This window comes from Pseudoalteromonas phenolica (assembly GCF_005886345.1).
In the GTDB taxonomy this organism is placed as follows: Bacteria; Pseudomonadota; Gammaproteobacteria; order Enterobacterales; family Alteromonadaceae; genus Pseudoalteromonas; species Pseudoalteromonas phenolica_A.
The window spans coordinates 115,344-173,014 of sequence record NZ_PNEC01000004.1 but is presented as its reverse complement, the minus strand read 5'-3'; the positions used below and the strand labels follow the sequence as shown (position 1 = coordinate 173,014).

At 41.0% G+C, this 57,671-nt stretch carries 42 protein-coding genes, 7 tRNA genes and 1 pseudogene (2 of these 50 cut by a window edge); 19 read left to right on the top strand and 31 right to left on the bottom strand.

Going from position 1 to position 57,671, the window contains the following annotated elements:
* The 3 genes in view from CWB72_RS02890 to CWB72_RS02880 are tightly spaced (at most 10 nt apart) and all read right to left on the bottom strand, a layout consistent with a single transcriptional unit that may run on beyond the window.
* A protein-coding gene (locus CWB72_RS02890) for a YdbL family protein (protein ID WP_130257289.1) crosses the window boundary here: on the bottom strand, window positions 1-97 show its start. The gene continues 224 nt to the left of window position 1, outside the view; the window shows 97 of its 321 coding nt (coding positions 1-97); its start codon is at window positions 95-97; its stop codon lies beyond the left edge, outside the window.
* Between the two features lie 10 nt (window positions 98-107).
* Window positions 108-287 carry a YnbE family lipoprotein gene (locus tag CWB72_RS02885; RefSeq protein ID WP_130257290.1) on the bottom strand — a complete coding sequence of 60 codons (180 nt, stop codon included), beginning with the start codon at window positions 285-287 and terminating at the stop codon, window positions 108-110.
* A gap of 9 nt (window positions 288-296) precedes the next feature.
* Window positions 297-2,858, bottom strand: a complete 2,562-nt coding sequence (locus CWB72_RS02880) for an intermembrane phospholipid transport protein YdbH family protein (protein WP_138629114.1) — start codon at window positions 2,856-2,858, stop codon at window positions 297-299.
* 497 nt (window positions 2,859-3,355) lie between these two features.
* Between CWB72_RS02880 and CWB72_RS02875 the strand changes: the two genes are divergently transcribed.
* The 5 genes from CWB72_RS02875 (at window position 3,356) to CWB72_RS02855 (ending at window position 10,617) form a co-directional block, all read left to right on the top strand.
* A complete protein-coding gene (locus CWB72_RS02875) occupies window positions 3,356-4,714 on the top strand; it encodes a sigma-54-dependent transcriptional regulator (protein ID WP_138567138.1) in 1,359 nt (452 codons plus the stop codon).
* The gene (locus CWB72_RS02870; protein ID WP_138629112.1) at window positions 4,695-5,981 is read left to right on the top strand and encodes a sensor histidine kinase; all 1,287 of its coding nucleotides are present in this window, start codon (window positions 4,695-4,697) and stop codon (window positions 5,979-5,981) included. Before CWB72_RS02875 ends, CWB72_RS02870 begins: the two co-directional genes overlap by 20 nt.
* Window positions 5,982-6,129: 148 nt before the next feature.
* Window positions 6,130-7,395 carry an efflux RND transporter periplasmic adaptor subunit gene (locus CWB72_RS02865; RefSeq protein WP_252371478.1) on the top strand — a complete coding sequence of 422 codons (1,266 nt, stop codon included), beginning with the start codon at window positions 6,130-6,132 and terminating at the stop codon, window positions 7,393-7,395.
* 91 nt (window positions 7,396-7,486) lie between these two features.
* A complete protein-coding gene (locus tag CWB72_RS02860; protein WP_138629110.1) occupies window positions 7,487-8,191 on the top strand; it encodes an ABC transporter ATP-binding protein in 705 nt (234 codons plus the stop codon).
* Window positions 8,188-10,617, top strand: a complete 2,430-nt coding sequence (locus tag CWB72_RS02855; RefSeq protein ID WP_138629108.1) for an ABC transporter permease — start codon at window positions 8,188-8,190, stop codon at window positions 10,615-10,617. Before CWB72_RS02860 ends, CWB72_RS02855 begins: the two co-directional genes overlap by 4 nt.
* Before the next feature lie 221 nt (window positions 10,618-10,838).
* On the opposite strand, the gene purL is transcribed toward CWB72_RS02855, so the two are convergent.
* Window positions 10,839-14,723 carry a phosphoribosylformylglycinamidine synthase gene (purL, locus tag CWB72_RS02850; protein WP_138629106.1) on the bottom strand — a complete coding sequence of 1,295 codons (3,885 nt, stop codon included), beginning with the start codon at window positions 14,721-14,723 and terminating at the stop codon, window positions 10,839-10,841.
* A 225-nt stretch (window positions 14,724-14,948) separates the two neighbouring features.
* Between purL and mltF the strand changes: the two genes are divergently transcribed.
* The gene (gene mltF, locus CWB72_RS02845; RefSeq protein ID WP_138629104.1) at window positions 14,949-16,319 is read left to right on the top strand and encodes a membrane-bound lytic murein transglycosylase MltF; all 1,371 of its coding nucleotides are present in this window, start codon (window positions 14,949-14,951) and stop codon (window positions 16,317-16,319) included.
* A gap of 115 nt (window positions 16,320-16,434) precedes the next feature.
* Window positions 16,435-16,614, top strand: a complete 180-nt coding sequence (locus CWB72_RS02840) for a hypothetical protein (RefSeq protein ID WP_138629102.1) — start codon at window positions 16,435-16,437, stop codon at window positions 16,612-16,614.
* Here the strand turns inward: CWB72_RS02840 and tadA are convergent.
* Window positions 16,602-17,111 carry a tRNA adenosine(34) deaminase TadA gene (tadA, locus tag CWB72_RS02835; protein ID WP_130255233.1) on the bottom strand — a complete coding sequence of 170 codons (510 nt, stop codon included), beginning with the start codon at window positions 17,109-17,111 and terminating at the stop codon, window positions 16,602-16,604. The two genes, CWB72_RS02840 and tadA, sit on opposite strands and share 13 nt — an antisense overlap.
* 419 nt (window positions 17,112-17,530) lie before the next feature.
* On the opposite strand from tadA, the gene CWB72_RS02830 reads away from it, so the two are divergent.
* On the top strand, window positions 17,531-18,835 hold the full coding sequence (locus CWB72_RS02830; RefSeq protein WP_130255232.1) for an inosine/guanosine kinase: 1,305 nt from the start codon (window positions 17,531-17,533) through the stop codon (window positions 18,833-18,835).
* Between the two features lie 93 nt (window positions 18,836-18,928).
* Here the strand turns inward: CWB72_RS02830 and glsB are convergent, their stop codons facing one another.
* The 10 genes from glsB to CWB72_RS02780 form a co-directional block, all read right to left on the bottom strand.
* Window positions 18,929-19,837, bottom strand: a complete 909-nt coding sequence (gene glsB / locus CWB72_RS02825; protein WP_138629100.1) for a glutaminase B — start codon at window positions 19,835-19,837, stop codon at window positions 18,929-18,931.
* Between the two features lie 212 nt (window positions 19,838-20,049).
* Complete coding sequence (gene hpf / locus CWB72_RS02820) at window positions 20,050-20,409, bottom strand: ribosome hibernation-promoting factor, HPF/YfiA family (RefSeq protein WP_130255230.1); 360 nt, start codon at window positions 20,407-20,409, stop codon at window positions 20,050-20,052.
* Window positions 20,410-21,125: 716 nt separating this feature from the next.
* On the bottom strand, window positions 21,126-23,081 hold the full coding sequence (locus tag CWB72_RS20715; RefSeq protein ID WP_138629098.1) for a discoidin domain-containing protein: 1,956 nt from the start codon (window positions 23,079-23,081) through the stop codon (window positions 21,126-21,128).
* Window positions 23,082-23,656: 575 nt separating this feature from the next.
* A tRNA-Phe gene (locus CWB72_RS02810) sits at window positions 23,657-23,732 on the bottom strand.
* Between the two features lie 46 nt (window positions 23,733-23,778).
* Window positions 23,779-23,854: transfer RNA gene (locus CWB72_RS02805), tRNA-Thr, on the bottom strand.
* A gap of 15 nt (window positions 23,855-23,869) precedes the next feature.
* Window positions 23,870-23,945, bottom strand: a tRNA-Phe gene (locus tag CWB72_RS02800).
* A gap of 33 nt (window positions 23,946-23,978) precedes the next feature.
* Window positions 23,979-24,054, bottom strand: a tRNA-Thr gene (locus CWB72_RS02795).
* 14 nt (window positions 24,055-24,068) lie between these two features.
* Window positions 24,069-24,144 (bottom strand) — tRNA-Phe (locus CWB72_RS02790).
* A 124-nt stretch (window positions 24,145-24,268) separates the two neighbouring features.
* Window positions 24,269-24,344: transfer RNA gene (locus tag CWB72_RS02785), tRNA-Thr, on the bottom strand.
* A gap of 15 nt (window positions 24,345-24,359) precedes the next feature.
* Window positions 24,360-24,435: transfer RNA gene (locus tag CWB72_RS02780), tRNA-Phe, on the bottom strand.
* Between the two features lie 315 nt (window positions 24,436-24,750).
* On the opposite strand from CWB72_RS02780, the pseudogene CWB72_RS20830 reads away from it, so the two are divergent.
* Both CWB72_RS20830 and CWB72_RS21195 read left to right on the top strand, forming a co-directional pair.
* Window positions 24,751-27,252 (top strand): annotated as a pseudogene (locus CWB72_RS20830) (ATP-binding protein); the annotation flags it as partial.
* Between the two features lie 930 nt (window positions 27,253-28,182).
* Window positions 28,183-28,515, top strand: a complete 333-nt coding sequence (locus CWB72_RS21195; RefSeq protein WP_436409841.1) for an Hpt domain-containing protein — start codon at window positions 28,183-28,185, stop codon at window positions 28,513-28,515.
* 92 nt (window positions 28,516-28,607) lie between these two features.
* On the opposite strand, the gene CWB72_RS02770 is transcribed toward CWB72_RS21195, so the two are convergent.
* From CWB72_RS02770 to proB, 7 genes are all read right to left on the bottom strand, one after another.
* Window positions 28,608-28,790, bottom strand: a complete 183-nt coding sequence (locus tag CWB72_RS02770) for a hypothetical protein (RefSeq protein ID WP_138629094.1) — start codon at window positions 28,788-28,790, stop codon at window positions 28,608-28,610.
* 26 nt (window positions 28,791-28,816) lie between these two features.
* Complete coding sequence (locus tag CWB72_RS02765; protein ID WP_138629092.1) at window positions 28,817-30,046, bottom strand: DEAD/DEAH box helicase; 1,230 nt, start codon at window positions 30,044-30,046, stop codon at window positions 28,817-28,819.
* A gap of 92 nt (window positions 30,047-30,138) precedes the next feature.
* Window positions 30,139-30,831: a DUF3581 family protein gene (locus CWB72_RS02760; protein WP_130256999.1), complete on the bottom strand. Its 693-nt coding sequence runs from the start codon at window positions 30,829-30,831 to the stop codon at window positions 30,139-30,141.
* A gap of 152 nt (window positions 30,832-30,983) precedes the next feature.
* A complete protein-coding gene (gltX, locus tag CWB72_RS02755; protein WP_138629090.1) occupies window positions 30,984-32,468 on the bottom strand; it encodes a glutamate--tRNA ligase in 1,485 nt (494 codons plus the stop codon).
* Window positions 32,469-32,564: 96 nt separating this feature from the next.
* Complete coding sequence (locus tag CWB72_RS02750; protein WP_138629088.1) at window positions 32,565-32,930, bottom strand: glutaredoxin family protein; 366 nt, start codon at window positions 32,928-32,930, stop codon at window positions 32,565-32,567.
* Window positions 32,931-32,972: 42 nt separating this feature from the next.
* Window positions 32,973-33,977 carry a GGDEF domain-containing protein gene (locus CWB72_RS02745; RefSeq protein WP_138629086.1) on the bottom strand — a complete coding sequence of 335 codons (1,005 nt, stop codon included), beginning with the start codon at window positions 33,975-33,977 and terminating at the stop codon, window positions 32,973-32,975.
* Between the two features lie 61 nt (window positions 33,978-34,038).
* Window positions 34,039-35,139, bottom strand: a complete 1,101-nt coding sequence (gene proB / locus CWB72_RS02740) for a glutamate 5-kinase (RefSeq protein WP_138629084.1) — start codon at window positions 35,137-35,139, stop codon at window positions 34,039-34,041.
* Window positions 35,140-35,610: 471 nt separating this feature from the next.
* On the opposite strand from proB, the gene CWB72_RS02735 reads away from it, so the two are divergent.
* Entirely contained in the window at window positions 35,611-35,829 is a 219-nt protein-coding gene (locus CWB72_RS02735) for a hypothetical protein (protein WP_130255866.1), read from the top strand.
* Between the two features lie 29 nt (window positions 35,830-35,858).
* On the opposite strand, the gene CWB72_RS02730 is transcribed toward CWB72_RS02735, so the two are convergent.
* Window positions 35,859-36,359 carry a DUF1543 domain-containing protein gene (locus CWB72_RS02730; protein ID WP_138629082.1) on the bottom strand — a complete coding sequence of 167 codons (501 nt, stop codon included), beginning with the start codon at window positions 36,357-36,359 and terminating at the stop codon, window positions 35,859-35,861.
* Between the two features lie 175 nt (window positions 36,360-36,534).
* Between CWB72_RS02730 and CWB72_RS02725 the strand changes: the two genes are divergently transcribed.
* On the top strand, window positions 36,535-38,178 hold the full coding sequence (locus tag CWB72_RS02725; protein ID WP_138629080.1) for an amidohydrolase: 1,644 nt from the start codon (window positions 36,535-36,537) through the stop codon (window positions 38,176-38,178).
* 81 nt (window positions 38,179-38,259) lie between these two features.
* On the opposite strand, the gene CWB72_RS02720 is transcribed toward CWB72_RS02725, so the two are convergent.
* A complete protein-coding gene (locus CWB72_RS02720; protein WP_130255869.1) occupies window positions 38,260-38,481 on the bottom strand; it encodes a YgjV family protein in 222 nt (73 codons plus the stop codon).
* 174 nt (window positions 38,482-38,655) lie between these two features.
* On the opposite strand from CWB72_RS02720, the gene CWB72_RS02715 reads away from it, so the two are divergent.
* Window positions 38,656-39,309, top strand: coding sequence for a Crp/Fnr family transcriptional regulator (locus tag CWB72_RS02715; protein WP_130255870.1), 654 nt, complete (start codon window positions 38,656-38,658; stop codon window positions 39,307-39,309).
* A 270-nt stretch (window positions 39,310-39,579) separates the two neighbouring features.
* The gene (locus CWB72_RS02710; RefSeq protein ID WP_138629078.1) at window positions 39,580-41,652 is read left to right on the top strand and encodes a hypothetical protein; all 2,073 of its coding nucleotides are present in this window, start codon (window positions 39,580-39,582) and stop codon (window positions 41,650-41,652) included.
* A 137-nt stretch (window positions 41,653-41,789) separates the two neighbouring features.
* Here the strand turns inward: CWB72_RS02710 and CWB72_RS02705 are convergent, their stop codons facing one another.
* The gene (locus CWB72_RS02705; protein ID WP_138629076.1) at window positions 41,790-42,269 is read right to left on the bottom strand and encodes a winged helix-turn-helix transcriptional regulator; all 480 of its coding nucleotides are present in this window, start codon (window positions 42,267-42,269) and stop codon (window positions 41,790-41,792) included.
* Window positions 42,270-42,409: 140 nt separating this feature from the next.
* Here CWB72_RS02705 and putA point away from each other — a divergent pair, with 140 nt between their 5' ends.
* Entirely contained in the window at window positions 42,410-46,213 is a 3,804-nt protein-coding gene (putA, locus tag CWB72_RS02700) for a bifunctional proline dehydrogenase/L-glutamate gamma-semialdehyde dehydrogenase PutA (protein WP_138629074.1), read from the top strand.
* Between the two features lie 313 nt (window positions 46,214-46,526).
* Entirely contained in the window at window positions 46,527-47,735 is a 1,209-nt protein-coding gene (locus CWB72_RS02695) for an HD-GYP domain-containing protein (protein ID WP_138629072.1), read from the top strand.
* Between the two features lie 60 nt (window positions 47,736-47,795).
* On the opposite strand, the gene CWB72_RS02690 is transcribed toward CWB72_RS02695, so the two are convergent.
* On the bottom strand, window positions 47,796-48,869 hold the full coding sequence (locus CWB72_RS02690; RefSeq protein ID WP_171037207.1) for a general secretion pathway protein GspB: 1,074 nt from the start codon (window positions 48,867-48,869) through the stop codon (window positions 47,796-47,798).
* An 11-nt stretch (window positions 48,870-48,880) separates the two neighbouring features.
* The gene (locus CWB72_RS02685; protein WP_138629068.1) at window positions 48,881-49,801 is read right to left on the bottom strand and encodes an ExeA family protein; all 921 of its coding nucleotides are present in this window, start codon (window positions 49,799-49,801) and stop codon (window positions 48,881-48,883) included.
* Between the two features lie 98 nt (window positions 49,802-49,899).
* Between CWB72_RS02685 and CWB72_RS02680 the strand changes: the two genes are divergently transcribed.
* Window positions 49,900-51,015 carry a tRNA nucleotidyltransferase gene (locus tag CWB72_RS02680; protein ID WP_138629067.1) on the top strand — a complete coding sequence of 372 codons (1,116 nt, stop codon included), beginning with the start codon at window positions 49,900-49,902 and terminating at the stop codon, window positions 51,013-51,015.
* Window positions 51,016-51,462: 447 nt separating this feature from the next.
* Window positions 51,463-54,375, top strand: coding sequence for a TonB-dependent receptor domain-containing protein (locus tag CWB72_RS02675; protein ID WP_138629146.1), 2,913 nt, complete (start codon window positions 51,463-51,465; stop codon window positions 54,373-54,375).
* 235 nt (window positions 54,376-54,610) lie between these two features.
* Here CWB72_RS02675 and CWB72_RS02670 read toward each other — a convergent pair whose 3' ends face one another.
* From CWB72_RS02670 to folB, 3 genes are read right to left on the bottom strand one after another with little or no spacing between them, the layout of a single operon-like run.
* Entirely contained in the window at window positions 54,611-55,417 is an 807-nt protein-coding gene (locus tag CWB72_RS02670) for an undecaprenyl-diphosphate phosphatase (RefSeq protein ID WP_138629065.1), read from the bottom strand.
* A gap of 3 nt (window positions 55,418-55,420) precedes the next feature.
* Complete coding sequence (folK, locus tag CWB72_RS02665) at window positions 55,421-55,900, bottom strand: 2-amino-4-hydroxy-6-hydroxymethyldihydropteridine diphosphokinase (protein ID WP_138629063.1); 480 nt, start codon at window positions 55,898-55,900, stop codon at window positions 55,421-55,423.
* Window position 55,901: 1 nt separating this feature from the next.
* On the bottom strand, window positions 55,902-56,258 hold the full coding sequence (folB, locus tag CWB72_RS02660; protein ID WP_138629061.1) for a dihydroneopterin aldolase: 357 nt from the start codon (window positions 56,256-56,258) through the stop codon (window positions 55,902-55,904).
* Window positions 56,259-56,370: 112 nt separating this feature from the next.
* Here folB and plsY point away from each other — a divergent pair, with 112 nt between their 5' ends.
* Window positions 56,371-56,958, top strand: a complete 588-nt coding sequence (gene plsY, locus CWB72_RS02655) for a glycerol-3-phosphate 1-O-acyltransferase PlsY (RefSeq protein WP_138629059.1) — start codon at window positions 56,371-56,373, stop codon at window positions 56,956-56,958.
* A 10-nt stretch (window positions 56,959-56,968) separates the two neighbouring features.
* Here plsY and tsaD read toward each other — a convergent pair whose 3' ends face one another.
* On the bottom strand, window positions 56,969-57,671 hold the 3' portion of the coding sequence (gene tsaD / locus CWB72_RS02650; protein ID WP_138629144.1) for a tRNA (adenosine(37)-N6)-threonylcarbamoyltransferase complex transferase subunit TsaD. Its footprint extends 311 nt past the window's final position; the window shows 703 of its 1,014 coding nt (coding positions 312-1,014); its start codon lies beyond the right edge, outside the window; the stop codon is at window positions 56,969-56,971.

Genomic DNA, 57,671 nt, shown 5'->3' with positions numbered 1-57,671 from the left:
CAATGCCTTGTGATTTAGCTGTACCAAGATCTAAAGCGAATGCTGAAAAGGCAAAACTCAATGCCATAACTGGTAATAAAAATACGCTCTTTTTCATAATTATCTCCTTAGAATAACTCGCTATCGTCGCTAAATAGGTCATCTAGCTCTTTATCTACTTTCACACGGATCTCATGATCCACTTTTACATTTAAATTAATGGTGATTGGCTCTTTCGTTTCTACCTGTACTTTGTGCGTACATCCCATTAGCACTAATGCACTGAATAATGCAGCGATCAACTTCATGGTCTTCCCCTATTGAGTTAAAGCTTTTTCAACTTGTTGACTGATTTCATCATTCAATCTTAACGCTTTAAAAAGCGTATATATATTCTCATGATGCGTGTAATTAAAATTAACCGGTTGGGCTTGGCTTTTATTTTCGCCTTTAATATTTACACCTAACGTGAGCCAACCATCTTCTGTTAAAGATACCTCGCTATTAAGCGTATCTATATCTAGATTATCTAATAAGCCAATGACGGTTTTTAATTGTGGCTGTTGCGCTTTGAGTGCATTCACCGAAGCATTTTCTGACACACTTAACATACCGCTGCCTAAATTATATAACCGACCCTCACTGATACTGACTTTTCCATCGCGAACATCGATAGGTAACTCACCAGATACCCGCCCTGTCAGTTCTACTCCGGCTTCACGCCCCGCTTTTGCTAGAATGGCCAAATCTAAATTTTCGGCCTTTGCTTCAATGCGTTGTGGCGCTTGTGTGAGTTGGACCTTATCCGCTGTAAGTAAACCATCAAACGCTTCCGCCGTAATAGCACTCAACCACGCCTGATTATCTTGAGCCTGAAGATCTGCGGTAATGTTGGTTAGCACAGCACCTGAACGAAACTCGTCAATTGTCACTGTAGTTTTTGGAATATTAATCACACCTGAACTAAGTTGCCCTGTGATTTTACCTGATGCATTACTCATATAATGCGTATCAAACAAGGCGGATGCGCCAAATTGCAGGTCAAAATCAATATGCTGAGACACTAAATCACCGTTAGCCACAACACTGGTGCTACCCGTTTCAATTTTTAACTTTGGCGCCATTTGCTCCAAAACTGGTTGTAAACCTGTAAGGTCTTGCTCAATTATGACAAGCTCAAAAGGCTGCGCTTTATCTGTTAATTCATGGCGTAACGATAAATTCATGTCGAGCACATCAATATCATGCCCAAAGCGAATACCTTCACTAAAGTTAACTTGAGAGGTGATACTCATATCTTCTACAAGCAGTTTAGGTGTGGCAATGGCATTAAGGTATGTTGTCACTGCAACCACACTGGTATTCATAAAATCTTGCATATTGCCTTTTAAGTTTACGCTTTGTTGTATCCCTTGAATTTGATTGTCTGCTTGTTTAATACCTTTTAACTGCCAATCAGCATCAAGGTGAATGGCATCATTGATTAGTTTTGACTGCCAATTCACTTTAAGATCTCGCCCCTGCACCAAAGGGTGATTAAACGATAACAGAGATAACTCCCCATCCACTATCGCATTTATATGTTCTGACAGATCACCCTCTACATCAAGGTTAAGTGTTAACTTGGGAAGTTTAAGTGCTTGACCTTGGCCGTCGCTAAATTCTGCTTTTTGAAGCTCAAGCTGGTTGCTTGCTTTAAATGACATGTCGCTGCCAAGCCTGCCTTTAACATCAAGCTTTGAGTCAAACTTTATATTCGCTTGATTTATTGGAGAGTTATCTATTAAAAATGCAGGCACATTAGGTTGAGTTAAATTAATGGAAATTTGACTATCTAATTGTCCACCACTCACCTCAATTGGGCCATCTAGTTGAAGAGCGCCAATCAACGCACTCTGGTGCTTTAAACTAAATTGAGACTTAAAATCCTGGGTAAGCAATTCAGCCGCTACATTATCTAATTGAATCTGGGTTAACTCGCCGTTTGAGAGAGTGACGCGGTCGGTCAAAAAGACATTATCACGTACTGACAACACGCTAGGTAATTGTAAAGTAACCTGCTCGGCTATTAATTCAGCAGCTAGAACCCCCTGTGGTAAATGTGCTTGAAGTGATTCAATACATGCCAAAGCCTTTAGTGTATTAGTAAGTCGACTCAAATCAGCAACCGCCGCTTGATCCAATAAATCTATTTCACCGGAAACACCTCCAAGTATATCTGCTGACACCGAACACTCTGGTAAATGGTGCTCAGCTTGCACTTCAATCTCACCATTAAATTTTAACTGTTGGCCGTCAAATTCAACGTTCATCGAGCCTTCTAGTAACTTTACTTGCTTAGGCTTAAAAGATTGTACCCCGTTACTCGCTAGTGAAATTTGATTTAGCCTTAACTTATTTTTAAATATGCGCACTTGCCCGATTAAATCGCCATTGATCTCAAACTGATTGAGGTTTGACTCACTAATGCTCATTGATAGTGGCTTTATTAATGGAGAGCCTGACAGACTAATTCTTTTTACATTTAGCAGTGGACGCTCGTCAGGTAATACAAGATTAAGCGGTTTAAGCTGTGGCGGTTCAGCATTTGTCTTTTTTGTTGGCTTCAGCGCAATATTCAACTCTGATAAAACGATATTTGAAAGGTTAATGTCAGCATCTACTAATTCAATTGAAGCTGCTGAATGTTCAATACATGCCTTATTAACACGAATAGAACCAAGGCCGGTAAGCGACCAATCTATACAACTCAGTTCAATATTGACATCCGCTAGATAGGGTACAGCCACTTTATAAATAATTGTATTTCTAAATCCATAAAGGCAAATTAAGGTAGCAATTAAAAATATACTGACCCGAAGCAATCCCTTTTTAAACATAGCACTCTGACTGATAATAATTAAACTTCGTTATTTTACCTATTTTTATGATGTTTGTATCAACGAAAATGTAATCAGATGTAGGCGTTACACAGCACTAAATAGACCGTTAACATCACAAGGCAAATTAAGGACACATTTAAATGTGCCAAATTAAAACTTATGTAAAAACCAATAGAGTATGTAACTTTTCTTGTTTGGCATGCTTAACTATGCATTTGATGTAGAATTTCGCCTTTACTCAAAACTGTCTATCACATTTTTAATGTATCTCACAGAGATGATTTTTTGAACGCATTGATACCTTCACTTACGCTGATGTCAGTATACGATTTATCATTATCTCATCAGATCGTTAAGCAACATAACCGACAATCAATCACTAGCCTTGTATTAGTAACTACTCAATAAACGATATGTTGGTAAAGTAAACTGTATACCTTCGTAGATTTCTCAGGGTATGATAAAAATGCCAAATATAAACAACGAATAAAAATATGTCACCGCCAACCATACTTGTCATTGATGATCGTTCTGAAATCATTACCAGCCTTCAGTTTTTACTCGAAGATAATGGGTATCAGATGCTATTTGCTAAAAACCCCTTTGATGCCAAAGAGCAACTATCTGAGCACTATATAGATCTAGTATTACTCGACATGAACTTTTCACTAGATACAACTTCAGGAGAAGAAGGCTTAGCATTCTTAGCTTGGTTGAAAAAACAAGAAATTGATACACGAGTGGTTGCTATGACAGCTTGGTCAAACGTTGAGTTGGCGGTCAAAGCCATGCAATTGGGGGCCGGGGATTTCATTGAAAAACCTTGGAAAAACCAGCGTTTATTAAGTGTTATAAGTCAACAGCTTGAGCTCAAAGGGCTAAAAGCCATCAATAAAAAGCTGTCACAAAGACTAGAGCCTGCTAACGATACACCGAAATTTCAATGGCAATCTGCTTGTATGACTGAGCTGATGGAGCAAATTGAGAATGTGGCGCTTGCAGATGTCTCTATCTTACTGAGCGGTGAAAATGGTACTGGTAAAAGTCAGTTAGCAGAATATATTCATCAACGATCAGCTCGTAATGACCACCCACTTATCAGCGTTAACATGGGTGCAATTTCAGAGTCTTTATTTGAAAGTGAAATGTTTGGCCATAAAAAAGGGGCTTTTACAGATGCTAAATCTGATCGCATTGGTCGCTTTGAGCTGGCGCAGTCAGGCACATTATTTTTAGATGAAATAGCCAATATCAGCTTGGCACATCAAGCCAAATTACTGCGAGTACTAGAGTCAGGTCAATTTGAAGCCGTTGGTGATAGCAAAACACAATTTGCGAATGTTAGGATCATTAGTGCCACCAATGCCGACTGCAAGAAATTGATCCATTCAGAAAAGTTTCGCGAGGATTTATTTTATCGCCTCAATACCATTGAGTTTTCGCTGCCACCATTAAGGGCACGTTTTGATGATATTGTGCCATTAGCTGAATACTTACTTGCGCGTTTTAATAAAAAATATGGCAAAACCGTTGAGGGGTTCGATAAATCAGCACAGCAGCTGCTTAAAACATATCACTGGCCGGGTAACATAAGAGAAATGAGTCATGTTATCGAGCGCGCAACGCTGCTGACACAAACAACCCAAATCAGCGCTTCAGGTTTGCACATTGGTAATACTGGCAGCGAACCTTCACTACAAACTATGATGACATTAGAACAAGCTGAAAGAATGCTGATCAAAAAAGCCCTCCATGCGACTGCTCATAATATTACGCAAGCAGCTAATTTATTGGGGATCACCAAATCTTCTTTATATCGTCGCTTGGAAAAATATGATGATATTGAAAAGTAAGACCATAGAAAATTATATATATATAACCACACTTGGAGCTGGCATTCTGATCAGTCTACTGATGGCCATCATCATGTATTTAGCGGGTATGCCTTTACTCAACTTGATACTTGTTGAGTTGTTTTTAGTTCTAGTACTGTGTTGGTTTATTTCACATTTTGAGCAAAAAGTGGTGGTAGCTTTTGATCGTGCATTACTTCACATAGAAGCAGTAAAAATGGAGGATTACAATCAGTTTGCCCGTTCAGATTTTAAGGAAGGCAGTTCACAACGTCTGCACTTAGCCCTTAAAGATCTGAGTCATCATTTACAAAAAAATAAGTCTCGCTACGATCAGCATGCCTTTTTGCTGTATCAATTGATTGACCAACTCGATACCCCCATTATGGTGTTTAACAGCAAGCATCAGCTAAGTTATGCCAACCCTGCTTTTATGAACATCTACGATGAACCTTGGCAAATGTACCGCCATGCTTCTCCAAAAATCTTAGGCCTTGAACAAACAAGCACTGGCTGGCGATTAAATAGAACTTTGCAGCAGTGGCAAATCAGCGAAAGCGCCTTCATTGATAATGGAGAAGCGCATTATTTATTTGTACTCACAAACATAGACAGTGCCATACGTGCTAGTCAGCTCAATGCATGGCAGCAAATGATCCGTGTTATGGGTCATGAAATAAGGAACTCTCTAACCCCTGTTTCTTCCTTAGCAGAAAGCCTTTCAAGCAAAATGCAAGGCGCGCGCGAGCAACAAGCATTACAGCTTATTTCTGATCATTGCCACCAGCTACAAGACTTTATTAGCCGCTATGCTTCGCTATCTCATAACCTCAACTTGCAATTGACCCAAGTTGATATGCACAGTATGTGGCAAAAACTATCAGCGCTGACCCCTGATTTAGCACTTAACACCCAAATAGGTATCGAGCATATTCATGCAGATCAGACCTTTATTGAACAAGTGTTTATTAACTTACTGAAAAATGCCCATGAGGCAAACGCAAAACAAGTACGTATCCGTATCAGAGAAAAGCTTGGTAAAGTCTTGATTACCCTCGCCGATGACGGCCACGGTATTTTAAATACTGATAATTTATTTGTGCCTTTGTTTACCACAAAGCCAAATGGTCAGGGCATTGGGCTCACTTTCTGCCGCAATATAATAGAACACCATAAAGGCACGATTCATATCGAAAATAACCCACAGCAAGGCGTGACCGTAAGTATTTTTTTACCCCACAAACCGTTATCAAACCCCGCAGAGTAACACCGGTCGGAATCGAAATTGAGCCGTCCGATTCCGGACGGTTTTTAATATCCTATATTTGAATATAAAAATAAACAATTGATTTAAAACAAGTTTACTACTTGGCATATTCTTTGTCTTATCTAGTTTAACAAGCTAGAGGGATTCAATGATGGATGTAGCAAAAACAAACAAAAAAACCAACACTCTACGACGGACAATAGCAAAGCATAAATGGTTGTCTATTTTCACAATCATTGTCTTATGTGCCAGTGCCATTGCAATCAAACAAGCTGGTAGCAGCATTGCTGTTGAACGTAGCCAACTTATTATGGCAAGCGTTCAGCAGGGTGATTTAGACGTGGTGATCGACGGTTATGGTGTCCTAACTTCTAACAAGCAACAATTAATCACGACTTTTTCGGCTGCGACTGTAAAAGAAATTGTGTTAAAACCCGGTGCACCTGTCACAGCCAATAGCGTCATTGTTAAGCTCGAAAACCCTGAGCTTGAACAACAAGTTCAAGATGCAGAGCAAGAGCTAACACAATTACAGGCCAACCTTCGCCAATTAAAACTCAATAATCAAAGAGAGAAACTCAATGAGGCCGCGGCACTGGCCGAAATCAAAGCACAATTTGAAACAGCATCACTGCGCAGAGCCGCCGAAGAACAATTGGCTGAGAAAGGCATTGTTTCTGATCTTGATTTTCAACAAACCATATTAAATGAAAAGCAACTCAAAGAACGGATGAGAATTTTATCCGAGCGTAATGCGCAGCTCAGCTTAGTGCATGAGGAAGCCGTGAATATTCAACAAGAGCGTATCAAGCAACAACAAGGTCGCTTAAATATTGCAAAATCTAGACTTGAGAAACTGACCGTACGCGCTGGCTTCGATGGGGTATTACAGCGCTTGTCGGTTGAATTAGGGCAAAGCCTCTCTGCTGGTAGCGAAGTCGCACTGATTGGTAGCATTACTGATTTAATTGCGCTGATCCGTGTGCCTCAGAGTCAAATTCAACAAGTGGCTATTGGCCAAGCAGCCACTATCGACACACGTCGAGATAAGATCACAGGCGTAGTTAAACGCATCGATCCAATTGTCTCAGATAACACGGTTGAGGTAGAGATAACATTGCCTAGCAACTTGCCATCAAGTGCCCGTCCTCAAGCGTCTATCGATGGTAAAATCATAGCTGATTCTCTAAAAAATGTTTTATATATCAGACGCCCTGCGGGTACTCAAAGCAACGATACTATGCCTTTATATCGCGTCCTTAGCGGCACTCAAAGTGCTGAGTTAACGCCGGTACAATTTGGCGTACAAGCAGGACAATTTATGCAATTGCGATCCGGCGCTGACGTCGGCGCACAATTTATCATTTCAGATTTAAGTAATTTACATACTCACAAAAAGATATCGATTCAATAACCGCGAATTTAGCCAAGTGGTCAAAAGAGCTTTGACCACCTGATTTACATGAATAACTCGGCACTGCCATCAAAAAAATAAAGGACATCACATGAGCGACATAACAATAAAAATGACTGGGATCTCTAAAGTATTTGAAACTGAAGACATAGAAACCCATGCATTAAAAAGTATAGATCTAGAGATCAAAGCCGGTGAATATGTATCTATCTCAGGGCCTTCTGGGTGTGGTAAATCAACGCTTTTAGCCCTACTGGGCTTATTAGATATGCCCTCTGGCGGTGAGTATTACATTGAAGGGATGAACGTCACGGATCTGAGTCTAGATCAGGCTGCTGAGATCAGAAATACAAAAATAGGCTTTATATTTCAGTCTTTTAACTTAATTGATGAGTTAAGTGTATTTGATAATGTTGCTCTACCACTGCGTTACCAAGATAAGCCCCCCAGCGATAGTGAATTAAAACAACGCGTCCAAGAGTGCCTGGCACTGGTTGATATGACTCACAGAATGGCGCACAAACCCAATCAACTTTCAGGTGGTCAACAACAACGTGTTGCTATTGCCCGCGCTTTAGTTGCCAACCCTGCAATTTTATTAGTCGATGAACCCACAGGTAACTTAGATTCTAAAAGTGGCGATCAAGTAATGCATGTACTTGAAAAACTAAACGAACAAGGCACCACCATTTGCATGGTAACACACGACCCACGCTATGCTGACATGGCCAAAAAACAACTTAAATTATTAGATGGAGCGATTTTAACCACTCCTAAAATTAAGGCTGTATTATGAAGCAGATAATTTACCAAAGCAAACAAGCTTGGGCATCGCTGAGTAAAAAGCCTGGCTTTATCGCAACTGTGATCACCACTATGGGGGTTACTTTAGGTGCCCTATTGTGTGTTTTAACCTTAGGTTATTTGCTACTTGTAAAACCTTTGCCCTACCCTGAGCATGAAAAGTTATATAAGGTTGAGCATATTTTTCACGATAGCAAAGATAAAATACAAGGCACTGCTTTTACTTACCCTGGTTTAATTCACCTATATAAAAACCAAGACGTCTTCTCGAAAAGCGCATTAATTTATTACGGCCAAGACGTACTAACAAATTTACCAAGCTCACCCCGTCTAGAGACTGGCTATGTTACTCCTGAGTGGTTTGAACTACTTGATGCCAATATGGTCCTTGGCCGTCAATTTGAGCAATCTGAAACCCTAAACACCAACAATCCGGTCGCTATAATCAGTCATCAGCTATGGCAACAAACTTTTGATGGCGATCCTAATATCTTAGATAAAAAAGTCGACTTTAGAGGCGTGAGCTTTAATATCGTTGGTGTCTTAGATAAGTCATTTATTGAACCTCAAATTGCAAATGTTGGACAAAACACGTCTGTATGGTTTCCCTTTGACTACAACCAAGGGAAGCGATTTGAAGATGCGTGGGGTAATATTTTAGGCGCCCTTACATTTGTTGGTAAAAAGAATACCGAATTCACCGACTCTCAAGCTGCTCAAACACTCACTGCTTTAGTCAATGACAAATGGCAACAAGAAGTAGCCGGTAGCGCATTTTTTGCTGGCTGGCGAGTGAATATGGTACTAACCAGTTTCCACGATGAAATTTTAGGGGACAGTGGCAATACCGTTTATTTACTGTTAGCAGGTGTACTGGGGTTAGTGCTTATTGCCACTGCAAATATCGCTAACTTACTTATGTCTCGCACTGCCGAACAGCAACGTCAGTTAGCTATTTTTGCAGCGCTTGGGGCAAAACAATCGCAACTTTTTAAAACGCTACTTGCCGAAACGGGTGTATTAATGGGGTTGTCGGTACTCTTTGCACTTATTATTGCCATGTCTGGCTTTTATATTATGCAAACCTATTTGGCTAGTGTGTTACCTAGGGTCGATGAGCTTGCAATCAATGTGGTCACCTTGACTGCTGCGGTATTATTCGCCTTGTTGTTCGCCTTGCTGTTTGCAGGATTGAGTCGACGCATAATCAACTATAAAGCGCTTAACTCTATGCTACAGTCAAGCGGTAAAGGCACTAGCATTCAAGTTTCTAAAAAAACCAGACAACTTTTAATTGTCAGCCAAGTCGCCATCGCCACTGTGCTGGTATTTGCCAATATCAGTTTGTTTAAAGAAGCCTATAACACCATCACTGAAACCAAAAGCTATAAAGTAGAAGACAAACTTGAGCTGTCTGTATCTCTTTCAGCCGCAACACGCCCTCCACGAGAAGAGATTATATCGTTTAACAATGAGCTTAAAGAAAAGTTGGCTCAGTTGCCTCAAGTGGAGTCTGTCTCTTTATCTAGCTCTGTATTACGAGACTATAGTTTGTGGGCACTCACATCCACCACAGATGACAGCCGACATGTTATATATAACAAAGATATAGATGATATCTATTTTGATATGCTAGGCATGGAACTGATTGAAGGTGATAACTTTAGCCAAGCAGATATTCAAGATCGCCCCAGAAAACTCATCGTTAATGATGTGTTTGCAAAACAACTTAATCCATCAGGTAGTGCCGTTGGCATGGAGCTGTCTAATAACCCTGAACAGCCAAGCTTTACAATTGTTGGCGTAGTGAAAGGTATAAAACTACCCGGCCAAACGGACATCCCAGCAAGAGTTTATGGCCCAACATCGCGTGATGATAATGACTTTACACTTAACTTGTTACCGGGGCAGCGTTTATCACGAGATCAAGCTGCCAGCATCATTAAAGAAGTAAGCAACTTATATACGCTGTTCAGATTAGAATACTTTGAAGAAATAGAGCAAGAGCAACTGTTCACTCAATATGCAATAGCTGTCACAACTGCAGCGCTCGCTGTATTAACCTTCTTTTTAGCAGGCGTCGGCCTCTATGGTATTTTGAGTTACGGCACCCACATGCGCCGCTTTGAACTTGGTACTCGAATGGCCATTGGTGCTAAGCGCAAACACTTAGTTGGGCTTATCATTAAAGACAATGTCTCTGTGGTTATTATGGGGGTCGCAGCCAGTATTGTTATTTTAACTGCGATTTATTTGGCTTACGATGAACTGTTCATGACCTACTTGGCATCTAATATTGTCACTATGTTTATGGTCACCGTTGTTGCCATTACTGGGCTGTCACTGTTCGCTTGTTATTGGCCACTGCGCCAGTTTATAAACCAACCCGCAATTCATTCATTACGTAATAGCGATTAATCGGTGTAAAGATTTTAATCACTATTAAAAACGAAAAAGGTCACCGAGGTGACCTTTTTCATCAAACTAAACAATTAGCCTATGTTCTTTCTGGCATTACGGAACATACGCATCCACGGGCTGTCATCGATCCACTCTTCTTTTGGGTATCGCTGCCAATAGTTAGCTTGCTCAACTAACAAAAAAGGCCACTTTCGCGACCTTTTCTTTTTAGCTAAGTATTAGCCGATGTTCTTTCTAGCATTACGGAACATACGCATCCATGGGCTATCTTCTTTCCACTCATCAGGGTGCCAAGAGTTAGCTACTGCACGGAATACACGCTCTGGGTGTGGCATCATTACTGTTGCACGACCATCCGTTGATGTAATACCTGTAATACCTTCTGGTGAACCATTCGGGTTGTTCGGGTATTGCGTAGTAGGCTTACCAAAGTTATCAACATATTGAACTGCAACTGTGCCAGACTCTAGTGCTGCTTTCACTGCTGCATCGTTTGCAAATTCTGCATGGCCTTCACCGTGAGATACCGCGATTGGCATACGAGAGCCAGCCATACCTTGGAAGAATACTGACGGGCTTTCTTGTACTTCAACAAGGCTGAAACGTGCTTCAAAACGCTCTGACTTGTTAGTTACAAAACGTGGCCAGTGTTCAGTACCTGGGATAAGCTCTTTCAATGTTGATAACATCTGACAACCGTTACACACACCTAAGCTGAACGTGTCTTGACGCTCAAAGAAGGTTTGGAACTGATCGCGTGCCATGTCATTGAATAGGATTGACTTAGCCCAACCTTCACCTGCACCTAGTACGTCACCGTAAGAGAAACCACCACATGCTACAAGGCCTTTAAACTCTTCTAGCGTTAGGCGACCTTCAAGGATGTCACTCATGTGTACGTCTACTGCTGCAAAGCCTGCACGGTTAAATGCTGCTGCCATTTCAACGTGTGAGTTAACACCTTGCTCACGTAGGATAGCCATCTTAGGCTTAGCACCTGTTGCAATGTAAGGTGCCGCTACGTCTTCGTTTAGGTCGAAGCTTAGTTTTACGTTAAGACCTGGATCTTTTTCGTCAAATTTCGCATCAAACTCTTGCTTAGCACACTCAGGGTTATCACGAAGTGCTTGCATCTTATAAGTCGTTTCAGCCCAAATAGTACGTAATTCAGTACGAGTATTGGCAAGCACTGCTTCACCACCACGGTTGAAGATAACTTTGTCTTCAGTGTTTAATGCACCGATAGTGTGGCTGATTGCTGTAAGACCGTTATCAGCTAACACAGCTTCAACAGCTGCAAGGTCGTCGTTGCGAACCTGAATTACTGCACCTAGCTCTTCGTTATAAAGCGCTTCGATGTCTGAACCTGTTAGGCTATCAAGGTTTACAGTCACACCTGTGCGACCAGCAAATGCCATTTCAGCGACAGTTGTGAATAAACCACCGTCTGAACGGTCATGGTAAGCAAGTAGCTTCTCGTCAGCTACAAGCGCTTGCATTGCGTTGTAGAAACCTTTTAATAGCTCTGGGCTATCAACGTCAGGCGTCTTGTCACCAAGCTGCTTGTAAACCTGTGCAAGGCTTGATGCACCCATGCGGTTTTGACCTGCACCTAAATCAACTAAGATAAGGCTTGAGTCACCTTTATCAGTGCGAAGCTGAGGTGTAACTGTTTTGCGAATGTCTTCTACACGGCCAAATGCAGTGATAACTAGAGAAAGTGGTGCTGTAACCGCTTTGTCTTCACCGTCGTCTTGCCATGTTGTCTTCATTGACATTGAGTCTTTACCAACTGGGATAGTCAGACCAAGTGCAGGACATAACTCTTCACCTACTGCTTTAACTGCTTCGTAAAGACCTGCGTCTTCACCTGGGTGACCCGCTGCAGCCATCCAGTTTGCAGATAGCTTGATGTTCTCAAGACCACCAATGTTTGCGCCAGCAATGTTAGTTAACGCTTCTGCTACTGCTAAACGTGCTGATGCACCGTAGTTTAGAAGTGCCGCAGGTGTACGTTCACCCATTGACATAGCTTCACCGTGGTAAGTGTCAAACGCAGCTGCTGTTACAGCACAGTTTGCTACTGGTACTTGCCAAGGGCCAACCATTTGGTCACGTGCCACTAGGCCTGTTACCGTACGGTCACCAATGGTGATAAGGAATGTTTTTTCAGCAATAGTTGGTAGACGAAGTAAACGCTTAGCAGCATCGAGTACGTCAATGCTATCTGTTTTAAGTGCTTCACCTTCAACTTGCTTTGACTCAACATCACGATGCATCTTAGGTGCTTTACCAAGTAGTACTTCAAGTGGAAGATCAACTGGGTTGTTATCAAAGTGGCTATCGGCAACGGTTAGGTGACGCTCTTCTGTTGCTTCACCGATTACAGCGTATTGTGCGCGCTCACGCTTACAGATTTCTTCAAAACGTGCGAAGTCTTCTGCCGCTACTGCAAGTACGTAACGCTCTTGTGATTCATTACACCAAATTTCGTGTGGTGCCATGCCCGGCTCATCGTTCGGGATGTTACGTAGTTGGAATTTACCACCACGGCCACCGTCGTCTACTAGCTCAGGGAATGCGTTTGAAAGACCACCCGCGCCCACATCGTGGATAAACGCGATTGGGTTTTCATCGCCTAGCTGCCAACATTTGTCGATAACTTCCTGACAACGACGTTCCATCTCTGGGTTTTCACGCTGTACAGAAGCAAAGTCTAAGTCTTCGTTTGACTGACCAGAAGCCATTGATGATGCAGCACCACCACCCAGACCAATGTTCATCGCGGGGCCACCTAGTGCGATTAGCTTAGCGCCTACTGGGATTTCACCCTTTTGCACGTGCTCAGTACGGATGTTACCAAGACCACCTGCAAGCATAATTGGCTTGTGGTAACCACGTACTTCTTCGCCATTATGGCTGTTAACTTTTTCTTCGTAAGTACGGAAGTAACCAAGTAGGTTAGGACGACCAAATTCGTTGTTGAACGCCGCGCCACCTAGTGGGCCATCGATCATGATGTCTAGCGCATCAACGATACGACCAGGCTTGCCGAAGTTTGTTTCCCATGGCTGTTCAAAGCCAGGAATGCGAAGGTTAGATACAGTGAAGCCAACTAGACCTGCTTTTGGCTTAGAACCACGACCGGTTGCGCCTTCGTCACGAATTTCACCACCAGAACCAGTCGATGCACCAGAGAATGGAGCAATCGCCGTTGGGTGGTTGTGGGTTTCAACCTTCATCAAGATTTCAATGTTTTCTTGATTGTAGCTGTACTCGCCTTCTTTATTTGGGAAGAAACGACCCGCTTTAGAACCCTTCATTACCGCTGCGTTATCTTTATAAGCAGACAGTACGTTTTCTGGGTGCGTTTCGTAAGTATTCTTAATCATTTTAAACAGCGATTTAGGCTGCGCTTCACCGTCGATTGTCCAATCAGCGTTGAAAATTTTGTGACGACAGTGCTCTGAGTTCGCCTGTGCGAACATAAATAGCTCGATGTCGTTCGGGTTACGACCTAGTTTAGTGAAGTTCTCAACTAAGTAGTCAATTTCGTCATCCGCGAGTGCAAAACCTTGCTCTACGTTTGCAGTAGCAAGTGCTTCGCGGCCACCGTCAAGAATGTCTACAGATGACATTGGACGCGGCTCATCAACGCGGAATAACTGACCTGCATCTTCAAGACTGTTGTGCACAGACTCTGTCATACGGTCGTGTACTAGCTTAGCAACGTCATTTAGTTGCTCAGCGCTTAGCTCACCCTCAACATAGTAAGCAATACCACGCTCAACACGGTGAACCTTGTCTAGGCCACAGTTGTTAGCGATGTCTGTTGCTTTTGATGCCCACGGAGAAATGGTACCAATACGCGGTGTCACTAGAATAAGTGCACCTTGAGGCTCGTGTTCGGCAATAGTTGGGCCGTACTTAAGCAATTTATTTAGCTTGTCTAATTCAGAGTCACTTAGCTCTGCAGTTAAGTCTGCAAAATGCATAAACTCAGCGTAAATACCTGTTACTGGTAAGTTCGAATCAGCGCAAGTTTTAAGGATTTTTTGTACTTTGAAATCAGAAAGTGCTGGCGCACCACGTAAAATCAACATAGGTAATTTCATCCGGGGGTTAAGGATTGAACGATATTTAGGGCCGCTATTATAGTCGAATTCATGGCTAGTTTTAACTGTAAAATTATAAAACTGCCAAAAATCGTGTTAGGTTCTTTAATAGAGCTAAAAAACACTTTTACTTCATAGTGTTAGATTTCTCATTTTGCATCTACTCAGAACTTTGATAGTTTAGTTTTATTAATAATCTCACGCTTGGTCTTCATGCAGTTAAAACCATTGCTTACACTCATCATTTTTATGTGGGTTTTAGTCGGATGTGATAAACCGCCTATGACACAGCTTGAGCGCGTGCAACAAAAGCGTGAATTAAAAGTAGGTACTCTGGCAGGACCTGCTAATTTTTATCAGGCACAGCAAGGCGAGCAAGGGTTTGAATATGAGTTAACGCAAGCGTTTGCAGACTCTCTTAGCGTCAAACTCAATATCGTGCCGTTTTACAGCCTACCTGAACTTTTTCAACGCTTAGACAATGGTGATTTAGATTTTATTGCCGCCGGACTCAGTTACCACCCACAACGTGGCGAGCATTATCGCTTTGGCCCAAGCTACCGGGCTATCAGTCAAAAGCTAGTTTATAAACAGGGTCCAAGGCGACCTAGAAGCTTTGCTGAGCTTGAAGGCCCTATCACAGTTTTAGCAGGGTCTAATCACTTAATTAGCTTACATGAAGCGAAAAAAATATATCCTAATATAGAAATACACGTTGTTGATGATGTGGATGAAGAAGAGTTACTACAAAACATCATTGACGAAAAAATCAGCTACACGATTGCTGACTCGCACTCTCTTGCCCTTTTTCGCCGCTACCACCCAGAAGTTAGTATTGCTTTTTCGGTCACAAAACAAGACTCAATCAGTTGGATAATGCGCAAAGACTCCGATGACTCACTTTACGCACTACTGATGCCTTTCTTTGACAAAGTAAATCAGAATGGAAAATTAGCAGAGCTTGAAGAAAAGTACTTTGGTCATGTGGAAACATTTAACTATGTAAACACCCTCGCCTTTGTCGAAGCGACCAAAAAGGTACTGCCCAAATACAAAGCATGGTTTGAAAAGTACTCTGAAAAAAACAAACTAGATTGGCGATTACTTGCAGCTTTAAGCTATCAGGAGTCAATGTGGAAGCCGCGTGCGAAATCACCAACTGGGGTACGTGGTATCATGATGCTTACGCAACCAACGGCGAAACAAGTGGGTGTAAAAAACCGCCTTAAACCTGAGCAAAATATTAAAGGGGGTGCTATTTATCTTCGCAAACTGATCAAACGTGTCCCCAAGTCCGTAAAGTACCCTGACAATGTTTGGTTCGCGATGGCGTCATATAATGTGGGTTGGGGGCATGTGAATGACGCGCGGAAAATTACAGAGCAACAAGGTGGCGATCCCAGCCGCTGGGCCGATGTAAAAAAACGACTACCACTGTTGATTAAAAAGCGCTACTATCGGAAAACACGATATGGATATGCACGCGGGGATGTAGCTGTTCAATACGTTGATAACATCCGCCGATATTATGATGCGCTGGTTTGGTTAGACGAAAATGGCGCGCTCGCTTCCGAAAGTAAATAAAATGACCCAATCGGTCTATTTGTCACATATTTGCAATCATTCCCTGTAATTCTTCCAGTCGTAAATACCAAATTTTTACTGGTATAGTTTAATCTCTCACAATTAGGAGGTGCCGATGCTTAAAAGACGTCGTACTCACCAATTTAAGCGTAACACAGCGCAAACTTCTCCAAATCGCAGACGTGTTATGACAAAAAACTCGCACAAAAAAGTGCTTAGTCGAAGAAAAGCATTCGCCATTATGCAAATGGATGAAATAGCTAACAAAGAAGAAACTGCAGCTCAGTCATCTTGAGCTGCTTGTTTTGCTAACCTTTTCGCTTCTTTAATCTCTTTTCTACGGCGACGAAAAAACGCCGACAACTTCTCGGCACACTGCTCGGCCATTACGCCTGAAGTCACTTCTAACTGATGATTTAATTTAGGCTCTCTGACGATATTCATTATAGACCCTGCAGAACCTGTTTTTGCATCAGCTGCGCCATACACTAAGCGTTTAATTCGACTATGAACGAGTAAACCTGCGCACATAGGACAAGGCTCTAGGGTGACATATAAAGTGCAATCTATAAGACGATAATTCTCGATTTTCTTACCAGCTTCTCGAACGGCCATCATCTCGGCATGAGCTGATGGGTCATGGTTACAAATTGATTGATTCCAACCCGCACTTACTAGCTCTCCGTTCTTAACCAACACAGCCCCAACTGGAATCTCATTCTGCTGCTCAGCTTTGTCAGCATATTCTAGCGCCTTTTGCATCCAGTATTGATCTTGCTCGATTTCTGTCATTAGTGTCTGTTACTGCTACTATTTAGGAAGTTTAAGCGCAAATATACCACATTTAATTGCGATATTTGTCGATTTGGCATGGCTCAAGCTCCCGCATTTAGGCTATAATTCGCCGCTTTTTTTATTTCTTGAGCTATTATACCCGAACAATCTCAAGATAAATGACTCAGAGCGTGGCGTTCTGTTTCAGTTCGAGGAAAAGGACGCAGCGTAATGACTGGTCCTTTCCAAGTTCTTTGACGAAGAAATGGGACTGAAGACGCGCTCCGAAGGCGAGCTTGATTGGCTTTCCTACTGCGTTGTCGATTTTCGGTTTAGTCCACTAGATCTTCAAATCGATGCCTTGCCTGAAAGCCAATCAATTCTCGCTGAGCCACGTATCTTGAGTTAGTTTGGGTATACACACACACGGGTAACACATGAAATTTCCGGGACGCCGCAGGCATAAACATTATTTTCCTGTGGAAGATAAAGACCCACTACTAGATCAAATCAGTAGTGAAGATAGGTTAAAACGCAGTTACATTTGCGGCATAGACCAAATAGTTGTCGATATCGAAGCCAAAGTTGATCAAGCATTTCTTGATGAATTTGGCCTGCAACGAGGTATGTCACAAGTCATCGAAAGTGAGGTGACGAACGCGTTATATGACCGTCTTAAACGCGAAAATATGATCGATTATGAATTTGCAGGTGGTACCATAGGTAATACCATGCACAATTACTCGGTGTTAGCCGACGATCGCTCAGTATTGCTTGGTGTAATGAGTGAAAACATAAAAATTGGTAGCTACGCATACAAGTTTTTATGCAATACCTCTAGCCGAGTCGATCTGGATTATTTGCAACCAGTTGACGGCCCTATTGGTCGCTGCTTCACATTAATTGACGATACAGGTGAACGTACTTTTGCGATCAGCCCTGGCTTAATGAATCACTTAAAGCCTGAGTCAATTCCAGAGCAGCTTATTGCAAATGCTTCAGCACTGGTGATTAGTGCCTACCTAATGCGTACATCTGGTGATGAAACGATGACGGAGGCAACAATTCAAGCGGTTAAGTACGCCAATGAAGCCAACGTTCCGGTTGTTTTATCACTTGGTACCAAGTTTTTAATTGAACAAGATCCTAAATGGTGGGCTGAGTTTGTTGAAAAACATGTCGATATCTTAGCGATGAACGAAGAAGAAGGTGAAGCAATCACAGGCTTCAGCGATCCGCTATTGGCAGCAGACAAAGCGCTTGATTGGGTTGATCTTGTTATCTGTACCGCAGGCCCTAAAGGCCTAGTAATGGCAGGTTACGTTGATGATGAATTCAAACGTGAAACAGAATACCCGCTGCTACCTGGTGCAATCGCTGAATTTAACCAGTATGAATTTTCGCGATCGATGCGCAAAGATGCATGTGTTAACCCGATTAAAGTTTATGCACATACAGCACCTTATATGGGTGGCCCTGATTCAATTAAAAATACCAACGGTGCGGGTGACTGCGCATTAGCTGCGGTATTACACGATTTATCAGCCAACGAATACCATAAAATGAATGTGCCAAATTCAGCCAAGCACGAGCACACCGCGATTACTTACTCATCACTAGCTCAGATCAGTAAGTATGCAAACCGTGCAAGTTATGAAGTTTTAGTACAGCACTCTCCTCGTTTATCGAGAGGATTACCAGAACGCGAAGATTCATTAGAACAGGCGTACTGGGAACAATAATCTAATTAGCACTAAAACAAGTAAAATTTATGAAGCCGACTAATCAGTCGGCTTCATTGTATTTATGATTGCATACTAATTATTTAGTAAATTTTAATGGTTAATATGCTCAGCAAGGTATTCTAATGCGGCAATTCCAGCAACCGAGTTACCATAACTGTCTAAACCTGGAGACCAGACCGCTGCAGTAAATTGCCCCGGCAATACAGCAATAATAGTACCCGAGACACCTGATTTTCCAGGCATGCCAACGCGATAAGCAAAGTCGCCGGCTGCGTCATAAAGGCCACTGGTAAATAATAACGAATTGAGTTGTTTCGTTTGTTTTGCCGATAACACTTGCTCACCACTTTGCAAGCAAAACCCCTTATTACTTAAATAAGAAAACGTCTTAGCAAGCTCAATTACATTCACCTCTATGGCGCAGTAATTAAAGTAACTCCAAAGCACTTTTTCGACGTCATTATCAAAGTTACCAAAGGACTTCATTAAATAAGCCATAGCAGCATTGCGATACCTATGCTGATATTCAGAGTTAGCCACAGTACGATTGATCACAACATTACTGTTACCTGACTGAGCTCGAAACTTCTCTAGTACAGCATGAATAGGGGCGCTCAAACGAGAGAAAAGTGCATCGGCTGTAACGATAGCACCAGCATTAATAAAGGGGTTTCTTGGTTTACCTTGCTCGAACTCAAGCTGAGTCAATGAATTAAAAGCGGTTCCAGATGGCTCTTTACCAACACGTTGCCACAAATCATCACCATAACGTTGCAATGCCATAGTTAACGTGAGTGCCTTTGACACCGATTGCACTGTAAATTTATTGCTGACATCTCCAGCCGAAAATACTTTGCCATCAGTGGTTTGTAGCGCAATAGCAAATTGACCTTTTTCTTGCTCGGCCAGCGCAGGAATATAGGTCGCAACTTCACCTTGATGAGAGAAAGGCTCAACATGCTGGCATGTTTTTTCTAATAAGATTTGATAATCAAGCACTAAATAAAGACCATAATTTTTTTCACAATATATCCGAAGTTAAAGCGCCAAAACACCAGTCGATATTCGTAACTAACAATATTATTTCAATACAAAAATCTAAACTCTAAACCAGCTCTTTCGATTAAATCGTTCAATTTTAAGAAAAGACATTAGGCATAAACGAAACAAGCCCGATAAATCGGGCTTGTTTCGTTATATTTACAATAAACTTATTGGCTTAAGTTCATCTCTTGAATAATTTCGTGGGCGATAGGTGGAGTGGTACTCACTGGTTTTTCATGCCTATCTGCTTTTAATTGGCCTTTTCTATGTTTTAAGGATGCATCTAGTTTTTTCGCGGCGTTTGCAATTGCCGGATACATAACTTCACCTTCTCCTTTTACCGCTACGCGTGCACCTTCATAGTTAGTACTAATTTCAGTATAAAACTGGTTGTGCTCTTTGCTAATGATGATGTCTAAGGCTATCAATGAAGGAAAATGCGTTGCGATTTTGGCAAACTTTTCTTGGACATGCTGTTTTACTGCGTCGGTTACATCTACGTGATGACCAGAAAGATTTATTTTCATAGGGTATCCTTTTTTTGTTTACCTCAACTACAGTATTGAGGGCAAAATTGGATTTCACAAGCAAAAAAATAGAAATTTTATTTTAATGAGAATGTCACTTGATTCAGATCAGCGCCACGTTATAAGTGCCCAAAAAGCATACTTTCATCTATGATTTTGAGTTGACTGAGGTTTATTTGCTAGAAATGAAAAAGCCTCGCTATTGCGAGGCTTTTCAATGATGGTGCCCAGAGGCGGAATCGAACCACCGACACGAGGATTTTCAATCCACAGCCTACAGAATCTTAAACTACTGATTTTCCTAACAAAACCAATCCGAATTTTCCTATTATTTTCGTCTGGGTTAAATCAGTTAGTAAATAAAACCTAGAAACTCTATGATTTTTAATAAGTTAGAATATTCTAGATAATCGAAAAGTCTTCACTGAAAGATAATGCCTTTTTTGACACTACTTTTCAATGCTTTGTTTTTTAGTGCTTGGTTCACTTGGCGATAAAGGGTCAACAATTGAGTATCCTCTTCTGTACACTCTTTTCGTTGTTGAAGTATTCATGTGGCCCAATAACTCACTAGCCTGTGAGGTATTAATACAGTCAGATGCAACCTTAGCTCTCAAATCGGGTGACCAAATTCCATTTCTGGTTATATAATGAAATAGTAGGCTTACTTCTCCAAAAATTAGGCCACATGTAGCGCGGCCTAATTATCACCCAACTTATTTTACAAAGTAAAATAAGGTGTTTTGTTCTGCGCCACTATAAACCCCATTATTATATGGCCATTGATCGAATTTTACATTATGTTGATATAAAGATGCGCCAATCGTCAAATAACCGTCTCCTCGACTTGAAGATTTTGTACTTATGCTGATGAAGGAATAATCCAAACCGGAGAGGCTGCATCCAGTTCCTTCATTTTGCCATAGTACACCAATGTCGTAAGGTACAACTGGTTGGCTCAGGTCTTCAGAATTATTTAAAGAAACACAGTTACCATTAATAAGCTTAGCTTTGCTAATTTGTGATATGTTTGAGTATTCATCCATAAACATCATACCGACAGTCATACTTTTACGAACTGCACCCCACTCTTCAATAGGTAATACACCAGTTTGATTTAGTGTAACTGGAGTAGTAATTTTAATGTCTTCTAGTGCATCTTCGTGATGTGCAACCAGAGTCCAACCACCGCCATTTAAAGTCATCTCACAATATGCTTCAAACTCTGGATTACCACCATCACCGTCTGGATCAATCAAATAAAACCCTGAAACTGCAGCCGAATTATTTAATCTTATAGACTCGCAAGTTTTAACATTTATTGGGGCTGGTTCTATTGGTAAGTCTGGATCTGTATTTCCTTCTGTTACAAAACCACCAAAGTATTCTAGCTCACCTATTACACGGTAACTATGCCCTTGAGTTGTCTCAATTTTTAGTCTTATATATTTACCAATAGCTGGCTCAGTTAAGTAAATAGTCTGATCAAGACTCTTATCAAGAGTGAATGACTCATGATCAATGAATAAGCTGTTATCATTAGATACTTGCAATGTTACATTTCTCACACCCATACCTGGATCTGACGCAGCTGAATATAAAAGCACTCTAAACGAATCAATGTATGCTTGTTTTGAAAACTCAACTTGAAGCCAATGATCTTGCGCATAAGTAGTAAGCCAGATACCACGTTTAATTCTTGAAGCGCTATCATTGTTTATCTTGACCGAGTTATTGTATCCATCAAATGCTCCTGAAGGGCTATCCGCATAATATGTATTACTTGCAGTATATGAAGATTCATTCAGGCCATTTGTACCAATTAAAGCTATGTTCCCAAGTTGCCCCGTCGTTTCTCCTGCCTCAATTTTATAATGAGCACCTTTGTCCAGCCTCAGCGCCATCGTATCTTTACCATAGTGTGAAATATCCTGACCAAATAAATTATTTTTTATAGTGAGAATATTTATTACTTCTAGTAAGTGACTCGTTTCACTGTCTTTTGACTGCTCTTCTTGGACAAAAATCTTACCATTAACAGTCTGAAGCCCGTCTTGGTTTATAGCTTGTTGAATAAAATTATATGCTTCCCCAGTGTCTATATTGCCACTTCTAGTTTTACTATAAACTGCAAGATAACCAATAGTTTCTGATGCATGACTATTTCCCGCCTCTTGCTCGTTTAACGAAACCCCAAAAGTTAAACTTGTACTACTTGAAACTCGAAGCGAGTAAGCATCGGGGTCGTTTTGGGTTTGCCCAGTCAAAATTACTGCTGGAGAGTGGTCGAAACTTTCTTGAAAAAACTGTTGCTGAGTACCATTCTTAGTATCAAACTTTCCGACTTCCCAGATACTTCCATCATTTAAAACATGCCTTCCTTTTTCTACCACTAAAAAAGAAACAGTCTCTTCATCATGAAAGCCGTCTAAATAAGGCCACTCCTTGAATTGAACATCAAAGCTTGAGTCAGTCACATTTGAAATTGAAATAACACCCGCATCGCTGTCATTAAGTGATGGAATAGAGTGAAAAACGACTGGCTCTATATAACCATTAATTGGCACAGTTATTTTTTGATCCGTCACAGTAATATTTTCGATTAGTGTGAATGCGTGTAAATTGAAAGATAAGATAAAAATTGAGGCAAAGAAGCCTAAGTGTTTGAACATATTCCCTCCTATATAAGTGTTCAACCAAGGTCAATATACACATTCAGAACAAAAATCAAAGACTTACAATAAATTTAGACTTAGAACATGTAAAGGTGGGCTGCAGTATTGCTATTCATATGACTTAATTTCATTTTCAACGACCGTTCTTTTTTCGTTAGTGCCATTTGGGGAGCTTATCTATATCTCTAAGTAAATACTGAATTTTAACTCATCAGATGTATAGGAGTTCTCAAAATCAATACTAAGTTACTTTCTTCAGCTCTGATTTATTTATAACTGGAGTTTCCATTGTTCTTTCTTTTGCCTCATCTAAACAAAGTAACTTTTAGGTTAAACGCTAAAAACAAGAGATGCCTAAGGCTAAAATAACTAATATCAATAAGTAGAAGTATTAATTGAAGCTGCGTTTGAAACATAAGTCGCCAGACTTATAATGTGTTTCAACACAGTTTTTGCTTTCTGGCGTTCGCAAAATCGTCTCCGTCATTCGCGACGAAAATAAAATTTTATAGGGAAATAGTGTTTTTGTAGGAAAAGGGTAATTTAAAATCTAGCTGGAGGCTAAGGGAAAGTGGTGCCCAGAGGCGGAATCGAACCACCGACACGAGGATTTTCAATCCTCTGCTCTACCGACTGAGCTATCTGGGCAAATTCTTAATGAATTTAAGCTTAGTTTTACTTCTAAGCGAGAAAATGGTGCCGACTATCCGAGTCGAACGGATGACCTACTGATTACAAGTCAGTTGCTCTACCAACTGAGCTAAGTCGGCAACACCGAAAATAAGTGGTGCCCAGAGGCGGAATCGAACCACCGACACGAGGATTTTCAATCCTCTGCTCTACCGACTGAGCTATCTGGGCGACTTGCTTAGTTTTAATTCCTAGCATAAGAAATGGTGCCGACTATCCGAGTCGAACGGATGACCTACTGATTACAAGTCAGTTGCTCTACCAACTGAGCTAAGTCGGCAACACCAAAAATAGTGGTGCCCAGAGGCGGAATCGAACCACCGACACGAGGATTTTCAATCCTCTGCTCTACCGACTGAGCTATCTGGGCAAAATTTATTTTGCACTAAACACCCTAATGGATTTTCAATGCTATTCCAGAAAGCTCTATCGAACGAGCTACCTGGGTAAATTCTTAATGAATTTAAGCTTAGTTTTACTTCTTAGCGAGAAAATGGTGCCGACTATCCGAGTCGAACGGATGACCTACTGATTACAAGTCAGTTGCTCTACCAACTGAGCTAAGTCGGCAACACCAAAAATAAGTGGTGCCCAGAGGCGGAATCGAACCACCGACACGAGGATTTTCAATCCTCTGCTCTACCGACTGAGCTATCTGGGCAAAAACATCACCGAAACGATTAATCTTGGTAACCATCTGGGCGTGCGGCGTATTAAACGAGTTTTGCCCCTTCAAGTCAACCCTTTTTTTAAAAGCAACGTTTGCTTGCTTAGTTTTCAACCACCAATAGTAAAGTTTGTACAAACAGTGTCTTAATTGCTCAAAAGTACGTCACTAAAAAGAGATAAGCATGCTTAAAGGTTGAATGGAAAATGCTTAAAAACGGCGAGCTTTAATAACAAGACAATGTTACGATTGGGTACTTAATAAACCAATAATAATCAAATTCTAGAGCAGTTAAATCGGACCTTATCAATGTCAAACTCTGAGAATATAAAACTATCAGGCTTTTTACCTCTGGTGCTAACAAGTATATTAACTGTTGGCTCTATTTGTGCTGCAGCCGCTTACTTTCTTCCTAAATCACAACAAGCACCACAAATTGATTTTGCCAATCAAGCACAACAGCTTTCTGAACCACTTGCAAATACTATTATGAAACAAGGGTTCAGTCAGGTTAAGAAGTTACTGGCTGGTATTTCAGAGGCCGATCCTAATACCCAATATTATTTATATAGTATGACGGGTATGGCAGAGCCCGCTCTCATCTTCCAAAGTAACGAAACAGCAATTGCACCAATTTCACAAGTGAAGCAATTTAAAGTTGGCAACACGCTCACTGTTCATCAACCTTTAAAGCTTGATGGACAATATGTTGGCGAATTGGTTATACAGCACAAAGTAAAAACCAGCAGTAACACAAGCAATATCGCATATGGTTTATTTGCACTGGCTTTATTGATGGCATTTGGTTTCGCACTTTTTGCACAGCGCCGCCTCGCTCAACAGCTTGCGACTGACAAGCAAAAGCTAAAATCAGAACTTAAAAAGGTGACAGAAGAGCAAGATTATAAAAGGTTAATTGATAGCAACTTAGGATTTGGTTTTGACGAAGTAGCTCAATCTATTAATGATGTACTACAACAAGTGCAGACTTCGATAGACAATAATCAAACTTCTGAAAAAGAGCTCAAGCAGCTTCAAACTAGCTTAGAAACAGAAGTACAAGCTAGAACACTGGCACTTGAAAAGGCGACTATGAACGCCGAACGTGCCAATGAAGCCAAAACGACTTTCTTAGCGACTATGAGTCATGAGATCAGAACACCGATGAATGGTGTTATTGGTACAATTGATTTGTTACGCCAAACAGATTTAGATGGCGCACAACATCGCCTCAGTACCATCATTCGTGATTCAGCTTTCTCTTTGCTGGGTATTTTGGACGATATTCTAGACTTCTCTAAAATTGAAGCCGGCAAACTACAAATAGATAACACCGCTTTTTCTGTGACAGATACCATTGAAGAAGTTGCACGTGTACTTTCTTCTGTTGCTAAAAAGCGCAAGCTTAACCTACAGCTTTCTATTGCACCTGACATCCCTAAAAACCTTGTTGGTGATAACATTCGTGTGCGTCAGGTTTTGTACAATTTATGTAGCAACGCCATTAAATTCACAACCACAGATGAAAACCGCCAAGGTTTTGTGAAAGTATCCGTTGAAGTGGCGCAAAACACCTCTGAACATTACACATTGCGTTTCTCCGTTACCGATAATGGTAAAGGTATGACGCAATTGCAATTAAGAGAAATATTTAACCCATTTATTCAAGCCGAAAACTCGATTACTCGAGAATATGGTGGTACTGGATTAGGTCTATCAATTTGTAAGAGCTTAATTGAGCTAATGCTTGGTTCAATTAATGTCACCAGTGACCTTGGTATGGGCAGTGAGTTTGTAGTAGAGCTGCCATTTAGTACCGACGGCAAGGTTGAGTATGCCAACAAAGCCGTTATGGCCCAAAAGCCGGTCGTGGTTTTAACGAATGATTCTGCACGAAAAGCAATTTTATGCCGCTACCTTTCATTTATGGGGGCAAACACCTACGCCATAGACAGCATTGATGAAGCTGAAGAGTTTCAACACACAGCCAATTTGATTTGGGTGCTCGACGGTCTTGATGGCATGGCACCTGTCAATGATCAATTACGTGCTTTGCTCTACTATCTAGAGCAAAACAAACAACAAGTCATTGTTCTAAGTACAATGGACGAATCTGCGCTTAACCATAGTAATATTTTCTATTTGAATGCAGCGCCATTATGCAAAAGCAGCTTTATGACTTCTATAATGGTGGCCGCAGGCTTACATAAACCAAAACAGCTCAAACAAGCCAAGACATTTAATAACTTCTTAAATGTTGATAAAGCCCGTGCCGAGAATAAACTGGTGCTTCTTGCTGAAGATAATGTGCTAAATCAGCAGGTTTTAACAGACCAACTTCACTTACTTGGTTATGGTGTAGAAGTCGCCGAAAACGGTGAAGAAGGGTTAGCGATGTGGAAGAAAAACCACTACCCAATCATTTTGACTGACCTACACATGCCAAAAATGTCTGGTTATGACATGGTGAAAGCAATACGCGAAGAGGCTGAAAAGAGCGATGATATCAAGGCCCAGCCTTATATTATTGCAGTAACAGCAAATGCCTTAAAAGGTGAAAAAGAGCGTTGTATTGCAACCGGTATGAACGACTATATTACCAAACCAATCGAATTAAATGTACTGGAAGCCACATTAGCTAAATGGCAGCCTGAAAAGCACATACAAATGTCAGCTTCGCAGGAAGCTAGCGATGATGATTCAACTCTACCTATTGATAATAAAAAAGAAGTATCAGACGAACTTTCTACTTCTACCTCTCAACAAACACAGAGTGAGAGCGAGCAATTTGAAGATGTATCTGATACGCCTCTTGATGACCCCAAAACTGAGATACCTGATGTAAATTCAGCTTTTGACTCTGACCTGAATTGGACAGAAGCAGTACCTAAACAACAAGCTGTGATAGAAGAAGATGTCCATACTATAGATATCGATGCTTTAACCGAAACAGGTAATGATCATTTGTCGTGGCAAGAGCCTGAAGTAGAAGCGACAAGATCTACAACTACTCATGAAGGTAATTATGATCTTGATTTATCATTACAGTCTCAGGAAGCCGATAATTTGGAATGGCAAGAAGAAACATCATCTACACCTACTTCACACTCTCCATCTGAAGAGACTTTAGACCTTAGCCAATTTGCTGAGAGTGACAGTGATTTAGAGTGGAAAGATGATGCCAACAGCACACCTGTTGAAGAGTTTGAGCATGAAGTCGATATCAATAGTATTGAAGTAGGCAGCCAAGAAAATATTGATTGGCAAAATCTCAATGATATTGATGACACTGCTTCAGCCTCTTCTGAAGATAAAACAGAAACTGCGATAACAGATACTTTAACTGAAGAACTTGAAGAAACTGAACAGGTTGAATCTGCAACTCCTTCTCAGGCAAACGCTTTAACCGGCTCTTTAAGTAGCATTTCATTAGAATCAACTTGGGAAGCAACACCTACAACACAGGCTTCTGATGATACTATTCCAACACCAAGTTTTGGTTTGGCGCCGGAGGGGACTTCGCAAGATGCGCTTAACCCAACAAGCACTCAAGTAGACACTGCACCTGAAATTAAAGTGCTTGTTGAAGATATAGTAGAAGTTGATACCCCTAGTGAAGTAAAACCTATAGAGCCAGAATTTAGTGAAGTTGAGGCTTCTACCGAAAGTGATTTACCTGCTGAAGAAAGTAGTGAAGAGCCGCAAGTCGATATATCAACACTCTCTGTAGTCGATATTGATATGTTTGATAAATACGTCAATCACGATGAAGCAAAAAAGCTGCGCTTCTTTAGAATGTACCTCGAACAAAGTAGTGAGTTGATCCGTGATATTTTTGCCAATGTCATGACGCGCGAACAAGACAAGATCATCTCAGACTGCCACCAGCTCAAGTCGATTTCAAAGACCGTGGGTGCTATGCAAGTGGCCGAAATCGCGATTCAATTCGAGCAGGCATGTAAAGACCGCGAATTAAATATTGATGAGCTAATTAGTTTTAGAGACAGATTAGACGATTACTACACCGATGCGATGATGTTCATGCAAGACTTCATCAAGCAACGCTCAGAGTAAGCCTGCAGAATATAAAAAGCCCGCTAGTTCTAAACTGCGGGCTTTTTTGTAGCTGTTTTATTGTGATTAGCTTTAACTAAGCAAAGTTCAGGTTAACTACCATGCCAAAGCATATAAAGCAGTTTAATCACCAAAGACACCATCACTAAAGGCAAAATATATTTACTATACTTTTGCATCTTGTGTAGCCCTAAGCTCTCTTGATAACGCTCTAGTAGTGGGATCAAAATCAATAAGCTGACAATTAAACTGCCAATTATAATCAGTACATTCATAAAAACTCCTGTTTTACTTCGTTAGGCTACCTTCTTCTACGTTGGCGCTGACCAAGCACTCGTTTTTTATCTCTGTCTTTGCGTGCTTTATTGGTATTCTTACGGTTATCTTTGACCTCTCGGGTCAAGTCAGGTTCAAAACCACTTAGCCATTGTGGGGTTAATCGCTCATCTAATAACACTTCAAGTTCTTCAAGTAGCCACTGCTCATCTTGGCTGACTAAGCTAATAGCCTTACCCGAGCGCCCTGCTCGTCCTGTACGACCAATTCGGTGAATATAATCTTCTGCCACATAAGGTAGCTGAGCGTTAATCACGTAATCTAATGTGCTGATGTCTATACCACGCGCTGCAACATCAGTGGCCACAAGCACACGTACCTTACCCTCTTTAAACTGAGTTAACCCTTTATCTCGAGCGCCTTGTGATTTATCGCCATGAATTGCACTGCTCGGCAAACCATCTTTGATTAGTTCTTTAACAAGGCTGTCAGCTTGCGCTTTAGTGCGAGTAAACACCAACACTTGCTGCCAATTATTCTTACCAATTAAATAGGCAATGACAGCAGCTTTCTTCTCTTCATCAATGGCATAAAAAGTTTGCTCAATCGCCTCAACGGTGGTGTTTTGCTTCTCTATGCCTACACGCTTAGGATCTGATAACCAACGGCTAGCCAGCTTCTCAACACTTTCATCTAAGGTTGCAGAAAACAGCATGGTTTGTCGTGAGTCTGGCGCATGGCGCATAATACGTTTTATCTCACCAATAAAACCCATATCTAACATTCTATCTGCTTCATCAAAAACCAAATGCTGAAGTTGATTAAGTGACAAAGTACCTTTAATTAAGTGATCGAGTAAACGCCCTGGGGTTGCAACAACAATATCAATGCCTGCCTTCAATCGTTTCTCTTGAGGGCCAATATTTGCACCCCCATACAGACACACCACTTTTAAATCAGTATTGGCTGCATATTGCTGAGTATTCTCAGCGACTTGTTGCGCAAGCTCTCGCGTTGGCGCCAAAACCAGTGCCCTAACTTGACCAAGCTGTGTGTCATCGCACAACAAGTTATTCAGGATCGGTAACATAAACGCCGCCGTTTTACCTGTACCAGTCTGTGCAGTCGCGATGATGTCTTTGCCTGTGAGTGCAAGTGGAATAGTCTGCGATTGAATATCAGTTGGTTTTTCGAACCCGAGTATTTCAAGTGCAGAATAAATGGCTGGTGCCAAAGAAAAAGAAGAGAAAGACATAGAAACCGCTGCGATAAATTAAATTGAGCGCAGTATAACAAAAACGCGCCTGAGGCGCGCTTTGTGGTGATATTGTTTATTATATTATTACTTTAAAGCGTTGCTTTACGCTCATTGTAATAAGCAATCAAGTCATCGATTGCCTGTTGGTCATAGGCTTTAATGCCAGATACTAGCATGTGCTTTTCGCCACGACCGACTTTTTTACCTTCACTGATGAAGTTAAATTTAAGAATGATTTTGCCACGCTTACCTTCGTATTGGAATTCAGGTGTATCTGTTTCTAACTCAACCGACTTTACATTGATATCATCAAAATGGATCGCCATTGACTCGTAAATTACCATAGGGCGTGCAGGATTGATCATCACCTCTTTTTCACCCATCACAGGCACTATCATATGCGGGAAAGTTGTGCCCGAGAAAGCCACGTAATTTTTAGTTAAGCTTTCAATTAAAGTTGGGCATTGGCTTGTTTCACCATCACGTTTAACTGATAACATCACTTTCTCATTTGATGTTACAGCAAACTCATCTGCCGCTTCAGGGAATTTAAGTTGTGACGTTTCATCAACCATGCCTTCAAATTTGAAGTTCATGTTCTCACTTACACCATAGCGCGATAATACCAATGAAAATAATAAATCACCTGGCACACAAAACTTCTTCGCATCAGCATCATGTAATGGGTTAAAGTCATCTGCTACTTTTTTAGCGAATTGGCTACCCTGCTCACGTGTGATCGTGACAAATTCAGCATCTTGTTGGTAGTAAGGCGTTAACATACATCTAGTTCCACAACTTTAAGGACGGGCTATAGTAGCAGAATAAAATGTTAGAGAGGTCGTATCTGTTGTGAAATTGACAAAAAAGCACCAATAAAAAAGCCACTTTGATACAAAGTGGCTTTTAAATAGCTTAAAATCAATATATTAGCCTACGCTTTTGGGTAGTCGCGATAAGCTTTTTCTAACTTCTTAGCTTGCTTCTTAGATACACCAATGTGCTCAAGTGCCACACGTAAACGTGCACGAGATAGGTCTGAACCTAAGATCTCCATTGCATCTACAACCGACGTTGAAGACGTTTTACCTGTGATAGCAACAAAGATTGGCTCTAAGAAATCTTTTATCTTCAATTCGTGGTGCGTTGCTACTGCTTTTGCAATTGCGAAGATCTCATCTTTTGTCCAGCTACGTAGCGTTTCTAATTCCCAAATAAAGAATTGAAGTGCCTGACGTACAACTTCTTCATCAGCTTTACCCGCAGTTAATAACGCAGGATCATATTCTGGAATGCCACCCACAAAGTGACCTGCTAGGTCAACTAAGTCTGACAGCTTGTTAATACGCGTTTTAGCTTGAGGTAAAATGCGAGATAATGTATCGCCGTTAAACTTCCAATCAACAAAGCGCTGAATCAGTTCTTCATCTGATAAGCTTTCGCGGATCCAAAGGCCGTTTAACCAGTTTAGTTTGTCGATATCGAAAATTGGACCACCAAGCGATACACGCTTCATGTCAAAGTGTTCGATCATTTCAGCCAATGTGAACTTTTCACGTTCATCAGGCATTGACCAGCCCATGCGACCTAAATAGTTAAGCAATGCTTCTGGTAAGAAACCCATTTCTTTATAGTAGTTAATCGACGTCGGATTCTTACGCTTTGACAGCTTAGATTTGTCTGGGTTACGAAGTAGTGGTAGGTGACCTAGCACTGGCGCTTCCCAACCAAAATCTTCATATAGCTTTAATAGCTTAGGTGCTGAGTTAATCCACTCTTCACCACGGAAAATGTGACTGATCTGCATGTGATGATCGTCAACAACGTTCGCTAAGAAATAGGTTGGGAAACCATCGGCTTTAAGTAGCACTTGCATGTCTACATTTTCCCACGGGATCTCAATCTCGCCACGCAAGTAGTCGTTGAACTTAAAGCTACCTTCAGCCGGGATCTTCATACGGATAACGTAAGGTTTACCTGCTTCAAGGTTTGCTTTGATCTCGTCATCGCTTAATAACAGACCGCGACCGTCGTACTTAGGACGAAGGCCCTCAGCCATTTGCTGTTCACGCATTTCGTCAAGCTCTTCGGCTGTTGCGAAACAATAAAACGCTTTACCATCATCAACAAGCTGCTGCGCAAATTGCTTGTATAAATCGCTACGCTCCGACTGACGGTATGGACCAAACTCACCGCCCACATCCGGTCCATGATCCCAGTTAAGACCTAACCAACGTAGGCTATCCGAGATAGCTTGTTCGGATTCTGGCGTGCTACGTACTTGGTCAGTATCTTCAATACGAAGAACAAATTCACCGCCTTGTTGTTTAGCAAAACAGTAATTGAAAAGGGCAATATAAGCTGTGCCTAAGTGCGGATCACCGGTTGGTGATGGAGCTACACGAGTACGGATAGTCATGTGGTTTCTCTTAATTGATTAGACAATAAAATAATGGCGGGTATGCTAGCACACCCGCCATTATTCGACAAAAAGTTACCTAGTATTTTGAGTTTTTTAAGCTGCTTTATCTAAGCCTTGTAAAAACGAAACTATGTCACTTGATTCATACATCCAAGTGACTTTACCTTGCTCTTCGATACGTAAACATGGCACTTTAACTTTCCCGCCTTGCTCAGATAGCTCTTGACGATAAGTTGCATTATTCTTTGCATCACGAGTTTCAACTTTTAAACCTTCGCGTTTAATGGCACGGCGTACTTTTACGCAGAAAGGACAAGCTTCAAATTGATAAAGCTTAAAGTTCTCAGTTTTTGCATCAAGCTGTTGCTGTGCTTGTGCTTCACGTTTTTTACTTCTAGGCGTGAAAATAAAGTTTAAAAGAAGAATGATACGGCCTAAACACCAACGAACGAATTTCATAATTACTCCAACGCTTAAAAACCTAACGGAGTGTATCATAAATTAAAACAATTCGATATCGCAGTCACTTATGACGTGTGGCTCTATGTTAAGCTGCTGATAATTGGTCACTTGATTTCGACCATTATCCTTTGAAAAATACAGTGCTTTGTCAGCATTATCTACTAATTCAGATAACTGAAAATCTGCACTGACCTGAATAAAACCAACGCTCATAGTGACATGATTGACTTGAGGGAATCGAGTATTAGCTACTAACTCCCTAGCTCTATCTAACAACTTCCAAGCTAGTTCTGCACTCTCAGTTGAAAAAAGAATAGCGAACTCTTCGCCACCATAACGGAAAAGTAAATCATCAAAGCGAAAATGAGATTTGAGTAATTGTGAAACCAACACAATCACTTCATCTCCAATTACATGCCCAAAATTGTCATTCACTTTTTTAAAGTGATCGATATCCAACATAGCCAAAAACCAGCGACTTTCCGACCTAACTTTTTTAGTTTGAAGATAGCTTTCACTCTGAATAATACCGGTGAGCTGTTGTTCAAAACTTTGTCGATTAAGTAATTGGGATAAAGGGTCTACAGCACTGCTGTGCAAAAGTTTTAATTGCAAAAAGTATACTTCAAGCAAATGAAGTATCAGCCCTTCCTCGTTGTCTGATAAGGCTATGGAATCTGTATTATTTACTTTATTGACAACGATTAACCCACCAAGTGGTTGAATGTCAGTTTTTGCGAAAAAAAAGACTCTAGAAGGATGCTTCAATAGCTTGATATGCTCTGGCAGCTCTTGGAGAGCGCTTTTAAATAGATTTAATGATGTGTTACTTTCTTCTAATTGCAGAACTCCAGATGCATGGACAGTAAACTCGAACTCAATTTGGGCTTTTACATGGCAACATTTTTTACTAAAAAAATAAGCATCAAATCTATCGCAAAGTAGATCTTGCAGAATCGATTTGAAGCATTGCTTTAAGTGCACTTCTTTTTTCTGAGAAACGAGTTGTTTAACTAATCCATATCCACAGTTTGATATTTGCATGTAAATATTTAATTAAGTGTTTTTATGAGTGTAGATTGCCTTAGTCGAAACACCAAAAAAATTATAAAATCACTAAATCATCCCTATGGATCACAACATTAGACAGTGCAAAACCCAATTGCTCTGCAATATCTTGACTGTGCAGCCCTTTAATCTTCTCAAGCTCTTGGCTATCGAACGCACTTAACCCTTTTGCGAACACCTTGCCATGGTCATCGCTTATAGAGACTAAATCGCCTCGCGTAAAATCACCTTTTATTGAGGTAATTCCCCTAGCTAATAAACTTGCCCCTTGGCACGTTAATGCCTCTACCGCCCCTAAATCACAAATAATCGTACCGGTGGATTTTGGACCACTGAGTAGCCATTTTTTGCGGCCCTCAAGTGGAGCATCGAACTTTAATACTCGTGTGCTTGGCGCTTCGCCATTTAGCACATCGACTAAGATATTCGTCTCCGAGCCTTTTGCAATAATGGTCTCAATACCTGCACGCTGCGCAATTTGCGCGGCTTGTAACTTTGTCGCCATACCACCAGTACCGAGTGAGGTACCAGAGTCACCTGCTAAAGATTTTACGTTATCGTCAATTTCACTGATTTGTGTGATCAACTCGGCATCTGGGTTAGAGCGCGGATCTGCGGTAAATAACCCAACTTGGTCGGTGAGTAAAATAAGCTTGTCGGCATTGGCTAATATCGCCACCAACGCTGATAAATTATCGTTATCTCCGACTTTTATTTCTGCCGTTGCCACTGCATCATTTTCATTAAAAATAGGAATAACATCATGCTTTAAAATCTGCGTTAAGGTATCTTTCGCGGTCAGGTATCGTTCTCTGTGTTCAACATCGGCGCGCGTTAATAGCATTTGCGCAACGGACACATCATATAGAGCAAACAGCGATTGCCACTGATGAATAAGTTGGCCTTGACCAATTGCAGCGAGCATTTGCTTTTCACTGACTGAGTTACCTATGGGTGTGGGAAGTTGACCGCGCCCAGCGGCAACGGCACCGCTCGATACCATAACCACTTTATAGCCGTTTTCTCTTAGCTCAATACACTGCCGCACAATATCAACCATTCTTGGTTTATTTAGGTGCAACTTGCCTGCTGTTAACACACTTGTTCCCAGCTTTACCACAACCAACTTTTTGTTCATAACTCCCCCAATGAATACCTCTTTGGTTATATCAGAGCCAGTTTTTTGCACAAGTTAAATTTATTCATTTCAGAGTCAATGCTAATATGTGCACAGCTTAAATACCGCAGGTAATTATCGCTTTTTATTTAACCTGAGCTTTGGTTAAGAGATTTACTAACGCATTGATATTGCAATGATAAGTGATTTTTTAAATCTGCAGCCGGAGACTTTTAGCGATAACACCGCTCACGCGTCCTGCTATCGCCAAGATACCTACATCCATATAGGCAAGGCGTATTTGCGCGTCAATAGCTGGTCTATTGCAAGTAAATTCAACGCAGTTAACGTTGAAAGTAACCGCTGGAGATAGATTTATTATCCAGAGCTCAGGTTATTTAATCTTTATGTTTAAGATCAAAGCGGCTTTTTTAATTACTTGCACAATAGCCAAATAGCGCAAAGCAATAGAATAGAAATTAAAGAGTAGATATGAAGAAACATTCAAAGAAAAAAGAACTAATAATGCTGCCACTGCTTTTTATCAGCATTTTGCTTTGTGTTGGCGGTCATTTTATTTTGCAACCCAACTATCAAGATAGCCACATCATTGAATACAGTTTAGCGGCACTGCCCTTTGTGATGTTTGCGGTTGTTATCATAGCCATCAAAATGGCCTTTAAAGCTGAAGAAAAAGAGCAAGACGACTAACTTGGAATCGCTTGCTCGTATTTCGATATTTATAAAACGTGATAGCCAAACCAGTCAGGCACGAGCTGTTGGGTTTGCTCGCTTGGGGTAAGATGAATATTGTAACCCGTATCGAATAAATCGACCGCAAAACAATCATCCACATCATACACGTCATCTTTATGTCGGTGCGACATACCCTGCAATAACTTAGATTTCGCTTTTTGCTTTGCCTCTTCAGGGTTTAATGCCACACACAACATAAACTCATGTTGCTCGGCTAAACTATCTGCTCGATACGCGCCCATATTCACAAAGAATAACTTTTCTCTTTGTAATGACGGCGTTTCATTGAGTGTAATTTCATAGCCATCGACATATTTTACAGCCACATAACTGTCCATATGCACTTTGCTTTTGTCACCAACCCACTGTGCTTTTAATTTATCAAAACACGCTTCTATATTTTCACCTATCACAAAGCGTATATCGTGCATTTCAATATGACAGCCCGCTATTCGGCCTCCCAAATAAACCATAAATAGATGCATTACGTTCCTTAAAAAATGGAGCTTAAAAACTATGTATATAGATATAGTGACAAGAGAAACCACTCACCGCAATAATGACGCAAGACTTTAATACGCTTGATATAAAGAACACGATGGAATTAAATATTCTTTGATATTACTCAAAAACTGAAATCAACAGATAAGAAGAAAGATAATGATAAAACCTCTCACGCTCATCATCGGTATGTGCTTCAGTGCAATAAGCGCAGCACATACAACCTTAATTCATAACGTCAACGGCTACACGCCGACACTTGATGGCAAAATCGAACGCTTTTCTACCCTCGTTTTTAAAGATGGCAAAGTCGTTAAATATGGTGACAAAGATACAATCAAGCAGTTTCCTCAAGCTGAGGCTATTGATGGAGAAGGCAAAACCTTACTACCAGGCTTGATTGATGCTCATGGTCATATTATTGGTCTAGGTAATAACCTGCAAAGGCTAGATTTACGGGGCGTTCTTTCTGCAGAAGCGGCTGGTAAAAAGCTGCAAGCTTATGCTAAGAACAATCCAGATAAGTGGTTAGTCGGCCGAGGCTGGGATCAAACTTTATGGGAAAACAAAGCCTTTCCAACCGCAGCCGATTTAGACAAATTCGTAAGCGACAGACCGGTTGTGCTCACTCGCGTTGATGGCCACGCTATTTGGGTGAACAGTAAAGCCATGCAACTAGCTGGCATTACCCAAGCTACGCAATCTCCAGATGGCGGTGAAATAATTCAAGTGACAGGCAAGCCCTCAGGTATTTTCATCGATAAAGCAGAAAACTTAGTTTTAAAACATATTCCAAAACAATCGATTGAACAAAAGCAGCGCGCACTATTTGCAGCATCAAAGCATCTACTTAGTTTAGGTATTACCTCTGCACACGATGCGGGCATTGACTATGATACTTGGCGCTTGTATCAAGATTTAGCAGAGCAAAACAAACTGCCATTTCGTATTTATGCAATGCTTTCGGCGAGCAGCCCAAAACTTGATAACATGCTAGATGCGGGTGTCATCAAAAAGCAAAATGATTTTTTAAGTATTCGCAGCGTAAAAATTTACGCTGATGGCGCTTTAGGTAGTCGCGGTGCTGCACTCATCAAAGATTATAAAGACAGAAAAAATCACAAAGGCCTTATGCTTGAAAATAAACCTGCACTCGAAGCCTTAATGAGCAAAACCTTTAAACATGGTTATAGTGCGCACACCCATGCCATTGGTGACAGAGCAAACCGCATTGTACTAGACAGTTATGAGAGCCGGTTTAAAACCGTAGGTGGCAAGTTACTACGTAACCGTATTGAACACGCGCAAATTGTACATCCTGATGACATTCCTCGCTTTAAACAGCTCGATATTATTCCATCGATGCAACCGGTGCATGCCACCTCTGATATGTATATGGCAGAAAAGCGTCTTAGCGACGAGCAATTACAAGGTGCTTATGCATGGCAAACTTTTCTAAAGCAAGGTAGCAAAGTGGCGTCTGGCTCAGACTTCCCAGTTGAACTTGCAAACCCGTTCGACGGACTTTATTCAGCTGTAACGCGGATGTCGAAGCAACAAACACCTGAAAATGGCTGGCGCAATAATGAAAAACTATCGCGAGAGCAAGCATTAACCTCGTTCACGCTGGATGCTGCTTATGCTGCATTTCAAGAATATAAGCTTGGGAGTTTAGAAAAAGGCAAATGGGCAGACTTTATTTTAATCGACAGAGATTATTTTACAGTGCCTGAAAATGAAATATTCAAGATTGGCGTAGAGCAGACTTGGATAGCAGGTGAAAAACGTTTTGAGAAGAAGTAATTAGCTTGGTATTTTAATAATTTTACTAATGGCCTTAGCATACTTAGCTGATGTTAAGGCTACTCTGTATTACAACAGGGGTTATTGCTTATTCTCTCTAAAAAGCTTAATTAGATGGTAAATATTCACTATCGCTAATAAAGCATTGGTAAACGCCACAGGCCAGGCTTGGATCATCACACCGTAAATAGTGAAGCAAATACACCCCGTTAAATTTAACCAACGTAATTTAGTTACGTTGGTCATCATTAAAGATAAAACTAAAAAAACCGACGCCAAATACCCTAAATATTCCCAACTCATCGTTCACTCCAACAAATTTCTTTCTTAATCAAAAAGTGCCACATCAAATTTTATTGAAATGCCTCGGCTGCAAAAATTAAGGTAAAAATTCAATAACCACTTAGCATAAGGCATAAGTCATGCTATCTTCGCAACATGTGATTAACTAGGACAATTGTCCTAAGAGCCTTTTAGATGTTCCAATACCACTTTTCTGCCAATCTCGTTGAACAATTACTGCAATTTGCGGGGAATACTTTTGTACACACAAAGAAAGATATACTGATTCACCAAGATGAACCATTAAGCAAATTAATTCTGGTCAGAAGCGGTACAGTCTCTTTTAGTTACGATGTAGGTAATGGTAGACGATTATTACTCGGTCAGCTTGACTGTAATAACACCTTAATTGGGGAAATTGAAGCGCTCAACAATCACCCTTGCACATATACAGTTACCTGTTTAAATGAAGTACAGTACAACCTCATTGAGCTCAAACATTGGCGACAATTATTACTCGACCAACCAGAGCTTAGCTTATATACCGCACAAACCATCGCAGCCAAGTTCATTGAAAACCAAAAAGTGAACTTAGATAAGCTATTACTTCCGCTTAGCTACAACATTGCTAAAGACTGCTTAATGCGCGCAGAAAACAGCAACCCAACCCTTTTGAGGGCTTACAGTACAGTAAACGCCGAAGCAGAACGTTTTGCAACCACAGAGCGCGCTTATCGCCGTGTTGTAACAGAGTTAGTAGATAAAGGTCTCATTGTAAGAACCAATGAAGGTCTTAAACCTGTTGATATAGACGCATTAGGTGATTTTGTCGAAAGTTTTGCATGTTAATAACTCATACAAACAGCCCTCTAGATGTTAAATAATAGTTACTTAACCAATGTCCAAATACCTATAAAAAGGACTGATTTTAATCAAAAAATTGCGTAACTTAATTTGTATATGAACTTTTAATAAAGTATCATTTATTGGCTTGACGAATAAATATTGACCTATTATTCTCTAGTTACTAATTTGCATTGCGGGGCAAGGCGTTCTTATATCTGCATTATAATTAGTTCACTCTCAGTTTACTTGAATATAAAGGAAAAGGTAAAAATCATGGGAAACAAAAAGTTTAATTTAACCAAACTTGCCCTAGCAATGGGTGTTACACTAGGCCTTTCGGGCTGTTTCAGCGATAACGACAACAACATTGATATCAAGCCACCAGTGCCAGAGCCACCTGTTACTGAAAAAGTAGGTAAAATTCCTGAAGGTACAGCAGCTGAAAAGCAAGCTGGCTTCTTCACAATTGCTGTAAAAAATGTCGCTGGTGAAAACCTAGGTACAGCTGAAGTACCTGTTACTGTTCGAATCACAAAAAATGGTGACAACGTAGTATCGACCAAAGGTGAAGCGCTTACTGCGGAGCAATTACAAATTACATCTGGCCTTGGTATTTTCGCTGCTTCTTTAAGTGAAGTGTCGGCTGAAGGCACAGATATTACTGTAAATTTCACAGCTGATGGATACTTCAATAACAGTGCTGTTGTTTCTCTTTCAACTGATAACACAGAAGTCGCTACGACCGTTATTTTAACACCTCGTGGAGAAGTTGAAGGTGTTGCTATCGCAGCTGAAGAAATCGAGTTAGATGAAACAGTTACTTTCGCCGACGACGGTACTATTGAAACTGCAGACGGCAACCCAATTGTGCTTGCAAAAACTGTTACTAAAGAAGATGCAACAGAAAAAGATGACAAAGGCGGTGTGTCTGTAAGTATCCCAAGCGGTTCTAAAATGCTAACAAAGAATGCTGAGGGTGAACTTGTTCCTCTAGCTGGTAAGCCTAAGTTAGCTGTCGCTTACTTTAACAATGAAGCTAGCTCTACTGCTGCTGCTAATGCTGATGATGCACCTGCTTCAGATCAAACAAGAACTACTTCTGCACTAGACTTCTTCCCAGGTGGTTTAGACTTAGCTGTTCCTGTTCCTGCTTCTAATGAAGACGGCGCTGAAGAAACTGCTCAAGCTGGTGCGTTCACGACCGCAGGTTTCGTTGCTATCGAACTTACTGACGAAGAAGGTAACAAAGTTAAAGAGTTTGGTTCTACTGGTGAAGGTGAAGATGCTAAAAAGAATAGTATCGAAGTAAAAATGCAAGTAGACGTAAATACAGCTAACTCATGCCCAATGAATTACACTGGAGAACTTGCACAAGAAACTGTAGCTGCTTTCGCGAAAGACTCAGCAAAAGCAACTGATGGTGCATACTTCCGTAAGGGTGCTTGTATATCGTCAGATGGCACTGCGATTCCAGGTCGTACAATTAAAGCTGGTGACATTGTTCCTGTATGGAGTTATGACGCTGATGTAGCGGAGTGGTCTTTCGAAAGCTACGGTGTAGCTCAAGTAAATCCTGATGACGCTTCTGTGTTTGATGTTGCTGTTCAGGTAACTCACTTATCATACTGGAACCTTGACTTCTTCAACTGGCGTGAGCCTAACCGTGGTCAATGTGGCACAAATGGTCAAGTCAACTTCGACATCAAATACGCTGGTGGTACTGTTGATAACGTAACTGCTTTTGATTTACTTGTTGAGTCTCAGTCTGGTGGTTATCGTAAATATAAGCGTGGATACGAGTTCCCGTTCTATAACAAAGCGACAATTGCAAACCCACCTTCATTTTCTGTATTTATGCAGTTAATCAACGACGGTGCGAATGTGGTTGATGGTATTGAAGGTGAAACAACTGACAATGTTGTTGATGGCACTGCAAGTAGACTTAAGTTAGACGACGTTTGTGCTTTAGATGGCAAAACAGTTGTTCTTACACTTGATACACCGCCAGCTCGTGTAGATTTACCTGTTAAAACTCAGATTGTATGTTCTAACACAGATGAGTTTGATGTAGCACCTGAACCTGTTGCAACTTCTACATGGCTATATGTTTTAGACGCAAATAATAACTTTGTAACATATGCTTACACAGATAACAGCGGTTCAGCCACTATTGACAACCTTAAAGAAGGTACTTACAAACTTTCTGGTTATGACGCGGCTACATTTACATATGTGACTGGTGCTGAGTTCACTGTTGCTGAGGGTTCTGTAACTGAACAAGTACTAGACTTACCTACCACTTGTGATGTTATTGAACGTGAAGTAACTGGTACTGGTGGTTCTTAATTTATAAAGTAAACTGGACTTAAAGCCGTGCAATGCACGGCTTTTTTATTTATCGATTAAGCGAGCAAAAGCTTATAGATATATGAATGTACTACTAGCTTTTAATAGGTTAGGCTCTATAAATCACATAACTTAGCTTAGAGCACTCCAACCCCTAAATCTGGTTTTACATGTTCAATCACCATATAAGTGTGGTTTGTACCTACCCCTGGAATTTCAACGATTTGCCCCAATACTTCACGATAGACAGTCATGTCTGGTACACGGATTTTCACTAAGTAATCAAAGCCCCCTGCAACCATATCGCAACTTACGACATTGGGGATCAGTACAATATGCTGTTTAAAGGTTTCAAATACAGATTCAGTCGAGCTCTTTAAGGTGATCTCAACATGGGCAACCAAATGTTGGCCCAATTTTTCAGGGTTTAATCTAGCACTGTACCCTTCTATATAGCCTTCACTTTCTAGCTTTTTGACTCTGTCTAAACACGGGCTGGGGCTTAAGTTTACTGCCTTAGCGAGGTTTACATTCGAAATTCTGCCGTTTTTGTGTAGAGCGTCTAAAATAGCTAAATCAATGCGATCAAGCACACGTGTTTTAATTGAAGTTGTCATACAGGATTTTATGCTGAATTATTTTGAATTTACCCCGTAAATTACCGTAAACAGCTAAATTAAACCAGCATATCCTGCTGCAATTTATATACAATGCACAAAATTTTTATCACCTTACAAAATTATAGAGGGTTCACATTATGCTATTTAAAGGCGACTTAATAACCCAATGTCCGATCCGTCAAAAGATCCGAGACTTTTATCGCATCGATGAAGAACAAGTCATCGATCAGATTTTGCCTTTAGCAGAAGTTGGTGTTTCTGCTCGAAGCCGTGCTTGGGAGCGCGCGCGTCAAATGGTATTAAACATTCGTCAAGACCAAAAAGGTAAAGGCGGTGTTGATGCGCTATTAGAAGAATATTCTTTATCTTCTGAAGAGGGCGTGGTGTTAATGTGTTTAGCAGAAGCTTTGCTTCGTGTGCCAGACAAAGAAACACAAGACGAACTAATTCGTGACAAGCTAAGTCAAGGTGACTGGAGCGCTCACTTAGGTAACAGTGACTCTCTATTTGTTAACGCATCAAGTTGGGGCTTATTGCTAACAGGCAAGATGGTTGACTACGCAGATAAATCAAAAGAAGAACAGTTTGGTTTGCTAAAGCGTACTATGGGTCGCATTGGCGAGCCAGCTATCCGTAAATCTGTACAATACGCAATGAAGATCATGGGTCAGCAGTTCGTAATGGGCACAACCATTGAAGCAGCCCTAGAACGTGCAAAAGAAAAAGAAGCACAAGGCTATGCTTATTCTTATGACATGCTAGGTGAAGGTGCCCGCACCATGGCCGACGCTGAGCGTTACTTCAACAGCTACATGACAGCAATTCATGTCATTGGTAAAGCAGCTAATGGCCGTGGTCCAATCAAGAGCCCTGGTATTTCTGTAAAGCTTTCTGCGATTCACCCTCGTTATGAATTCACACATCGTGAACGCGTAATGGAAGAGCTAGTTCCTAAACTAAAAGAGCTTGCACTTGCAGCTAAACAATATGACATCAACTTCACTGTGGATGCAGAAGAAGCAGACCGTTTAGATATTTCTTTAGACATCATCGAAGCGGTATTCTCTGATGAAGCATTAGGTGACTGGAATGGGTTCGGTCTTGCAATGCAAGCATATCAAAAGCGTGCTATCTGGGTTGTTGACTGGTTAGAATCGCTATGTCGTCGCGTTGGCCGTAAAATGATGGTTCGTCTTGTTAAAGGCGCTTACTGGGATACTGAAGTAAAACTAACTCAAGCTGATGGCCTTGAAGGCTTCCCAGTATTCACACGTAAAGCGAGCACTGACGTATCTTACAAAGCCTGTGCGATTAAACTAATGAACGCACGTGATGTGATCTTCCCTCAATTCGCAACGCACAACGCTTACTCTGCAGCAACAATCCTTGAGCTAGCAAACGGCGAATACAACAACTTCGAATTCCAGTGTCTACATGGCATGGGTGACTCACTATACAACCAAGTTGTCACCGAAGACAAAGTACAGTGTCGTGTATACGCGCCAGTAGGTCAGCACGAAGACCTACTTGCTTACCTAGTTCGTCGTCTATTAGAAAACGGTGCAAACTCGTCATTCGTTAACGCGATTGTTGATGAGAGTAAGCCGGTTGAAAGCCTATTAGAAGATCCTGTAGAAAAGATTCAGCGCTTACGCAACAAGCGTAATACGCAAATTATCATGCCTATCGATATGTTCGGTGCAGAGCGCAACAACTCTAAAGGTTTAGACTTAACCAACATTAACCACATCACGCCAATGCGTGAAAACTTAAATGCTTGGGTAGAGAAAAACTTAATTACGCACAACGATGTACCTGAAGGTCACGAAGCGGTAATTAACCCTGCAAATCACGATGAAGTACTAGGTTCAATTCGTCACCAAGACGAAGCTGAAATGAAGCAACTAGTAACGAACGCTGAACAAGCATTCGAAGCTTGGTCAAAAGTGCCAATCAACGAGCGCGCAGACATTCTTCGTCGTACGGGTGATATATTAGAAGATCACCGTGATGAGCTAATCGCACTGTGTATTAAAGAAGCTGGTAAAGTTACTCAAGATGGTATCGATGAAGTACGTGAAGCGGTTGATTTCTGTCGTTACTACGCAGCAAAAGCTGAAGAGCTTTCTTTAGACGAGCGTTTCTCTCCACGCGGTGTGATTTTATGTATCAGCCCTTGGAACTTCCCACTAGCGATTTTCTTAGGCCAAGTAGCAGCGGCAATCGTGACTGGTAACACAGTTATTGCTAAACCTGCAGAGCAAACATCACTGGTGGCACTTCGCACTATCGACCTAATGAAGCAAGTGGGTTTACCTGAAAACGTAGTTCAGCCTGTTATCGCACGCGGTAGTAAAGTTGGTCAGGTGATTGTACCTGACGAGCGTATTCAAGCCGTAATGTTCACAGGTTCAACCGAGACAGGTACGCGTATTTCACAAACCCTTGCTGAGCGTGGTGGCGACCAAGTCCCCCTGATTGCTGAAACCGGTGGTCAAAACTGTATGATCGTTGACTCAACGGCGCTGCCTGAGCAAGTTGTTGACGATGTAATCTCTTCAGGTTTCCAATCTGCAGGTCAGCGTTGTTCAGCACTTCGTGTACTATTTGTACAAGAAGAAATTGCAGACAAAGTGATCAGCATGATCAAAGGTGCAATGAAAGAGCTACACGTTGGCGATCCTGCTTACCTTTCAACGGATGTAGGCCCGGTAATCGACCAAAAAGCCCATAGCGCCCTTACTGAACACGTAGAGTACTTAAAAGGCAATGCAACACTGCATTTTGAGTGTCCGCTTCCTGATATGGGTGAAACAGGTCACTTCTTCTTTGCGCCTCGTTTATATGAGATCAAAGACCTATCTGTACTTAAGAAAGAAGTATTCGGCCCATGTGTACACGTGATCCGCTTCAAAGGCACTGAAATCGATAAAGTAATCGACCAAGTGAACGGCACTGGCTTTGGCTTAACAATGGGTATTCACTCACGTATTGAAGAGCGTGCAAACTACCTAGCTAAGCAATCTCGCGCAGGCAACATTTACATCAACCGTAACATGATCGGTGCAGTTGTTGGTGTTCAGCCGTTCGGTGGTCGTGGTCTTTCTGGTACTGGTCCTAAAGCTGGTGGCCCTAACTACTTATCTCGCCTAGTAAAAGAGAATAAGACACCAGATAACCGTCAAGTTACTAACGTACAAGTTGATGCTGAAGAACTTAAAGCTTTCCAAGGTGCACAAGAGCAAGTTAGCCAGCTAATGCAAAACTCAATGCGTGATGAAAAAGCGTGGCGTGCAATGCCGTTAAACAATCGCGTATCTGTGGTACGTCAGTTATTAGCGAAACTTGCTAATGTTGAGATTATGGATCAGCTTGCTGATGACTTATCGCACACTTTAGCTGATGCACGTGAGCAAATTATCCGTGTTGAAAAACGTTTAAGCAAAGTTGTACAACTTCCTGGCCCTACAGGTGAATCAAATACAATTCGTTACGAGCCTCGCGGTTGTGTTGTTTGTTTTGCAGATAAAGACACCTCATTTAACTTCTGGGTAATGTCTATCATTACTTCGCTTGCTGCTGGTAACACCGTGATCACTGTAGTGTCTGACTTATTCCACGAAGAAGCACTTGCTTTTAGAGACAAGTTAATCAGCTGCGGCGTAGCTGAAGGTGTTATGCAGGTTGCTAAGCTTAATCAACTTCCTGCTGTATTGGCTCATGATCACCTTGCAGCAACTGTAGTAGGCAGTGGCTGTGCACGTAAAGGTTACTTCAGCACGCAAATGGCTGCACGTAAAGGCGCTATCCTGCCTGTTATCAGCGCTGAATACTACGATACGCTACTTAACCGTCTAGTAACAGAAAAGACCATCAGTATCGATACAACGGCGTCTGGTGGTAACACATCACTGATGACATTGGTCGAAGACGACGAATAATAATCTTCGTTCACTTTTAAAAAGCCTGTACTTTTAATAAAGGAGTGCAGGCTTTTTTAATTTTCATGGTCTTATACCAATTGCATTAAATTGACGACTCATTTTTGGCATGGTAACCAGTTACCAGAAATTATCAAGTAACGATAAAAAATTATGGTATGCACATGTTCTATAAAAGAAAAACCTTAAAGGAGCTAGTGGGCTATTTAGCTAGCTAGAATGGTCTATTAATTTATAAGATTGCTATTACTCAACTGTTCTTTTAAGCATCTTTTGCTAGGCTAAAATAAACAGCAATAAAAAAGAAAGTACAGTGAAGAGCATAAACATAAAAGAGCTTCAACCTGGTATGTTTGTTGTCAGCGTGTTAGAGCAAACAGGCAGTGTGCAAATCAAGACTCAAGGTTGGGTTAAGTCACAAGCAAGTATCAACAAACTCGCTTCTGCTGGTATTTTAAAAGTTGAGGTCGATCCAGATAAAACTCTCGACTTGAATATCAGCAAGCATAGTATTGCAGCAACAGATACGCCAATGCAAAATGAAGTCCAAGAAGACCTAAATCCTTGGCATAAATCGACCGCAATGAGTGCTGAAATAAATCAAGCCGTGAAGCTTGTAGAGGAAGCCAAGGCACTTCAAGAAAAGGCTTTTGCTGATTTAAAGGCGGGCAACCCTATTGATGTCGAGGCTTTTAAAGAAGTAGCAAATGGCTTTATAGATTCAATATTCCGTAATCAAGATGCATTATCTTGTATTGCAATGATCAAACAAAAAGACGCTTATCTACTCGAGCACTCAGTGAACGTTGCCACACTTATTACTATATTTGCTAAGCATTTGCGTTTGAATAAACATATTATTGAAGAGCTCGCTACCGGCGCCTTGCTCCATGATATTGGTAAAATAAAAGTGGATGATACAGTTCTCAATAAGCAAGGTAAATTAAGTGATAAGGAATTTGAGCAAATGAAGCAACACGCTCAGTTTAGCTTTGATATTGTCAGTGAAGCAGGTTTATCTAAAATTAGCTGTGAAATAGCTGGCTCGCATCATGAGCGTTTAGATGGCTCTGGCTACCCTAACGGTCTCAGTCATAGCGAAATATCTCAATTTGTTAGAATGGCCTCTATTGTCGATGTATTTGATGCATTAACTGCTGAAAGAGTCTATAAAAAAGCACTCCCCCCCATCCAAGCTTTCAAAATTTTACGTGAAAGTAGCCCTCAACACTTTGACGAAAAGTTATTGAATGAGTTTATCAATTGCATTGGTCTCTACCCTGTTGGGTCTTTGGTTAAGTTGAAATCTCAAAGAATAGGCATGGTCACAAGCTCAAACCCAGCACAACCTTTAAAGCCAATTGTTAAAGTATTTTACAGTGCCAAATCAATGTATCACCTCGCTGTCGAAAACATAGATTTAGCAGAGAAACACTGTACTGATGAGCTAGAAGCTGCAATAAAGCCTGAAGAGTTCGGCCTAGATTTAATTAAGTTTTTCAAGCACTCAGTCTTACCCTAATGCAGTCACAAAAAACTCACTTAGGCTCTGTGTAACTCGAATTCCACACGTTCAGTGTCATTATGGCTGCCAATCTTGCATGGCTTTTACAGTAAAGTCATAGCCTTGAAACCTAAACACACTTGACTCCGGAGCAATTTCTAATAACCTCATGCCATTTATTTTATCTCCTTCATATAACTCTACGCCGTTGATCTTTATCCAACGTTTATGCTCTAAAGATGCATATATGTGGGCTTGATACGTCAATTTACCAATCGCTATTTGTGTCCTTGCTGGTAATAACTCTATTGCTAAACGCGTTTGCTCTTCACTAGATTGGGGTTCTTCTATTTCTTGACTCGAAAAATCTTTATTCTCTGTTTCAGCCACGGCTAAATCAAAAGCGGCTTTAAGTCGAGCTGCGGCTTCATCTGCCAGTAACACTTCATTTTCAAGTACTTGATTTTCACTCGTGACATTCAAGTTTTTTTCTACATTTTCTTCTAAAACACTTGTTTGAATATTAGAGCTCTCAGATAAAGGCTTACCTAAAACTCGATATTGACTTAAATCTTCCTGTTGAGCCGGCATTGACGTATTTGATTCAAGTGATTTGCCTAATACACGATATTGACTCAAATCTTCTGTCACTGCACTCATATTCTGATCTTTTGGGATATTTGCACGTGCAGTGGTTTGCCCTGGGTTCACAATAGCAGAAACTGGCACTAACTGTTGCGTGTATACCGGTTTACCTTGCGCATCTAATCCAACTTGTACAGACATCCACTGATATTGCTCTGTCGAGGCAGCAACTTGAGGTATTGAAGCAGTCTGGGCTTGTTCTGAGTTAATCGTTACTTGATTTGAAGGCTGATCAACCACTTTTAGAGATTTTGTATTTTCCTCAATATTTTCTTTCTTAGATGACTCTTTGGGTTCTATTACCGAAGATTGCTGAGACTGGCTTTGTAAATATTTCCCACTATAAAACCCAGCAGTAGCAAATACAGTACTTATTGTAATTGCCGCTAATCCCATAGATAGCTTTTTATAAAAAGCCAGTTGCTTAGTTTGTTGATACGCTAAATGTGCTTGCTCGGTATTATTAGCGGTTTGCGATTGTTTAAATGCGGCATCAATAAAAGACATAATCATACTTCTTAAAAAATAAAGGCGGCGGCAAAACCAAACAGATAACTTGCCAAAATAAACGATAACAATGGAGCAAATTGCTTTAATTTACTTTTTGATTCAGGCTCGGCACTTATATTTGCCATAGGCAGCGCCTCTCTTGCTGCCTGCTCAACTACCGCTTTGTCTATTTGTTTTTTTTGTGCTGAGAATGCCCCTAACAAACATCTGTCAGCTAGCAAATTAATCAACCTTGGGATCCCTTGAGTGCGTTTATAAATATGTGCAACGGCTTCATGGCTAAATAATTCGGTGTCGCATCCTGCAGTTTGTAAACGGTGCTGAATATAAGCAAACACTTGCGACTCGGTTAAGGATAACAAGTGATATCGAGAGGTAATGCGTTGAGCAAGCTGCCTAAGCTCATTTCGTTGCAAAAGCACTTGTAACTCAGGCTGACCAATCAAGGCTATTTGTACTAGCTTTTTATTATCAGTTTCTAAGTTAGTTAATAAGCGTAGTTGCTCAAGGACACTAGGGGATAAATGCTGAGCTTCGTCGATCACTAATAATGTATGACCACCCGATTTATAATTTTCAATAAAGCAAGCTTTTAAAGCATCGGTTAAGCTTTTTAACGTTGCTGATTGCAAATCGTATGTGATATTTAATTCATCACAAATACTGGCCAATAATTCAAGCTCAGACAAAGCAGGGTTTAAAACAAAAGCAACTTCGGTATTCTCTGGCAATGATTTGAGCATTGAACGTGTAATAGTCGTTTTACCTGTGCCTACTTCACCTGTTAAAAGTACAAATCCTCCCGTATCACCCAGTCCATAATTCAAGTGTAACAACGCCTCTTTGTGACGTTCACTCATATATAAATACTCGGGATTAGGTGCAATTGAAAACGGTTTTTCTTTCAACCCAAAATAGCTTAAATACACGATAAAACTCTTTATTGTTATGATAGGCCCTATAATGGCAAAAAAGTGCGCAAGATTAAACCATCAAGCCATGCACATCATTAAAGACCGGATGACAAATGAAAGTTTACTTAGTTGGCGGCGCTGTCCGCGACGCCTTATTAAATTACCCCATCGTTGAACATGACTATGTTGTGGTTGGCAGTACGCCTAAACAAATGCTTGCTTTAGGCTATACACAAGTCGGTAAAGACTTTCCCGTTTTTTTACACCCTGAGAGTAAAGACGAATATGCCCTAGCGCGCAAAGAGCGTAAAAGCGGACAAGGTTATACCGGTTTTATTTGTGATTTTGACCCAACAGTCACTTTAGAAGATGACTTGTATCGTCGCGATTTAACCATCAACGCCATCGCACAGGATGAAAACGGGCAACTTGTAGATCCTTATCATGGCCAAGCAGATATTAAAAGCCGCATACTTAGACATGTTGGCCCCGCTTTTAGTGAAGACCCATTGCGCATATTACGTGTCGCAAGATTTGCAGCTCGATATCATCACTTAGGTTTTATCCTTGCACCTGAAACATTTAAATTGATGAAGGAAATGGTCAGCGCCGGGGAGCTCAAAACTCTCACCAAAGAGCGTATTTGGTTAGAAATTGAGAAGTGCCTAAAAACAGGTACATTCCACTTATTCTTAGATGTGCTCAATGAACTCAATGCGCTGGAAGATACCCTACCTATACTGCCTAGTTGGAACGCGCTTAATAGCCCTTTGACTTCACAAATTAATAATCAAAAAGAAATGAGTAACTCGCTGCATATAACAAGTACTTGGCAAATTTGCCAATTTTGTATCTGCCTTCAAACGTGTAAATTAGATAACTTAAAAGATATTGAGCAAAGTCTGAGGATCCCAAGTATCTTCGCCAATAGTTTGCGAGATTATAAAACCTTACAATTACTACTCAATGCATCATTAAATGCAGAGGGTGTATTACAATTTTTTAATCAAATTGATTTATGGCGCCGACCAGAACGATTCTCTTTACTGCTAGAGATTTTAAAGTACTCGGGAAATAAAACTGATATTGCAAAAATGCTAGAGAACTGTGCCAATGCGGCACAAGCAATTACTGCCCAACAAATCATCGCATTAGGTTATAAAGGCGCTGAGATCAAACTCGGCTTGCAAACTGCTCGAGTTACAGCCATAAGTAAAATACTCGAGTAACATAACACTCAGGTTAATCTCATTTTGAGGTGTTTTTTAACTTACGCCTCAAAAGTTCCCTATAAAATTAATAAAAAAGCTTAAATGCTCATTAAAGAGACAGCACTTTTAACAATTACCACTACAGAGATGTTACATTTGAGAACATTATAAAAGCTAGAAGTTTAATGGAAGTTTGCACACACTAACCAAAAGTTAAATCAAACTCTTCAAGCTGCTACCCAAACAGAAACCTGTCAACTTAACAATACAAAAAACCCAAGCGCAACACACTGAATTTATTATCAAAAAACATCCACCCCCCTTCTAGTAAACACTTTTTACAAAAAGCAAACAAGTAACACAACCAAAGAAAGTACCAAATGTAACAATTAGTTATGCTAAAAACAGCTCTGACCTAAGGCACATGCAATGCATGTGAGATTCAAAGCAAATAAAAAAGGTTATATGTTGAAAAAGTTAAATCTATTAACAGCTGGTATTCATGCCGCCTTGCTTGCAGGCACAGCTGCAAGCTCTGTTGCTGTTGCAAACACAAATACTGAAGAACAAAAAGTTGAACGTATCCAAGTTACTGGTTCTAAAATCAAGCGCTTCAATCTAACCTCACCAACACCAGTGACCGTGATCGGTGGTGTTGAGTTAGAAAACCAAGGTATTACAAACGTAAACGACCTGCTTGAAGAAATGCCGCAAGCGACAGTTGGTCTTTCTCCTGAAACAACGACTAACTACATTTATGCTTCAGGCCTTAATACAACTGACCTTCGTGGTTTAGGTTCAGAGCGTACTTTAGTGCTTGTTAATGGTCGACGTTTTGTACCAGGCTCTGTTGGTGACACAGCTGTTGATTTAAACAACATCCCTACATCAATGATCGAGCGTATCGAAATTGCCACTGGTGGTGCTGCTGCAGTATACGGTGCTGATGCTGTTGCTGGTGTTGTGAACATTATTACTAAAAAATCTATGGACGGCATCGAAGTTGATTTTTCAACGGTTCGTCCTGAGCAAAGTGGTGGTGAGTCTAACTACTTCTCAATCACTGGTGGTATGGAAGAAGACAAACTATCTTTCATTGCTTCTTTAAACTACACAGAAAATGAAAGCTACACTAAGTTAAGCCGTGATTTCTTTGCAAACCCTGTAAACTCCTACGGTAACCCTGAAAACACAGGTGGTGAAGACGGTATTCCAGATCGTGTCATTCTAGGTAAACCAACAGCATTAGCATACTACTCAGAAGGTGGGGATTTCTTCACAAAGCCTGCACCTAAAGGCTTTACTACGGACCATTTTGTAAACCATCACTACACGTTCGATGAGAATGGTAATATCAAAGCATTCGATAATGGCCTAGGCATGGTACCTAACCCTGGTGTTGGTCGTGATGCAAATCGTTATTTCACTGATGCTAATAACATGGGTGATGGCGTGTTCAGTGACGGATACAAGTCTTATTTCCAAACGCCACTTGAGCGAGTAATTGCATCAGCCTACGGTACTTATCAGCTAGATGATGAGCATGCATTAACGTTTGACTTCACTTACTCAAACACAGACGCAACAACTGAAAGCTCACCAGCTTTCTTCCGCCACACCATTCGTCGCGACAACGCATTCATCAAAGATGATATGGCGAAACTAATGGACGACAATGAGCTTACTTCTGTAACGCTTCGTCAAGCAAACGAACACCTTTGGGGTGACCGTATGTACAACCAAGAGCGTGAAGTATTCCGTACTTCTTTTGGCGCTGAAGGTTACTTAACTGATGACTGGGGTTACAGCACATACGTTCAATATGGTCGTATCGAGCAAGATACGCTTTGGACAGGTGAAGTATTAACACAAAACCTTGCGAACGCAATTGATGCCGTAGAGTATAACGGTCAGATCGTATGTGCAGATCGTGATGCGGAAGGCAATGTGGTTGGTGCTATTGAAGGTTGTACACCGTTCAATACTATGGGCGCAACATCTGCAACAGCAGCTCAGCAAGATTACATTGCAACAACCGCAACACGTTTTGCAAAGCATGACCAAGTTGTATTTGCATTAACGGTTGATGGGGCATTATATGAATTGCCTGCAGGCTATGTGGCTGCTGCATTCACAGCGGAGCACCGTCGTGAATCTGCAACGACAAATCCATCTCAAAATATGGAAAAAGGCTTAATTTTCGGTAATTCAAGCCTACCTATGAATGGTGAAATTGAAGTAGATGAGTTATCAGCTGAAATCTCAATCCCTCTTCTAGAAGATGCGTTTTTAGCAACAGACTTAACATTTGAGACTGCGTTCCGTTACATGGACTACTCTGTAACTGGTTCTGACACTGCTTGGAAACTTGCATTAAACTGGGGTGTAACTGAAGAACTTCGTGTTCGTTTAAACCGTTCAAAATCAGTTCGTGCACCAAACCTTGGTGACTTATTCACACCAAATTCAAAAACATTTAGCTCAGGTCGTGCGGATGTATGTCGTGCCGATTCAATTGAAAGCTCTGGTAGCAAGTACAAAGCGAACGTCATCAAAAACTGTCAAGCCGATGGCTTAGCTGAGGGTTGGATGCCTTCTACAGATTGGCTATCAGGTGGTAGTCTACCAGGTTATATTCAAGGTAACCAAAATCTTGAAAATGAAGTATCAAACGACTACACAATTGGTGTGATTTACACGCCTTCATTTGTAGATGGCTTGGACTTCACTATGGACTACTGGTCATTTGAGGTTGATGGTGCGATTGAGTATTTTGGTCGTGACAGTGTTGAATTATGTTATGAATCATCTTCATTAGATAATCCATTCTGTGGTAATTTTGAGCGCGATGAGAAAACAGGCAATATTACTCACTTCTACATGCGTCCAATCAACGCAGCACAAATCACGAAGAAAGGTATGGACTTCGAGTCAGCTTACCGCACCGATGTGTTCAATGGCAGCCTATCAGTTAAGTTAACGGCTACTTATCTAATCGATGACAACCAAAACTCAACTGGACGTGAAGAAGATTTCCGTAATTATGTTGGTGAGACAGCATCTCCTCGTTGGAAAGGCCGATTAAGCACAGTTTATGCTCAAGATGATTCATCATATGTGCTGACTGTAAACTATCGACACGCTACAGTCGAAGACAATGACTGGACTGCTGAAGATAACAACTATAACGACATTCCTTCTTACACAACGTTTGATTTTATGTACAAAACGTACCTAATGGATGAGTTACAGTTACGTGTAGGTGTTAACAACCTATTAGACCGCGAACCACCACGTAACCCATTTGCTTACGATGAAGGTGAATTCTTCGACGTGAAAGGTCGCCGCCTATCAATCGGTGCTAAATACACTTTCTAATCTAATTAGAAGTTAGTATTTCAAAACGCCTCTTCAGAGGCGTTTTTTATTGCCGATAGAAAACGGCTCTCGCACCATGCTATTTCTAGAGTCTGATCATTGTTGCCAGAGCTTATAAGGAAAAAGTTTAATTGAGGCCTCGCCTCTCAAGATATTACTTACTATTTTGTTTTAGACATAAAAAACAGCGCCGAAGCGCTGTCTTGAAGTTCATGTTTATAAGCTTAAATAACATTTACCACATTAAAAAAGCAAATAGGCCAAGACCTAATAGTAAACGGTAAACTACAAACGGGAACATACCCATTTTCTCAATCACTTTTAAGAAAAAGTAAATACACGCATAAGCCGCAATGAAAGATAACACCGCGCCAAAAATAATCGCGTTCCAATCAATCAGTTCATCGCCTGTAGACAACTTATAAATGTAGTATGAACCCGCTGCAGCGATAACTGGAATAGACATCAAGAAAGAGAAGCGCGCTGCACTTTGCTTATTCAAGCCAAGCAATAGACCCGTTGTCATGGTAATACCTGAACGTGATGTGCCTGGAAATAACATAGCAACCACTTGCGACAAACCAATCAAAAGTGCCATTACCCAGTTAATTTGATAAATGGTTTTGATTTGCTTCGCTTTAGCATCGGCATACCAGAGCAGTAAACCAAATACGATGGTCGTTGTGGCAATGATCCATGCATTTCGAGAATATACTTCTACGAAATCTTTTAATAAGTAACCGATAACCAATGACGGTAAGGTGGCCAAAATGATCCACCAGCCAAGCTGGCTGTCTTCAGTTCTTTTACCTTGTGCACCAAATGAGTTAAACCACGCGCTTAAAATATCTACGACTTCTTTTCTAAAGTAGATAATTACTGCTAACAAGGTGCCAACGTGAACAGCGACATCAAAGGCCGTACCTTGATCTTGCCAGCCCAATACCTGTGACGGCAGAATTAAATGTGCTGAACTCGAAATAGGTAAAAACTCTGTCAGACCTTGTACTAGGGCCAACACAATAATTTCTATAATGCTCATGGGTTAAAACTCCACTTTCCATAGCTTTTGATTTAAGTTGTCATAATTTTGCCAAAGTTCACCTATGGTTTGCTTGGCTACTGGGTGATAAAAATGCGGTGCTAATTCAGCCAATGGCTTTAATACAAACGCATTCTTAGTTATTTCATCACGAGGCAATTGTGCAGGTGTGTCGCAAATTACATCATCATAAAACAGTAGGTCGAGATCGAGCGTGCGTGGGCTAAATTTTTTATCTGATGGTGTTCGGCCATTGTCTCTTTCGATCTGCTTGAGTAAAGCACACACCTGCTCAAGCGGCATATCTGTTTGTGCAGCAAAGACAGAATTAAAAAAGTTATTACCATTAAAACCAACGGCTTCACTTTCAAAGACACTAGAATGCTGATAGTCAGGAAATTGTGAAATCAAGGCATTTAAGCCCGCAAGTAGATGTTTTTCTCTGTCTACGTTAGAGCCTAAGCTAATAAAAATCTGCGCCATATTAGATGTCTTTAACTCGAGTTATCTCAACACCAACGGTTTGCGCTGCAGTCACTGCTGCGGGCTTGCTCACCTTAATCGTCACTTGTGTGACGTTGTATTTCTCTAAAATCAATGCTGCGAGTTGCTCAACTAAGGTTTCAAGTAATTCAACTGGTTTGGCTGTGGTATGCGTAATTATATCTTCGCTAACTTTTGCATAATCGACTGCTAAGTTAATATCATCACTCTGCGCTGCAGCTAGAATATCAGTCAGCATTTCCACATCAAAGTACAAACTTTGTTTACTTTCTTTCTCAAAATCGTACACGCCAATAATAGTTTCAACATGTAGCTGAGAAATATAGACCTTATCCATTCACGCCCCACTTTGGTATTTTGTCTGTGACAAATAGATTAGTAACTTATATAGTTACATTCGAATCGGGAAATGATAGCCGAAATACGCTGAAGACAAAATAAGGAAACCTGTGTTAATTACGTTAATCTGCATATGTGCCTATTTAATTGGCTCTGTATCGTCTGCAGTGCTCGTGTGTCAGTTATTCAAGTTACCCGACCCTCGCTTTTCTGGCTCAAATAATCCAGGCGCAACCAATGTGCTTCGTTTAGGCGGAAAACTTCCTGCTGCTTTAGTACTCACCTTCGACATCTTGAAAGGTACCATTCCTGTTTGGGGCGCTTACTTTTTAGGTGTAGAGCCAAACTGGTTGGGCGCGATAGCTGTCGCTGCTTGCCTTGGTCACATCTACCCGGTGTTCTTTCATTTTAATGGAGGAAAAGCTGTTGCGACGGCGTTTGGAGCACTTTTACCAATCGGATTAAGCTTAGGTGGACTGTTGATTGCAACATGGGCCACTGTGGTTTGGTTTACTCGATATTCATCGCTTGGCGCTATTGTGACTGTGGCTTTGGCTCCGTTTTATACTTGGCTGATCAAACCGATTTATACTGTGCCAGTAAGTTTTCTAACTGTGCTGATTATCTTTCGTCATCGCGCCAATATAAAAAGGCTCCTTCAAGGGAAAGAGCCAAAAATAGGTAAGAAGAAAGCTTAGCTTTAAAGTCTTACAGCGGTGGTAAGCTTTCAATCGGCCAACGCGGCTGCGTTTTCATGTCTAACGTTGCGTATTGCTTAGCTTTTAATCTCTGCATACCTGCAAACGCAATCATAGCGCCATTATCAGTGCAAAACTCAGTACGAGGATAAAACACCTGCCCTTTCATGCCTTGCATCATGCGTTCAAGCTTTTGACGTAGCTCTGTGTTTGCACTCACACCACCGGCAATGACTAAACGTATAATACCCGTTTCTTTCAGGGCACGTTTGCACTTAATTGCTAGCGTATCAATAACTGCTGTTTGGAATGCATGAGCAATATCAGCTTTAGTCTGTTCATCATCACCTTCGCTACGAATGGTTTTGGCTGCTGCGGTTTTTAAACCACTAAAACTAAAATCTAAGCCTGGCTTATCTGTCATAGGTCGCGGGAAAGTAAAACGTCCAGACGTCCCCTTCTCTGCCATTTTTGCCAGTAGCGGGCCGCCAGGATAATCTAAACCTAATAATTTAGCAGTTTTATCAAATGCTTCACCTGCGGCATCGTCAACTGATTCGCCTAGCACTTCATATTCACCGATACCTGCGACTTTCACCATCATGGTGTGGCCACCTGAGACAAGTAGTGCGACAAAAGGGAACTCTGGTTGTTCGTCTTCAAGCATAGGTGCTAATAAATGCCCTTCCATATGGTGCACTGCAACTGCAGGC

Excerpts from the sequence above, each read along its gene's own strand:
- CWB72_RS02885 (WP_130257290.1), bottom strand. The coding sequence starts at position 287 with ATGAAGTTGATCGCTGCATTATTCAGTGCATTAGTGCTAATGGGATGT.
- CWB72_RS02880 (WP_138629114.1), bottom strand. The coding sequence starts at position 2,858 with ATGTTTAAAAAGGGATTGCTTCGGGTCAGTATATTTTTAATTGCTACC.
- CWB72_RS02875 (WP_138567138.1), top strand. The coding sequence starts at position 3,356 with ATGTCACCGCCAACCATACTTGTCATTGATGATCGTTCTGAAATCATT.
- CWB72_RS02870 (WP_138629112.1), top strand. The coding sequence starts at position 4,695 with ATGATGATATTGAAAAGTAAGACCATAGAAAATTATATATATATAACC.
- CWB72_RS02865 (WP_252371478.1), top strand. The coding sequence starts at position 6,130 with ATGATGGATGTAGCAAAAACAAACAAAAAAACCAACACTCTACGACGG.
- CWB72_RS02860 (WP_138629110.1), top strand. The coding sequence starts at position 7,487 with ATGAGCGACATAACAATAAAAATGACTGGGATCTCTAAAGTATTTGAA.
- CWB72_RS02855 (WP_138629108.1), top strand. The coding sequence starts at position 8,188 with ATGAAGCAGATAATTTACCAAAGCAAACAAGCTTGGGCATCGCTGAGT.
- purL (WP_138629106.1), bottom strand. The coding sequence starts at position 14,723 with ATGTTGATTTTACGTGGTGCGCCAGCACTTTCTGATTTCAAAGTACAA.
- mltF (WP_138629104.1), top strand. The coding sequence starts at position 14,949 with ATGCAGTTAAAACCATTGCTTACACTCATCATTTTTATGTGGGTTTTA.
- CWB72_RS02840 (WP_138629102.1), top strand. The coding sequence starts at position 16,435 with ATGCTTAAAAGACGTCGTACTCACCAATTTAAGCGTAACACAGCGCAA.
- tadA (WP_130255233.1), bottom strand. The coding sequence starts at position 17,111 with ATGACAGAAATCGAGCAAGATCAATACTGGATGCAAAAGGCGCTAGAA.
- CWB72_RS02830 (WP_130255232.1), top strand. The coding sequence starts at position 17,531 with ATGAAATTTCCGGGACGCCGCAGGCATAAACATTATTTTCCTGTGGAA.
- hpf (WP_130255230.1), bottom strand. The coding sequence starts at position 20,409 with ATGAAAATAAATCTTTCTGGTCATCACGTAGATGTAACCGACGCAGTA.
- CWB72_RS20715 (WP_138629098.1), bottom strand. The coding sequence starts at position 23,081 with ATGTTCAAACACTTAGGCTTCTTTGCCTCAATTTTTATCTTATCTTTC.
- CWB72_RS21195 (WP_436409841.1), top strand. The coding sequence starts at position 28,183 with ATGTTTGATAAATACGTCAATCACGATGAAGCAAAAAAGCTGCGCTTC.
- CWB72_RS02770 (WP_138629094.1), bottom strand. The coding sequence starts at position 28,790 with ATGAATGTACTGATTATAATTGGCAGTTTAATTGTCAGCTTATTGATT.
- CWB72_RS02765 (WP_138629092.1), bottom strand. The coding sequence starts at position 30,046 with ATGTCTTTCTCTTCTTTTTCTTTGGCACCAGCCATTTATTCTGCACTT.
- CWB72_RS02760 (WP_130256999.1), bottom strand. The coding sequence starts at position 30,831 with ATGTTAACGCCTTACTACCAACAAGATGCTGAATTTGTCACGATCACA.
- gltX (WP_138629090.1), bottom strand. The coding sequence starts at position 32,468 with ATGACTATCCGTACTCGTGTAGCTCCATCACCAACCGGTGATCCGCAC.
- CWB72_RS02750 (WP_138629088.1), bottom strand. The coding sequence starts at position 32,930 with ATGAAATTCGTTCGTTGGTGTTTAGGCCGTATCATTCTTCTTTTAAAC.
- CWB72_RS02745 (WP_138629086.1), bottom strand. The coding sequence starts at position 33,977 with ATGCAAATATCAAACTGTGGATATGGATTAGTTAAACAACTCGTTTCT.
- proB (WP_138629084.1), bottom strand. The coding sequence starts at position 35,139 with ATGAACAAAAAGTTGGTTGTGGTAAAGCTGGGAACAAGTGTGTTAACA.
- CWB72_RS02735 (WP_130255866.1), top strand. The coding sequence starts at position 35,611 with ATGAAGAAACATTCAAAGAAAAAAGAACTAATAATGCTGCCACTGCTT.
- CWB72_RS02730 (WP_138629082.1), bottom strand. The coding sequence starts at position 36,359 with ATGCATCTATTTATGGTTTATTTGGGAGGCCGAATAGCGGGCTGTCAT.
- CWB72_RS02725 (WP_138629080.1), top strand. The coding sequence starts at position 36,535 with ATGATAAAACCTCTCACGCTCATCATCGGTATGTGCTTCAGTGCAATA.
- CWB72_RS02720 (WP_130255869.1), bottom strand. The coding sequence starts at position 38,481 with ATGAGTTGGGAATATTTAGGGTATTTGGCGTCGGTTTTTTTAGTTTTA.
- CWB72_RS02715 (WP_130255870.1), top strand. The coding sequence starts at position 38,656 with ATGTTCCAATACCACTTTTCTGCCAATCTCGTTGAACAATTACTGCAA.
- CWB72_RS02710 (WP_138629078.1), top strand. The coding sequence starts at position 39,580 with ATGGGAAACAAAAAGTTTAATTTAACCAAACTTGCCCTAGCAATGGGT.
- CWB72_RS02705 (WP_138629076.1), bottom strand. The coding sequence starts at position 42,269 with ATGACAACTTCAATTAAAACACGTGTGCTTGATCGCATTGATTTAGCT.
- putA (WP_138629074.1), top strand. The coding sequence starts at position 42,410 with ATGCTATTTAAAGGCGACTTAATAACCCAATGTCCGATCCGTCAAAAG.
- CWB72_RS02690 (WP_171037207.1), bottom strand. The coding sequence starts at position 48,869 with ATGTCTTTTATTGATGCCGCATTTAAACAATCGCAAACCGCTAATAAT.
- CWB72_RS02680 (WP_138629067.1), top strand. The coding sequence starts at position 49,900 with ATGAAAGTTTACTTAGTTGGCGGCGCTGTCCGCGACGCCTTATTAAAT.
- CWB72_RS02675 (WP_138629146.1), top strand. The coding sequence starts at position 51,463 with ATGTTGAAAAAGTTAAATCTATTAACAGCTGGTATTCATGCCGCCTTG.
- CWB72_RS02670 (WP_138629065.1), bottom strand. The coding sequence starts at position 55,417 with ATGAGCATTATAGAAATTATTGTGTTGGCCCTAGTACAAGGTCTGACA.
- folK (WP_138629063.1), bottom strand. The coding sequence starts at position 55,900 with ATGGCGCAGATTTTTATTAGCTTAGGCTCTAACGTAGACAGAGAAAAA.
- folB (WP_138629061.1), bottom strand. The coding sequence starts at position 56,258 with ATGGATAAGGTCTATATTTCTCAGCTACATGTTGAAACTATTATTGGC.